This window comes from Pseudomonas sp. Q11 (assembly GCF_024494355.1).
Lineage (GTDB): Bacteria > Pseudomonadota > Gammaproteobacteria > Pseudomonadales > Pseudomonadaceae > Aquipseudomonas > Aquipseudomonas hefeiensis.
Window position 1 is genome coordinate 56,112 of sequence record NZ_JAKNQY010000024.1, and the last position, 44,013, is coordinate 100,124.

43 protein-coding genes and 1 pseudogene (1 of these 44 cut by a window edge) are annotated in these 44,013 nt (G+C 60.8%); 18 read left to right on the plus strand and 26 right to left on the minus strand.

Features of this window, described 5'->3' with window-relative positions; all coding sequences use genetic code 11:
- The 10 genes from hisC to MA884_RS21890 form a co-directional block, all read right to left on the minus strand.
- Positions 1–851: the 5' portion of a histidinol-phosphate transaminase gene (gene hisC, locus MA884_RS21845; RefSeq protein ID WP_256232467.1), read on the minus strand. The gene continues 202 nt to the left of window position 1, outside the view; the window shows 851 of its 1,053 coding nt (coding positions 1–851); its start codon is at positions 849–851; the stop codon falls past the left edge of the window.
- 1 nt (position 852) lies between these two features.
- Entirely contained in the window at positions 853–2,190 is a 1,338-nt protein-coding gene (gene hisD / locus MA884_RS21850; RefSeq protein WP_256232468.1) for a histidinol dehydrogenase, read from the minus strand.
- A 123-nt stretch (positions 2,191–2,313) separates the two neighbouring features.
- Positions 2,314–2,949, minus strand: a complete 636-nt coding sequence (gene hisG, locus MA884_RS21855; RefSeq protein ID WP_047228656.1) for an ATP phosphoribosyltransferase — start codon at positions 2,947–2,949, stop codon at positions 2,314–2,316.
- A 129-nt stretch (positions 2,950–3,078) separates the two neighbouring features.
- Positions 3,079–4,344 (minus strand): UDP-N-acetylglucosamine 1-carboxyvinyltransferase, encoded by a 1,266-nt coding sequence (gene murA, locus MA884_RS21860; RefSeq protein ID WP_256232469.1) that lies wholly within the window; start codon positions 4,342–4,344, stop codon positions 3,079–3,081.
- Positions 4,345–4,366: 22 nt separating this feature from the next.
- Positions 4,367–4,606 carry a BolA family protein gene (locus MA884_RS21865; RefSeq protein WP_256232470.1) on the minus strand — a complete coding sequence of 80 codons (240 nt, stop codon included), beginning with the start codon at positions 4,604–4,606 and terminating at the stop codon, positions 4,367–4,369.
- Positions 4,607–4,721: 115 nt separating this feature from the next.
- On the minus strand, positions 4,722–5,027 hold the full coding sequence (locus MA884_RS21870) for a lipid asymmetry maintenance protein MlaB (protein WP_256232471.1): 306 nt from the start codon (positions 5,025–5,027) through the stop codon (positions 4,722–4,724).
- Complete coding sequence (locus MA884_RS21875; protein WP_256232472.1) at positions 5,024–5,677, minus strand: phospholipid-binding protein MlaC; 654 nt, start codon at positions 5,675–5,677, stop codon at positions 5,024–5,026. The genes MA884_RS21870 and MA884_RS21875 overlap by 4 nt, the downstream gene beginning before the upstream one ends.
- Positions 5,678–5,688: 11 nt before the next feature.
- Positions 5,689–6,156, minus strand: coding sequence for an outer membrane lipid asymmetry maintenance protein MlaD (gene mlaD, locus MA884_RS21880; protein WP_047228660.1), 468 nt, complete (start codon positions 6,154–6,156; stop codon positions 5,689–5,691).
- On the minus strand, positions 6,156–6,953 hold the full coding sequence (gene mlaE, locus MA884_RS21885; protein WP_256232473.1) for a lipid asymmetry maintenance ABC transporter permease subunit MlaE: 798 nt from the start codon (positions 6,951–6,953) through the stop codon (positions 6,156–6,158). The genes mlaD and mlaE overlap by 1 nt, the downstream gene beginning before the upstream one ends.
- Positions 6,953–7,762 carry an ATP-binding cassette domain-containing protein gene (locus tag MA884_RS21890; protein ID WP_256232474.1) on the minus strand — a complete coding sequence of 270 codons (810 nt, stop codon included), beginning with the start codon at positions 7,760–7,762 and terminating at the stop codon, positions 6,953–6,955. Before MA884_RS21890 ends, mlaE begins: the two co-directional genes overlap by 1 nt.
- Before the next feature lie 275 nt (positions 7,763–8,037).
- On the opposite strand from MA884_RS21890, the gene MA884_RS21895 reads away from it, so the two are divergent.
- The 10 genes from MA884_RS21895 (at position 8,038) to MA884_RS21940 (ending at position 15,044) form a co-directional block, all read left to right on the plus strand.
- Positions 8,038–9,012, plus strand: a complete 975-nt coding sequence (locus tag MA884_RS21895; RefSeq protein ID WP_256232475.1) for a KpsF/GutQ family sugar-phosphate isomerase — start codon at positions 8,038–8,040, stop codon at positions 9,010–9,012.
- On the plus strand, positions 9,013–9,537 hold the full coding sequence (locus tag MA884_RS21900; RefSeq protein WP_047228664.1) for an HAD family hydrolase: 525 nt from the start codon (positions 9,013–9,015) through the stop codon (positions 9,535–9,537).
- Between the two features lie 7 nt (positions 9,538–9,544).
- A complete protein-coding gene (lptC, locus tag MA884_RS21905) occupies positions 9,545–10,117 on the plus strand; it encodes an LPS export ABC transporter periplasmic protein LptC (RefSeq protein ID WP_256232476.1) in 573 nt (190 codons plus the stop codon).
- Positions 10,104–10,652 carry a lipopolysaccharide transport periplasmic protein LptA gene (gene lptA, locus MA884_RS21910; protein ID WP_047228666.1) on the plus strand — a complete coding sequence of 183 codons (549 nt, stop codon included), beginning with the start codon at positions 10,104–10,106 and terminating at the stop codon, positions 10,650–10,652. Before lptC ends, lptA begins: the two co-directional genes overlap by 14 nt.
- Positions 10,652–11,377: an LPS export ABC transporter ATP-binding protein gene (gene lptB, locus MA884_RS21915; RefSeq protein ID WP_256232477.1), complete on the plus strand. Its 726-nt coding sequence runs from the start codon at positions 10,652–10,654 to the stop codon at positions 11,375–11,377. The genes lptA and lptB overlap by 1 nt, the downstream gene beginning before the upstream one ends.
- 163 nt (positions 11,378–11,540) lie before the next feature.
- Positions 11,541–13,034 (plus strand): RNA polymerase factor sigma-54, encoded by a 1,494-nt coding sequence (locus MA884_RS21920; RefSeq protein ID WP_256232478.1) that lies wholly within the window; start codon positions 11,541–11,543, stop codon positions 13,032–13,034.
- Positions 13,035–13,110: 76 nt separating this feature from the next.
- A complete protein-coding gene (gene hpf / locus MA884_RS21925) occupies positions 13,111–13,419 on the plus strand; it encodes a ribosome hibernation-promoting factor, HPF/YfiA family (protein WP_256232479.1) in 309 nt (102 codons plus the stop codon).
- 12 nt (positions 13,420–13,431) lie between these two features.
- A complete protein-coding gene (gene ptsN, locus MA884_RS21930) occupies positions 13,432–13,896 on the plus strand; it encodes a PTS IIA-like nitrogen regulatory protein PtsN (protein WP_256232480.1) in 465 nt (154 codons plus the stop codon).
- Positions 13,897–13,898: 2 nt separating this feature from the next.
- A complete protein-coding gene (gene rapZ / locus MA884_RS21935) occupies positions 13,899–14,756 on the plus strand; it encodes an RNase adapter RapZ (RefSeq protein ID WP_256232481.1) in 858 nt (285 codons plus the stop codon).
- A 15-nt stretch (positions 14,757–14,771) separates the two neighbouring features.
- Positions 14,772–15,044 carry an HPr family phosphocarrier protein gene (locus MA884_RS21940; protein ID WP_256232482.1) on the plus strand — a complete coding sequence of 91 codons (273 nt, stop codon included), beginning with the start codon at positions 14,772–14,774 and terminating at the stop codon, positions 15,042–15,044.
- 271 nt (positions 15,045–15,315) lie between these two features.
- Here the strand turns inward: MA884_RS21940 and pmbA are convergent, their stop codons facing one another.
- Positions 15,316–16,662: a metalloprotease PmbA gene (gene pmbA, locus MA884_RS21945; RefSeq protein WP_256232483.1), complete on the minus strand. Its 1,347-nt coding sequence runs from the start codon at positions 16,660–16,662 to the stop codon at positions 15,316–15,318.
- Positions 16,663–16,815: 153 nt separating this feature from the next.
- Here pmbA and yjgA point away from each other — a divergent pair, with 153 nt between their 5' ends.
- Positions 16,816–17,340, plus strand: coding sequence for a ribosome biogenesis factor YjgA (yjgA, locus tag MA884_RS21950; protein WP_092394115.1), 525 nt, complete (start codon positions 16,816–16,818; stop codon positions 17,338–17,340).
- A gap of 161 nt (positions 17,341–17,501) precedes the next feature.
- Here the strand turns inward: yjgA and tldD are convergent, their stop codons facing one another.
- The 8 genes from tldD to mreB all read right to left on the minus strand — a co-directional run bounded on the left by tldD (position 17,502) and on the right by mreB (position 28,915).
- The gene (gene tldD, locus MA884_RS21955) at positions 17,502–18,944 is read right to left on the minus strand and encodes a metalloprotease TldD (RefSeq protein WP_256232484.1); all 1,443 of its coding nucleotides are present in this window, start codon (positions 18,942–18,944) and stop codon (positions 17,502–17,504) included.
- Between the two features lie 5 nt (positions 18,945–18,949).
- Entirely contained in the window at positions 18,950–19,813 is an 864-nt protein-coding gene (locus MA884_RS21960) for a carbon-nitrogen hydrolase family protein (RefSeq protein ID WP_256232485.1), read from the minus strand.
- A gap of 160 nt (positions 19,814–19,973) precedes the next feature.
- Entirely contained in the window at positions 19,974–23,777 is a 3,804-nt protein-coding gene (locus MA884_RS21965) for a YhdP family protein (protein WP_256232486.1), read from the minus strand.
- A 61-nt stretch (positions 23,778–23,838) separates the two neighbouring features.
- Entirely contained in the window at positions 23,839–25,296 is a 1,458-nt protein-coding gene (gene rng / locus MA884_RS21970) for a ribonuclease G (protein WP_047228677.1), read from the minus strand.
- A gap of 56 nt (positions 25,297–25,352) precedes the next feature.
- Positions 25,353–25,949 carry a nucleoside triphosphate pyrophosphatase gene (locus MA884_RS21975; protein ID WP_256232487.1) on the minus strand — a complete coding sequence of 199 codons (597 nt, stop codon included), beginning with the start codon at positions 25,947–25,949 and terminating at the stop codon, positions 25,353–25,355.
- Positions 25,950–26,158: 209 nt separating this feature from the next.
- Positions 26,159–26,647 carry a rod shape-determining protein MreD gene (gene mreD / locus MA884_RS21980; RefSeq protein WP_256232488.1) on the minus strand — a complete coding sequence of 163 codons (489 nt, stop codon included), beginning with the start codon at positions 26,645–26,647 and terminating at the stop codon, positions 26,159–26,161.
- Positions 26,647–27,735, minus strand: coding sequence for a rod shape-determining protein MreC (mreC, locus tag MA884_RS21985; protein ID WP_256232498.1), 1,089 nt, complete (start codon positions 27,733–27,735; stop codon positions 26,647–26,649). The genes mreD and mreC overlap by 1 nt, the downstream gene beginning before the upstream one ends.
- Before the next feature lie 142 nt (positions 27,736–27,877).
- Positions 27,878–28,915, minus strand: coding sequence for a rod shape-determining protein MreB (gene mreB, locus MA884_RS21990; protein WP_002555108.1), 1,038 nt, complete (start codon positions 28,913–28,915; stop codon positions 27,878–27,880).
- A gap of 372 nt (positions 28,916–29,287) precedes the next feature.
- On the opposite strand from mreB, the gene gatC reads away from it, so the two are divergent.
- From gatC to MA884_RS22020, 6 genes are all read left to right on the plus strand, one after another.
- Complete coding sequence (gatC, locus tag MA884_RS21995) at positions 29,288–29,575, plus strand: Asp-tRNA(Asn)/Glu-tRNA(Gln) amidotransferase subunit GatC (RefSeq protein WP_003197816.1); 288 nt, start codon at positions 29,288–29,290, stop codon at positions 29,573–29,575.
- Positions 29,576–29,591: 16 nt separating this feature from the next.
- Positions 29,592–31,043, plus strand: coding sequence for an Asp-tRNA(Asn)/Glu-tRNA(Gln) amidotransferase subunit GatA (gatA, locus tag MA884_RS22000; protein WP_256232489.1), 1,452 nt, complete (start codon positions 29,592–29,594; stop codon positions 31,041–31,043).
- Positions 31,044–31,053: 10 nt separating this feature from the next.
- Complete coding sequence (gatB, locus tag MA884_RS22005) at positions 31,054–32,499, plus strand: Asp-tRNA(Asn)/Glu-tRNA(Gln) amidotransferase subunit GatB (RefSeq protein ID WP_256232490.1); 1,446 nt, start codon at positions 31,054–31,056, stop codon at positions 32,497–32,499.
- Between the two features lie 182 nt (positions 32,500–32,681).
- Positions 32,682–33,059 (plus strand): septal ring lytic transglycosylase RlpA family protein, encoded by a 378-nt coding sequence (locus tag MA884_RS22010; protein ID WP_256232491.1) that lies wholly within the window; start codon positions 32,682–32,684, stop codon positions 33,057–33,059.
- 49 nt (positions 33,060–33,108) lie between these two features.
- The gene (locus tag MA884_RS22015) at positions 33,109–34,170 is read left to right on the plus strand and encodes a calcium/sodium antiporter (protein WP_256232499.1); all 1,062 of its coding nucleotides are present in this window, start codon (positions 33,109–33,111) and stop codon (positions 34,168–34,170) included.
- Complete coding sequence (locus tag MA884_RS22020) at positions 34,167–34,547, plus strand: carboxymuconolactone decarboxylase family protein (RefSeq protein WP_076383558.1); 381 nt, start codon at positions 34,167–34,169, stop codon at positions 34,545–34,547. Before MA884_RS22015 ends, MA884_RS22020 begins: the two co-directional genes overlap by 4 nt.
- A 131-nt stretch (positions 34,548–34,678) precedes the next feature.
- On the opposite strand, the gene MA884_RS22025 is transcribed toward MA884_RS22020, so the two are convergent.
- The 5 genes from MA884_RS22025 to kdgD all read right to left on the minus strand — a co-directional run bounded on the left by MA884_RS22025 (position 34,679) and on the right by kdgD (position 41,377).
- Entirely contained in the window at positions 34,679–35,620 is a 942-nt protein-coding gene (locus MA884_RS22025; RefSeq protein ID WP_256232492.1) for an AEC family transporter, read from the minus strand.
- Positions 35,621–35,873: 253 nt separating this feature from the next.
- Positions 35,874–37,427 carry a galactarate dehydratase gene (gene garD / locus MA884_RS22030; protein ID WP_256232493.1) on the minus strand — a complete coding sequence of 518 codons (1,554 nt, stop codon included), beginning with the start codon at positions 37,425–37,427 and terminating at the stop codon, positions 35,874–35,876.
- 13 nt (positions 37,428–37,440) lie between these two features.
- Positions 37,441–38,805, minus strand: a complete 1,365-nt coding sequence (locus tag MA884_RS22035) for an MFS transporter (RefSeq protein ID WP_256232494.1) — start codon at positions 38,803–38,805, stop codon at positions 37,441–37,443.
- A gap of 85 nt (positions 38,806–38,890) precedes the next feature.
- Positions 38,891–40,336 (minus strand): aldehyde dehydrogenase family protein, encoded by a 1,446-nt coding sequence (locus MA884_RS22040; RefSeq protein ID WP_256232495.1) that lies wholly within the window; start codon positions 40,334–40,336, stop codon positions 38,891–38,893.
- Between the two features lie 129 nt (positions 40,337–40,465).
- Positions 40,466–41,377: a 5-dehydro-4-deoxyglucarate dehydratase gene (kdgD, locus tag MA884_RS22045; RefSeq protein WP_092394151.1), complete on the minus strand. Its 912-nt coding sequence runs from the start codon at positions 41,375–41,377 to the stop codon at positions 40,466–40,468.
- Between the two features lie 572 nt (positions 41,378–41,949).
- Here kdgD and MA884_RS22050 point away from each other — a divergent pair.
- The gene (locus MA884_RS22050; RefSeq protein ID WP_256232496.1) at positions 41,950–42,288 is read left to right on the plus strand and encodes a hypothetical protein; all 339 of its coding nucleotides are present in this window, start codon (positions 41,950–41,952) and stop codon (positions 42,286–42,288) included.
- A gap of 7 nt (positions 42,289–42,295) precedes the next feature.
- Here the strand turns inward: MA884_RS22050 and MA884_RS22055 are convergent.
- A pseudogene (locus tag MA884_RS22055) lies at positions 42,296–42,431 on the minus strand (FCD domain-containing protein); the annotation flags it as partial.
- 528 nt (positions 42,432–42,959) lie between these two features.
- Positions 42,960–43,706 (minus strand): FadR/GntR family transcriptional regulator, encoded by a 747-nt coding sequence (locus MA884_RS22060; RefSeq protein ID WP_256232497.1) that lies wholly within the window; start codon positions 43,704–43,706, stop codon positions 42,960–42,962.
- Positions 43,707–44,013 lie beyond the last annotated feature (307 nt).

Consider the following 44,013-nt stretch of genomic DNA (forward strand, 5'->3'; position numbering starts at 1 on the left):
CCCTTGGCCTGCAATTGCGCCACTACCCATTCACGGTGCTCGATGACCAACCGGCAGGTCTGCTCGAAATACTCCCGATCGTCGAACGCCGCCGCGCCGCCGACATTCGCCAGCCGATCCAGCGGGTAGGAGTTGAAGCTGTTCTTGATCCGCTCCAGTGCTTCGATCAGATCCGGATGGCCCACCGCCAGGCCCACCCGCAACCCTGCCAATGAGCGGGACTTGGACAAGGTCTGGGTGACCAGCAGGTTCGGATAGCGGTCCACCAGGCTGATGGCTGTCTCGCCACCGAAGTCGATATAGGCTTCATCGACCACCACCACCGAGTCCGGGTTGGCCTTGAGGATCTGCTCGACCGCTTCCAGTACCAGCAGGCAGCCGGTGGGAGCGTTCGGGTTGGGGAAGATGATCCCCCCGTTTGGCTTGGCATAGTCCGCCGGATCGATCTGGAACTGCGCGTCCAGCGGCACCGCATCGAACTTGATGCCGTACAGCCCGCAGTACACCGGATAAAAGCTATAGCTGATGTCCGGGAACAACAGCGGCTGATCGTGTTGCAACAGCCCGTGGAAAATGTGCGCCAGCACTTCGTCCGAACCGTTGCCCAAGAACACTTGATTGCCCTGCACACCGTAATAGCGGGCCACGGCGTTCTTCAGCAGATCGCTGTTGGGATCCGGGTACAGGCGCAGGTTGTCGTTCAGCTCGGTTTGCATCGCCGCCAGGGCCTTGGGCGACGGGCCGTAGGGATTTTCGTTGGTGTTGAGCTTGACCAGTCGGGTCAGCTTCGGCTGTTCGCCCGGCACGTAAGGCACCAGGTTCTTGACGAACGGGCTCCAGAATTTACTCATTTCAGTTTCCCTGCCCTTCAATGGAGCGCTCATCAACAATGCGGTACTCGGCACTGCGGGCGTGGGCGCTCAGCGACTCGCCACGGGCCAGCACCGAAGCGGTCTTGCCCAGTTCGGACGCACCTTGTTCGGAGCAGAAGATGATCGACGAACGTTTCTGGAAGTCATACACCCCCAGTGGCGATGAGAAACGCGCCGTACCGGAAGTCGGCAACACATGGTTGGGACCTGCACAGTAGTCACCCAGGGCTTCGCTGGTGTGGCGCCCCATGAAGATCGCACCGGCGTGGCGGATCTGCGGCAACCAGGCCTGCGGATCTGCGACCGACAGTTCCAGGTGCTCAGGCGCGATGCGGTTGGCGACCTCAATGGCCTGATCCATGTCTTTGACCTTGATCAGCGCGCCGCGGCCGTTGATCGAGGTGGTGATGATCTCGGCGCGGTCCATGGTCGGCAGCAGCTTGTCGATGCTGGCGGCAACCTTGTCGAGGAACTCCGCATCCGGGCTGACCAGGATCGCCTGGGCGTCTTCGTCGTGCTCGGCCTGGGAAAACAGGTCCATGGCGATCCAGTCCGGGTCGGTCTGGCCGTCACACACCACCAGGATCTCCGACGGGCCGGCGATCATATCGATACCGACCTGGCCGAACACGTGGCGCTTGGCGGTGGCGACATAGATGTTGCCCGGGCCGACCACCTTGTCGACCCGCGGCACGCTCTCGGTGCCATAGGCCAACGCGGCCACGGCCTGGGCGCCACCGATGGTGAACACCCGATCCACCCCGGCGATGCAGGCGGCAGCCAGCACCAGTTCATTGATTTCGCCGCGCGGGGTCGGCACCACCATGACCACTTCGGTCACGCCGGCGACCTTGGCCGGAATCGCGTTCATCAGCACCGAGGATGGATACGACGCCTTGCCACCCGGCACGTACAGGCCGGCGCGGTCCAGCGGCGTGACCTTCTGGCCCAGCACCGTGCCATCGGCTTCGGTGTAGGTCCAGGAGTCCTGTTTCTGTTTTTCGTGATAGCTGCGCACCCGGGATGCGGCTTTTTCCAAGGCTTCGCGCTGCGGCACGGTGATCCGGGTCAGGGCCAGTTCGAGACGCTCGCGCGGCAGGATCAGATCAGCCATGGACGCCACCTGCAGGCCGTCGAATTTCTGGGTGAACTCCACCAGCGCCTCATCACCACGCTCGCGCACGGCCTTGATGATGTCCAGCACCCGCTCGTTGACCGAGTCGTCAGACACACTTTCCCAGCTCAGCAGATGATCCAGATGATGTGCAAAATCCGGGTCGGCAGCGTTGAGTCGGCGAATCGAAGTGGGAGCGGTCATAGCGAGGGCCTCATTAATGGCAAATGCTCAGGCGCCCTAAGCTACCAGTCCATTCGCGTGGGCACCTGAGAAAATTGGCTATGACACGGATAGACGGGCGCGACTCAAGGTCGCGCAGGTGAATCAGCCGCGGTGTCGCGATTCCACTGCCTTGCGCAGGGTATCGATCAGAGCCTGGATACGGGCGTGCTGCATTTTCATCGAAGCCTTGTTGACGATCAGCCGGGAGGTGATGTCGGCGATGAAATCCTGGGGTTCCAGGCCATTGGCCCGCAGGGTGTTGCCGGTGTCGACCACGTCGATGATCTTGTCCGCCAGGCCGATCAACGGCGCCAGCTCCATCGAACCGTACAACTTGATGATATCGACCTGACGGCCCTGCTCGGCGTAATAACGCTTGGCAATGTTGACGAACTTGGTCGCCACCCGCAAACGCCCCTTGGGCTCTGGCGCGCCGACTTTACCGGCGGTCATCAGTTTGCAGCGGGCGATCCGCAGGTCCAGGGGCTCGTACAGGCCCTGGCCGCCGTATTCCATCAGCACGTCCTTGCCCGCAACGCCCAGGTCGGCGGCGCCATGCTCAACGTAAGTCGGAACATCGGTGGCGCGCACGATCAGCAAGCGTACATCGGCTTGAGTCGTGGGGATGATCAGCTTGCGGCTCTTGTCCGGATTCTCGGTCGGCACGATGCCCGCTTCAGCCAGAAGCGGCAAGGTGTCGTCAAGGATGCGGCCCTTGGACAGTGCAATGGTCAACATGGGAAACGTCAGTCCTTATCAAGGTACTCATGCCCGGTCGCAAGCGGCGCCGGACACACATCGAGGGTGTTACCACCCTCGACCTGAAACGAAATCAACAGGCGCGTCCCTGCGCCCATGCAGCCGGACCTAGCCCGGTACGCGGCGGATCTTGGCGCCGAGCATCTGCAGCTTCTCTTCGATGCACTCATAACCACGGTCGATGTGGTAGATGCGATCGATCAGGGTGTCGCCTTCGGCGACCAGAGCCGAAATCACCAGGCTGGCCGAGGCCCGCAGGTCGGTGGCCATCACGGGGGCACCCTTGAGCTTCTCGGTACCGGTCACAATGGCGGTGTTGCCTTCGACCTGGATCTTGGCGCCCATGCGGTGCAGTTCGTAGACGTGCATGAAACGGTTTTCGAAGATCGTCTCGATCACCGCACCGGTGCCTTCGGCAATGGCGTTGAGGGAGATGAACTGCGCCTGCATGTCGGTCGGGAACGCCGGGTACGGAGCGGTACGCACGTTGACGGCTTTGGGCCGCTTGCCGTGCATGTTCACTTCGATCCAGTCTTCGCCGCAGGTGACTTCGGCACCGGCTTCCTTGAGTTTCTCCAGGACGGCTTCAAGAATGGTCGGATCGGTGTCCTTGACCTTGACGCGGCCACCGGTGACCGCAGCAGCCACCAGGTAGGTGCCAGTTTCGATCCGGTCCGGCATCACTTTATAAGTGGCCGAATGCAGGCGCTCGACGCCATCGATGGTGATGGTATCGGTGCCGGCACCGCTGATCTTGGCGCCCATGGCGATCAGGAAGTTCGCAAGGTCTACCACTTCAGGCTCACGGGCGGCGTTTTGCAGCACGCTACGACCCTTGGCCAGTGCCGCGGCCATCATGATGTTCTCGGTGCCGGTCACGCTGACGGTATCGAAGAAGAAGTGCGCGCCACGCAGGCCGCCTTCAGGTGCCTTGGCCTTGATGTAGCCGCCTTCGACATCGATGATCGCACCCATGGCTTCCAGGCCACGGATGTGCAGGTCCACCGGACGCGAGCCAATGGCACAACCGCCAGGCAATGCGACTTCGGCTTCACCGAAACGGGCCACCATCGGCCCCAGTACCAGGATCGACGCACGCATGGTTTTCACCAGCTCGTAGGGAGCGATCAGGGTCTTGATGGTGCGCGGGTCGATTTCGACGCTGAGCTTCTCGTCGATTACCGGTTCAATGCCCATGCGTCCGAACAGCTCGATCATCGTGGTGATGTCGTGCAGGTGCGGCAGGTTCGCCACGGTCACCGGGCCATCGCACAGCAACGTCGCGGCCAGGATCGGCAGGGCGGAGTTCTTTGCCCCGGAGATACGGATTTCGCCATCAAGACGAACGCCGCCGGTAATAATCAGTTTATCCATAAGAATCTCGACGCCCTTGGGCTCAGGTGCGCTCGGCCCAAGCCGCGCTGCTGAAAAATTTCATAGTGACCGCATGGATGCTGCCATCGGCGATCCACGGGTTCAAATGGGCATAGATGCTCTGCTGACGCTTGACTGGGCTTAACAGCGCCAGTTCATCGCTAATCACGTTCAGCTGAAAGTTGCAGCCTTCGCCCTCAACTTCAATGACAGTTCCGGGCAGCTTTCCTTCAAGGAAGCTCTTCACTTCTACGGCCTGCATGCTCAACCTCTATCGGCGCCCTGTGCGCACGGGTCGCACATCATACAAAAAAGCCCCGCGCCTGCGAACCCCGCGAAGCAGGACTCTGACGGGGGGGCTTTTTCAGGGATGTGGGTCAGGGGTGCACCAACAGCTCGGTCAGTTCGCTGACCTGGGCTATTTCGCGCATGTCTTCGGGCATCCCACGGATGCTCCAGGTTTTTCCGGCAGCCTTGGCGTCACGCATGAAGCACAGCAGCAGCGACAGACCGACACTGCTGGATTTCTGCACCGCCGAGCAATCAATGACCAACTCGGCGGTACCGGCGGACCTGATCAGCGCCTGGCCCTGCTTGCGCAAGGCCGGGCCGGTGCGGTAATCCAGCACGCCACTGAGCAATAGCTCGCCGGATTCGCCCAGACGAACGTGCGACTCGCTCATTGCTCCTGCTTCTCTTTGCCTTCTTCGGTCACGTCCTTCGCCTTGGCGACTTCACCGGCCCAATTGTCGATGGTCTTGTCCAGGTCATTGCCATTGCGCTGCATCGCGTCGGCGAACTGATCGCGGAACAACTTGCCGATGTTGATGCCGTTGATGATCACGTTGCGTACCTTCCACTCGCCGTTGATTTTCTCGAGTGTGTAGGACACAGGGTAGACCGCGCCGTTATTGCCCTTGACCTGCATGTCAACGCTGGTGCGGTTACCGCTTTCGTCCTTGGCCGGCGAAACAGTGATGCCCTGGTTGTTGTATTCGAGCAAGGCGTTGCCATAGAACTGCATCAGGCTGCGCTTGAAGTTTTCCTGGAAGCGGGTCATCTGCGCAGGGGTTGCCTTGCGCGAGTACTTGACGGTCATGATGCTTCGGGAGATACCGTCGGCGTCCACCACGGGGCCGACGATGCCGTTCAGCGCATCATAGAATGCACCCGGATCCTGCTTGTATTGCTCTTTGTTGGCGGCCAGGTCGGCCAGCAACCGGGTGGTAGTGTCCTGGATGATTTCGTGGGCCGAAGGCGCGGCCACGGCGCTAGCCATCAGCGGCAGCGCCGCGAGCAGCACCAACAGGCTACGTCGCAAGATAGAGATCATTCAAAAGCTCCTCATTTGGCGTCTTTGCTAACGGTATTGAGCAGGAATTTACCGATAAGGTCCTCAAGCACCAGGGACGACTGCGTATCGTGGATGGTCCCGCCATCCTTGAGCAGGGCTTCTTCCCCGCCGACGCTGATACCAATGTACTTCTCGCCCAGCAGCCCAGCCGTGAGGATGGACGCAGTGGAGTCAGTCGGCAGGTTATCCACGCGCTTTTCCAGCTGCAGCGTCACCCGACCGGTGAAACTGTCGCGGTCCAGATCGATTGCCGTGACCTTGCCGATGGTTACACCAGCCATGGTCACCTTGGCTCTGACCGTCAAACCGGCGATATTGTCAAAATAAGCATAAAGTTTATAAGTATCGGTGCTCGCGGTCGGCGCCAGGCCACTGACCCGCAGGGCCAAGAGCAGCAAAGCCAGGATGCCAGCCAGCAAGAAAAGGCCGACACCGATTTCCAGGGTGCGGTTTTGCATCAGAAATCTCCAAACATCAAGGCGGTCAGAATAAAGTCAAGGCCCAGGACCGCCAGCGAGGCGTACACCACGGTCTTGGTTGTGGCTCGGCTGATCCCCTCTGACGTGGGCTCACAGTCATAGCCTTGAAACACGGCGATCCAGGTCACCACGAAAGCGAATACGGCACTTTTGATGACGCCGTTGAGCACGTCGTCGAGGAAGTCGACGCTGTTCTGCATGTTGGACCAGTAGGAACCTTCGTAGACCCCCAGCCAGTCGACGGCCACCCAAGAGCCGCCCCAGATCCCCACGACGCTGAAGATTATCGCCAGCACCGGCAGGGAAATGAAGCCGGCCCACAGGCGCGGGGCAATAATGTATTTAAGCGGGTCGACACCGATCATTTCCAGACTGGACAATTGCTCGGTGGACTTCATGTTGCCGATTTCAGCCGTCAGCGCCGAACCGGCGCGCCCGGCAAACAGCAGCGCAGTCACCACGGGGCCGAGCTCGCGCAACAGGGTCAGCGCAACCATCTGCCCGACAGCCTGCTCCGAGCCATAGCTGGACAGGATGCTGAAGCCCTGCAGCGCCAGTACCATGCCGATGAAGATCCCGGAGACCACGATGATCACCAGGGACATCACGCCTACCGAGTGCAACTGCTTCACCAGCAGACCAAAACCGCCGCCTGTCGAATTACGGCCAAACAGGGCGTGCATCAGAAACAGCGAGGAACGGCCCAGCACTGCCACCACATCGATGCCGGAACGACCGAACAGGCGAATTTTTTCTATCAGTGACTTCTTGCGCATCAGCGCTTCCCCAGCAGATCAGTACGGTAATCCGTGGCCGGAAAATGGAACGCCACAGGTCCGTCCGGATCACCCTTCATGAATTGACGAATGCGCGGGCTGTCCGAAGCCTTCAGCTCTTGGGGCGTGCCCTGCCCCAGCACCTGGCCATCGCCGAGGACATAGATGTAGTCCGCAATGCTCGCAGTTTCGGCCAGATCGTGGGACACCACGATGCTGGTGATGCCCAGCGCGTCGTTGAGCAGGCGGATCAGGCGCACCAGCACGCCCATGGCGATCGGGTCCTGGCCGACGAAGGGTTCGTCATACATGAGAATCTTCGGGTCCAGGGCAATCGCCCGGGCCAGCGCGACCCGGCGCTTCATGCCACCGGACAGCTCGTCCGGCATCAAATCGAGGGCGCCACGCAACCCGACCGCCTGCAATTTGAGCAGGACGATGTCGCGAATCATCTCTTCCGGCAGGTCGGTATGGACCCGCAACGGGAACGCCACATTCTCGAACACATCGAGATCAGTGAACAGCGCGCCACTCTGGAACAGCACGCCCATGTGTTTGCGCGCATCGAACAGATCACTGCGCGACAGCTTTGGAAGATTCTGCCCATTGACCCAGACTTCGCCGGCACTGGGGCGCAGCTGTGCGCCCATCAGCCGCAACAGCGTGGTCTTGCCGCACCCGGAAGGCCCCATGATGCCGGTTACCTTGCCGCGGGGAATGCGGATATCGATGTCATTGAAAATGCTGCGCGTCCCTCGCTTGAAGGACAGTCCCTTCAGCTCGACCGCGTAGGCGTTGTCGGCACTCATCTAAACTCCTTGCGATGCAGCCTCACATCCGAATGCCCTGGCCAATCGGCAAACGCCGTACTGCCGGGCACCCGAACCGGCGGCGAACTATATCACTGCAACAGCCAAGCGCCCAAGGCCCAAGCCGGTGCCCGTTCAGTCCGGATACAGGTAAAAGGCGACACTTTGTGTCAAGCCATGTGAATCGTTCGAACAAAGCATGACGAACAAACGTGAGGGAATTGCTCATTGCCGCTATAATCGCCGCCTTTTCATCGGCCCATACGATCTCTGACATGAACCAAACCAGCGACCTGATTCAATCGGCACAACGTACCATTCGCCTCGAGCTCGAAGCCGTACAAGGCTTGCTGCCCCATATCGACGCTGATTTCGTACGCGCCTGCGAGATGATTCTGGCTAGCAAGGGTCGGGTGGTCGTGGTCGGCATGGGTAAGTCCGGCCACATCGGCAACAAGATCGCCGCCACCCTGGCCAGCACGGGCACTCCGGCGTTTTTTGTCCACCCGGCCGAAGCCAGCCACGGTGACATGGGCATGATCACCCGGGAAGACATCATCCTGGCCCTGTCCAACTCCGGCTCCACCAATGAGATCATTACATTGCTGCCGCTGATCAAGCGCCTGGGCATCCAACTGATCAGCGTTACCGGCAACCCGGATTCGGCCCTGGCCAAAGCCGCCGAGGTGAATCTCAATGTTCATGTCGAGCACGAAGCCTGCCCGTTGAACCTGGCGCCGACCTCCTCCACCACCGCCACCCTGGTCATGGGCGATGCCCTGGCCGTGGCCCTGCTGGAAGCCAGGGGGTTTACCGCTGAAGATTTCGCCTTCTCCCACCCCGGCGGCGCCTTGGGCCGTCGTCTGCTGCTGAAAGTCGAAAACGTGATGCACGCAGGCCAGGAGTTGCCACAAGTGCAACGCGGCACGCTGCTCAAGGATGCACTCATGGAAATGACCCGCAAGGGCCTGGGTATGACGGTCATTATCGAAGCCGACGGCAAACTCGCCGGAATCTTCACCGACGGTGACCTGCGTCGCACCCTGGACCACTCCATCGACATTCACAGCGCGACCATCGAGCAAGTCATGACGCCACACGGCAAGACTGCCCGCGCCGAAATGCTCGCCGCCGAGGCCTTGAAAATCATGGAAGACCATAAGATCAGCGCCCTGGTGGTGGTCGACGACGAAGACCGCCCGGTGGGCGCCCTGAACATGCACGACTTGCTGCGTGCGGGAGTCATGTAAATGAACACAGACCTGCTGCAACGTGGCAAAGCGATCAAACTGGCCGTGTTCGACGTGGATGGTGTCCTGACCGACGGCCGCCTTTATTTCCTCGAAGACGGCAGCGAATTCAAGACCTTCAATACCCTCGATGGCCAGGGCATCAAGATGCTGATGGCCGCTGGAGTGCAAACCGCCATCATCAGCGGACGCAAGACCCCGGTGGTCGAGCGGCGCGCGAAGAATCTCGGCATTCCCCACCTTTATCAGGGACGCGAAGATAAACTGGTGGTTCTGGACGAGCTTCTGGGCCAACTCAACCTAAGCTACGAACAGGTCGCCTACCTTGGTGACGACCTGCCGGACTTGCCGGTGATCCGCCGGGTCGGCCTGGGCATGGCGGTGGCAAACGCGGCCGGCTTTGTGCGCGAGCACGCCCACGGCATCACCACGGCGCGAGGCGGTGAAGGTGCGGCTCGTGAATTCTGTGAACTGATCCTGCGCGCCCAAGGCCGCCTCGAGGCGGCTAACGCCGCGTATCTGTGAGCCATTTATGCTGAGCAAGAAAATTCGCACCGTCGTGGTGTTCGGCTGCATCGCAGCGATTTTCGCGGCGGTGGGCTATTGGAACATCAGCCCGGAACGCTTCCTCGACCGGCCTGCGGTCAAGGTCCAGGAAAACGATATCGACTGGTATGCGACCAACACGCATACCCTGCAATACCTGCCCGATGGCAAGCTGCAGTATGAAATGACGTCCGACAAGGTCGACCACGTCAAGGCCAGCGAGATCACACTGGTCACCAAGCCAGACCTGAACATGTTTCGCGGCACCGAGTTTCCGTGGCATGTGCAGAGCGAGCGCGCCGAAGTCAATCCCGACGGGACCGAGGTAGAGCTGATTGACTCGGTACGCATCGCGCGAACCGATGAGAAAAACCGCACCACCATCATCACCAGCAGTCGTATGACAGTCTTCCCGCAGCGAGAATATGCGCAGACCGAGCAACCCGTTAGAATCGACGGTGCCGGTGGTGTATCGACCGGCACGGGAATGAAAGCGTATCTGAAGGAAAGCAGGATACACCTGCTATCGAACGTAAGAGGACAGTATGAAGCTCGCTAAAACCCTCCCTATTTTGCTCAGTCTGGGCGCAGCACTGGGAAGCGCGAGCGCCTGGGCCCTCCCGACCGACCGCGACCAGCCTATCCGCATCCAGGCCGACGATGCCCAACTGGACGACAAGAACGGTGTGGCCACCTACAAGGGTGACGTGATCATCACCCAGGGCTCGATGAAGGTCACCGGCAATACCGTGACCATCACCCGTACCCAGTCCGGCGATATCGACGTGGTGACTTCGGTGGGCAACCTGGCCTACTTCGAGCAGATGCAAACCGCAGGCGACACCAAGCCGGTGCAGGGCTATGGGGTGACCATCCAGTATCACGCTGCCAAAGACCGCGTCGTACTGATCGATCGCGCCAAGGTTATCGACAAGGACGGCAACACCACCCAGGGCGAGAAAATCGTCTACGACACGAACAAAAAGCTGGCCAGCGCCGGTCGTGCCACTGGCAGCAAGGTCACCGAGCAGCGTCCACGGATCGACATGGTCATCCAGCCGAAAAAGAAAACCGACGAGCAGAAGGCCCAGTAATGGCAACTCTGAAAGCTCAGCACCTGGCCAAGAGCTACAAGAGCCGTCAAGTCGTGCGCGATGTCAGCCTGTCCATCGACAGCGGCCAGATCGTCGGCCTGCTCGGCCCCAACGGCGCGGGCAAGACCACCTGCTTCTACATGATCGTCGGCCTGGTCCGGGCCGATCAGGGCCGCGTGCTGATCGACGACCTGGACGTCAGCCACCAGCCGATGCATGGTCGGGCGAAGGCCGGTATCGGCTATCTGCCGCAAGAAGCGTCGATCTTCCGCAAACTGTCGGTTGCCGACAACATCATGGCGATCCTGGAAACCCGCAAGGAACTTGACAAGGCCGGCCGCCGCCAGGAGCTGGAAAGCCTGCTGCAGGAATTCCACATCAGCCACATCCGCGACAACCTGGGCATGAGCCTGTCCGGTGGTGAACGGCGCCGCGTGGAAATCGCTCGCGCCTTGGCCACCGCACCGAAATTCATCCTGCTGGACGAACCATTTGCCGGCGTGGACCCGATTTCGGTGGGCGATATCAAGCAGATCATCCACCATCTCAAGGCCAAAGGCATCGGTGTACTGATCACCGACCATAACGTACGCGAGACGCTGGATATCTGTGAAACCGCCTATATCGTCAATGACGGCCAGCTGATTGCCGAAGGTGACTCCGCGACCATCCTGGCCAATGAACTGGTCAAGGAAGTGTATTTGGGCCATGAGTTCCGCCTGTAAGCGAAAAGTGTCTGGTCAATCGCCCCGGCGTCGCTATTTTTATTACGCGACGCCCTAGGCAAACACTTCAGTTTCAGGCATATAATTTGCTTAAGTTTGGCGCTTCGGCGCCCTGTAGTGGATGGCGCATGTGCGCCGGCGAATAAGGTGTTAAGCCCCAGCCATGAAACCATCGCTAGTCTTGAGAATGGGCCAGCAGCTGACGATGACACCTCAGCTGCAACAGGCCATCCGCCTGCTCCAATTGTCGACCCTGGACCTGCAACAGGAAATCCAGGAGGCCCTGGAGTCCAATCCGATGCTCGAACGCCAGGAAGAAGGCGACGACTTCGAAAACAGCGATCCGCTGGCCGATAACATCGAGCAAAAGACCAACACCGAAATCCCGGAACCGTCCTACCAGGAAACCGCCCCGACGGTGGATAACCTCGAGGATGGCGAATGGAATGAGCGCATCCCCAACGACCTGCCCGTGGACACGGCCTGGGAAGACGTCTACCAGACCAGCGCCAGCAGCCTGCCCAGCAGCGATGACGACGAGTGGGACTTCACCACTCGCACCTCCACCGGCGAAAGCCTGCAGAGCCACTTGCTGTGGCAACTGAACCTGGCGCCGATGTCCGACACCGATCGTCTGATCGCCGTGACCCTGATCGACTGCATTAACAATCAGGGCTACCTGGACGAGACGCTCGAAGAAATTCTCGAAGCTTTCGACCCCGAACTGGACATTGAGCTGGACGAGATCGAAGCGGTCCTGCACCGCATTCAGCAGTTCGAACCAGCCGGCATCGGTGCCCGCAACCTGGGCGAGTGCCTGATGCTGCAATTGCGCCAGTTGCCCGCCAAGACGCCTTGGCTGGCCGAAGCCAAGCGACTGGTCACCGACTACATCGACTTGCTGGGCGGTCGCGACTACAGCCAGTTGATGCGTCGCATGAAGCTCAAGGAAGATGAACTGCGCCAGGTGATCGAACTGGTCCAGAGCCTCAACCCGCGCCCCGGCTCGCAAATCGAGTCCACCGAACCCGAATACGTGGTTCCCGACGTGATCGTGCGCAAGCACAACGACCGCTGGCTGGTGGAACTGAACCAGGAGTCGATGCCCAAGCTGCGGGTCAACGCCCAGTACGCCGGCTTCGTAAAACGCGCCGACACCAGCGCCGACAACACCTTCATGCGCAACCAGTTGCAGGAAGCGCGCTGGTTCATCAAGAGCCTGCAAAGCCGCAACGAAACCCTGATGAAAGTAGCCACCCAGATCGTCGAGCATCAGCGCGGTTTCCTGGAATACGGCGACGAAGCGATGAAACCGTTGGTCCTGCACGACATTGCCGAAGCAGTGGGCATGCACGAATCAACCATTTCACGGGTGACCACCCAGAAATTCATGCATACCCCACGGGGTATCTATGAACTGAAATACTTTTTCTCCAGCCACGTCAGCACCTCCGAAGGCGGCGAATGCTCGTCCACAGCCATCCGCGCGATCATCAAAAAACTGGTGGCAGCGGAAAATCAGAAAAAGCCGTTGAGTGACAGCAAGATCGCTGGTTTACTGGAGGCACAAGGCATTCAGGTGGCCCGCCGTACCGTCGCCAAATACCGCGAATCCCTCGGGATCGCGCCTTCGAGCGAACGCAAGCGGTTGATGTAACAGGCCACGCCACAGCGTTCCAGTGGCAGGCATTTCTGCCTGCCGCTTTATGCACTGGCAACGAAGGAGAAGCTGTATGCAAGTCAACATCAGTGGACACCAACTGGACGTGACCGAGCCTCTGCGCGAATACATCGGCGAGAAACTCGAACGATTGGAAAGGCATTTCGACAAGATCACCAACGTGCAAGTCACGATGAACGTCGAGAAGCTGCTGCAGAAAATCGAAGCCACGCTGCATATCCCCGGCGGAGAAGTGGTTGCCAACGCTGCACATGAAGACATGTATGCCGCGATTGACCTGCTGACCGACAAGCTGGATCGCCAACTCAAAAAGCATAAGGAAAAGACCCAGAGTGTCCTCCAAGGCGCAACCGGTCGTTAACCCCCCTAATCCATGATCCGACTAGAATCCATCCTGACCCCCGGCCGTTCCCAGGTGAACGTGCCGGGTGGCAGTAAAAAGAAAGCCCTCGAACAAATTGCCAACCTGATCCACCGCGAGGTGCCGGATCTGGAAATGCAGGACGTCTTCGAGGCCCTGTTTGCCCGTGAAAAACTGGGCTCCACCGGGTTTGGCAACGGTATCGCCATCCCCCACTGTCGCCTCAAGACCTGTACAGCGCCGATCAGTGCACTGCTGCACCTTGAAGCCCCCATAGATTTCGACGCCATCGACGGCGCACCGGTCGACCTGCTGTTCGTACTGCTGGTACCGGAAGCGGCGACCGATGCGCACCTTGAGCTGCTGCGCCAGATCGCCAGCATGCTGGACCGCAAGGAAGTGCGCGAGAAATTGCGCAGCGCACCGAGCAACGGAGCCTTGTATCAGGTTGTCCTGGACGAGCAGAACGGTCATTAAACATGCGTATGATCATTGTCAGCGGACGCTCCGGCTCAGGTAAAAGCACGGCGCTTAACGTGCTTGAGGACAGCGGCTACTACTGCATCGACAATCTGCCAGCCGGCCTGCTGCCGGAGCTGGCCGAGCGCGCCCTGATCCATACCGAACTGGCGCAACCGTTGGTGGCAGTGTCCATCGATGCACGTAATCTGCCGAGCCACTTGTCGCGCTTCCCCGAACTGCTCGCGGAAGTACGCAGCCGGCACATCCAGTGCGATGTGCTGTACCTGGATGCCGATGAGGAGACGCTGCTCAAGCGCTTTTCCGAAACCCGCCGGCGCCATCCCCTGAGTAACGCGAGCCGCTCCCTGGCCGAAGCCATCCATGACGAAAGCCAACTGCTGGGGCCGATCGCCGACCTGGCGGACCTGAAGGTCAACACCACCCATCTGAACCTGTATCAACTGCGCGACACCATCAAGTTGCGCCTGCTGAACCAGCCGGAACCGGGTACGGCGTTTCTGGTGGAGTCGTTCGGTTTCAAGCGCGGAATGCCAGTAGACGCCGACCTGGTGTTTGACGTGCGCTGCTTGCCCAACCCCTATTGGAAACCGGAATTGCGCGAGCAATCAGGGCTCGACCAGCCGGTGATCGACTACCTGACCGCCCAGCCGGATGTCGAGGAAATGTATCAGGATATCTCCAGCTATCTGCTCAAATGGCTGCCGCGTTTTGCCGCGAGCAACCGCGCCTACGTCACGATAGCCATTGGCTGTACCGGTGGCCATCACCGCTCCGTCTACCTGACCGAACGTTTGGGTCAGCTCCTGCAACAGTCCCTGAAGAACGTCCAGGTTCGCCACCGCGACCTCAGCTAAAGGATTCACATCGCGATGCCTGCTCTGGAAATTGAAATCATCAACAAGCTGGGCTTGCATGCCCGCGCGTCAGCCAAGTTCGTCGGTGTGGCAGCTCAGTTTCCTTGCGACATCATCGTGGGCCGTGATCCTGAGAAAATGATCAACGGCAAAAGCATCATGGCCATGATGATGCTGGCCGCCGGCCAAGGCACCAAAATCCATCTGCGAACCGAAGGTGAACAGGAACAGGAGGCGATGGATGCACTGGTGGCGCTGATCAACAACTACTTCGATGAAGGCGAATAGCCTTAAGGTCCGAAGCAGATTCATTGTGGCGAGGGAGCTTGCTCCCGCTGGTTGGCGTGTAGGAGCTGCCGAAGGCTGCGATCTTTTGATCTTAATCTTTCGCTCTAGACTCAATGGGCAACAGAATGATCGCAGCCTCGTTGCACTCGACAGCTCCTACGGCTCCTGCTGCGCAGCCGAGCGGGAGCAAGCTCCCTCGCCACAGGGTTTCTCTAAATATAAAAAGGCGCGCCATCCGCTTGGATGACGCGCCTTTTTTACTGCGGTGAGGTCAGCTGCCCGCCACCGTCATTCGCTCGATCAACACCGAGCCGGTGCGGATGTTGCTGCGCAGTTCCAGGTCGTTGCCCACCGCCAGTATCTGCTTGAACATATCGCGCATGTTACCGGCGATGGTGACTTCCTGGACCGGAAACTGAATTTCCCCGTTCTCGACCCAGAACCCCGCCGCGCCACGGGAATAGTCCCCGGTGACCATGTTCAGGCCATGGCCCATCAGTTCCGTCACCAGCAGGCCACGGCCCATGCGACGCAGCAAGGCTGCCTGGTCCTCTTCGCCATGGGTCACGAACAGGTTATGCACGCCACCGGCATTAGCAGTGCTGGGCATGCCGAGCTTGCGACCCGAATAGGTGCCGAGGATGTAGGACACCAGTTCGCCATTCTCCACGAATGGCTTGGCGTAGGTGGCCAGGCCATCGCCGTCGAAGGCCGAGCTGCCCATGGCCTGCATCAGGTGCGGACGCTCATCGATGGTCATCCACTCCGGGAACAGTTTCTGGCCCAGCGCGCCTTCGAGAAACGATGATTTACGATACAGGTTGCCGCCGGACACCGCTGACAGGAAGCTGCCGAACAGCCCGCCGGCCAACTCGGCGGCAAACAACACCGGCACTTCACAGGTTGGAACCGGCCGCGCGCCCAAGCGGCTGGCCGCCCGCTGCGCAGCTTTCTGGCCGATGCTCACCGGGTCCGCCAACAATGTGCCCTGGCGGTTCACGTCGTACCAGTAATCGCGCTGCATCTGGCCGTTGGCTTCGGCGATCATGACGCAACTGAGGCTGTGGCGGGTCGATGCGTAACCGCCGATAAAACCGTGGCTGTTACCGTATATGCGGCAGCCCTGGTGGGTATTGAGGGTCGTGCCGTCGGCGTTCTTGATTCGAGCGTCGGCGTCGAAGGCCGCCGCTTCACAGCGCAACGCCTGCTCGATGGCCTGTTCCGGGGTGATGTCCCAGGCGTGAAACAGGTCGAAGTCTCGCAGTTCCTTGCACATCAGCGCGGCATCGGCCAGGCCCGATGCTTCATCTTCGGAGGTGTGCTGGGCAATCGCCAGTGCAGCGGCGACGGTTTCACGAATGGCGTCAGGACCACTGGCTGACGTGCTGGCCGAGCCCTTGCGCTGGCCGGCGTACAAGGTGATGCCGAACCCCTGGTCGCGATTGAACTCAACGGTCTCCACCTCGCGCTGGCGTACCGACGTCGACAAACCCTGTTCCAGGGACACCGCCACCTCACACGCACTGGCGCCCTGTCGCTTGGCTTCGGCAAGGATCTGCTCGACTTGTTCCTGCAGTGCCGGCAATGCTTGCGGGCCGACGCTCTGAACTGCACTCATGGTGTATCTCCACTCAAATTCTGCTTTCGGTCAGGTTTTGTACGAATAGTGCCTTCGCGACTTTGCGTACAAACCTGAGGCCTTCGAGCGACCGGGCCGGACAAGCGGCCCCCGACTGGTTATCATGGCGGCGTTTCTTTGCGGACTGCCACCATGGTTGATTCTTACGACGACTCCCTCTACGAGGGTGAAAAAAGCAAATCCCAGGTCAAACGCGAGCTGCATGCTCTGGTTGACCTCGGCGAGCGCCTGACAACACTCAAGCCTGACTTGCTGGCCAAACTGCCCCTGACCGACGCCTTGCGCCGGGCCCTGGCCGATGCGCCCAAGCACACCGCGAATATCGCGCGTAAACGGCACCTGCAATTCATCGGCAAACTGATGCGCGACCAGGACACTGACGCCATCCTGGTTCTGCTCGATCAACTCGATGCCTCCACCCGGCAGTACAACGAACGTTTCCATGGCCTGGAACGCTGGCGCGATCGCTTGATCGCAGGCGATGACGGTGTGCTGGAAAAATTCGTCATCGACTACCCGGAGGCTGACCGTCAGCAACTGCGCTCCCTGATCCGTCAGGCCCAGCACGAACTGGCGCATAACAAGCCACCGGCCTCGAGCCGTAAAATCTTCAAATACATTCGTGAGCTGGACGAAACCCAACGCGGCCTGCGCTGAGTTCCATCCGTTCTGTAGGAGCTGCCGCAGGCTGCGATCTTTTGATCTTTTGATCTTTTGATCTTTTGATCTTTCGCTTGAGACTCAAGCGTTAAGGAAAGATCGCAGCCTCGTTGCACTCGACAGCTCCTACACGGCTCCTACATCAATCGTGTACATCCTTAAGCGCCCGTGCCACCCACGGTAATCGCATCAATCTTCAAGGTCGGCTGACCGACACCCACCGGCACCGATTGCCCGTCCTTGCCACACGTCCCCACGCCACTGTCCAGCGCCAGATCGTTACCGACCATCGACACTTTGCTCATCGCCTCCGGCCCGTTACCGATCAGGGTCGCGCCCTTGACCGGTGCAGTGATCTTGCCGTCTTCGATCAGGTAAGCCTCACTGGTGGAAAACACGAACTTGCCGCTGGTGATGTCCACCTGGCCGCCACCGAGGTTGGCGCAATAAATACCCTTTTTCACCGACGCGATGATTTCCGCCGGATCGCTCTGGCCGCCCAGCATGTAGGTGTTGGTCATGCGCGGCATCGGTAGATGCGCGTAAGACTCGCGGCGACCATTGCCGGTGCGGGCCACGCCCATCAGGCGGGCGTTGAGCTTGTCTTGCATGTAGCCCTTGAGCACGCCGTTCTCGATCAGGGTGGTGCACTCGGTCGGGGTCCCTTCATCGTCAACGCTCAGGGAGCCGCGACGCCCCGCCAGGGTGCCATCATCGACGATGGTGCAGAGTTTCGACGCGACCATTTCGCCCATGCGCCCGCTGTAGGCCGAGCTGCCCTTACGGTTGAAGTCGCCTTCCAGACCGTGTCCCACCGCTTCGTGCAGCAGCACACCGGACCAGCCGGAGCCCAGCACCACCGGCAATGTACCGGCCGGCGCCGGGATCGCCTCAAGATTGACCAAGGCCTGGCGCAGCGCTTCGCGGGCGTAACCCATGGCGCGGTCTTCACTGAGGAAATAACGATAATCGGTGCGTCCGCCGCCGCCATGGCCGCCGCGTTCGCGACGACCGTTCTGCTCAACGATCACGCTGACATTAAAACGCACCAGCGGCCGCACGTCCGCCGCCAGACCACCGTCGGTGGAGGCCACCAGAATCCGTTCCCAGACCCCGGCCATGCTCACTGATACTTGCTGGATGCGTGGATCGAGGGCGCGAGTGGCGACGTCGATGCGCTTGAGCAGCTCGACCTTTTCGGCGCGACTCATGACTTCAAGCGGGTTGTCCGGCGCATACAGTTGCGCCACGTCCTGGCTGCTGAAAGCCTGTACCTTGCCGTTCTGCCCCGCCCGGGAAATCGAACGAGCAGCGCGGGCTGCGGCGCCCAGAGCTTCAAGGGTGATGGCGTTGCTGTAGGCGAAGCCGGTTTTTTCCCCGGACTGGGCGCGAACACCCACACCCTGGTCAAGATTGAAACTGCCTTCCTTGACGATGCCGTCTTCCAGCGACCAGGACTCGGATATCTGCCCCTGGAAATACAGATCGGCTGCATCGATGCCCGGGCCGGCCAAGTCGCCCAGCACGCCTTGCAGGCTTTCGAGGGTTACGCCGCCGGGGGCTAAAAGGTGTTCACTGACTGAGGATAACAACCCGCTCATATGTTCTACGCCTTGAATTCGTCGTCTTGGACAGGCCGCTGTCTGGCGCCCTGCGAGAAAAAGCGCCGATGGCTGGCCACCGGCATGCGCGTCCGGATGGACGCCTGTTCAATACTGTCGCGCTCGGCCAGCAGTACCGCTTCGCCTTGATCCTGTTGAGCCAGTACACGCCCCCAGGGGTCGACAATCGCTGCATGACCAAAGGTTTCCCGTGGCCCCGGATGCACCCCGCCCTGGGCGGCCGCCAGCACATAACACTGGGTCTCGATGGCCCGGGCGCGAATCAGTACCTCCCAATGGGCGGCGCCGGTCACTGCGGTAAACGCCGAGGGCGCGGTGATCAATTCAGCCCCGGCGGCGCGCAGCTCGCTATAGAGCTCCGGGAAACGCAAGTCATAACACACCGTCAGGCCAACCCGTCCTACGGGTGTATCGGCCACTACCACGTTGTAGCCATAAGCATAGTCATCAGACTCGCGATAACGCCCGCGATTGTCCGCCACGTCCACGTCAAACAGGTGCAGCTTGTCGTAGCGCGCGACAATCTGGCCCTGATCGTCGATCAGCAACGAACAGGCATGCACCCTGGCGTCCGGTTGGTCCACCGGCGGCAACGGCAACGTGCCGGCCACAATCCATAACTTGAGGTCACGGGCGGCCTGTTTCAACCAGGGCAGGATCGGCCCCTGACCAAAGGCTTCGGCACGACCAATGTCTGCCACATCCCGCCGGCCCATGGCCGCGAAGTTTTCAGGCAGCACCGCCAGCCTTGCACCGCCAGCGGCAGCCTGCTCCAACAGCACACGAGCGCGGGCCAGATTGGCGAGCACATCGCCTTGGCTGACCATTTGAATCACTGCCACTGGCATGGTGCTTCCCTCTTTTTTATTCACCCAAGGCGGCTGTGGGAGCAAAGCTTGCTCGCGATGAGGCAGGTACATCCAACCTATAGGCTGGCTGATACACCGCAATCGCGAGCACGCTTTGCTCCCACAGGCCCGCTTCCACAAGGGCGTTGGCGTCGAACTGTCAAAACGGCTTGTCGAAGGTAATCTTCGGCTCTTTCCACGGGCCCTTGACGTCGTATCTTACGCTGGCAAAACGCGCCACGCGGTCGCCAATCAGTTTGTCGATCAGAAACAGCGCTCCACCCACCGCTGGCGCGCCGACAATCAGTGCTGCAATCGGCAGGTTGTTGCTCACCGGCAGCGTCACCTGTAGCTTGGCGTCGACCCGGTCGGCGACCATGTCCAGTGTTCCGTTGAGCTCAAGGTTACTTGACGGCCCCGTCAGGGTGATGGGTTCACGGGTCACGTAGACCCCGTTACTCGCCACCAGCAGCCCCTTGACCCTATCGTAGCTCAGGCCCTTGCCGAACAGGTCGGAGAAGTCCAGGCGCAAGCGGCGGCCGATGGAGTTGAAGTTCAGCAAGCCAAATACCCGCAACGCCTGGGCGCCACCTTCCAATTCGACGAACTGGCCCTTGCTCAGCGACGCATCGAGGTTGCCGGAAAAACGCTTGGTCGCGACCCACGCCGGTGAGCCAGGCCAGCGACCATCGACGTCCAGGCGGAATTTCTCGCTGGTCACGCTCGGCGCATAGCCCCAGCCCTTGAGCACATCGGCCAGGTTCTTGCCACTGATGCGGCCCTTGTACCAACTGCTGGTGGAACCGGGTACGCCTTCCCAACCGCCATTGCCGCTCAAGACCATGCCCTTGAGCCCCATGTCCAGGCTGTTCAGCGTAATCCCCTTGCCTGTCGGGCGCACCTTCAACGACCAGGCACCTATGAGGTCTGGCCCCTGGAACAACTGGTCGATGGCAATATCCATGGCCGGGATCTTGCTGGGGTCGACCGAGGCCAGCGGATCCGGCGCGTTTTCGTCGGCCTGGACCGTCGGGTCGGCAGCCGGCAGCCGAACATAATCGAGCTTGATCCCGATCGGCGTAGCCTCTGCGTCTGGCAAACTGGCACTGCCCTTGGCCTGCTGGCTGTCGAGCCGCAAAGCCCAGGCATCCGGTTTACGGTCCAGTTGCACCGAAGCCCGGTCCAGGGTCGTGCCCATGGCGGTGAGCTTGCCGACTTTCAGGTCAGCGCTGCTGAGCAGTTGTTTGGCGCTGTCGCCAGGATCCTGCCCTGCATACTTGCCCGCCAGATCCTGCCACGGGCTCACGTCCAGCTCCGACAGTGTCCCGCGCAGGCGCAGGCCCTTGCCCCCCGGCAAAACCGCAGCGCCGCCACCCAGCAACAGCTCACCGCGACCGTCAGCCACCTGCCCGCTCGGTGCCGCGTAGGTGAAGCTGGCCAGATCACCATAATCGACCCAGTAACGGCGCTCCGGCCCTTGCAGGGTCATGCGAAACACCGTGTCACGCCCGGTATTGGCTGCCAATCCGAAGGGCGCTGGCAGATCCACCGCCACACCCTTGAGGCTCGAGCTGACCGACAACTGGCTGTCAGCGCCGTCGAGGATCACCTGCAATTGATACGGCACCACGCCAGACACCGGCAATGGCTGAGTAATCTTCAGCCAGTCGGTAAGTTTCTTGACCTCTACCTGCCCGGCGGCTGCCACTCGCGTATTGAGTTCACCGGCCCGACCCTCGGCAAAAATCTGCGCGGTCACGGGCCGGTCGAACGCCCGGGCCGCGATATTTTTGCCGCTCAACCCCTTGTTGCTGTCGAAACGGAAATCGCCCTTGAGCTGGGTCAGGTCCAACTCCGGCTCGCTGAGCTTGAGCCGGGCCTTGTCGGTCTTGAAGTCCACCAGGATCTTCGGTTGCTCGCCTTTAGCCAACGGAATATCGAGCTTCACACTGCCTTTCAGGTCGCCCTCGCCTTCCCAGCCGGCGAACGTCTCGGCCGTGCCAATCGGCGCCGTCTGCAGGATTTTCAAACCGTCGCCCAAGCCTCCGGCGAACTCGCCGTCCAGCAAGAGATGGGAGTTCCGGCCGTTGGGCACATGAGGAATGTTCACCGAAACATTCCTCACCTGGGTATCCAGCAACTGCCCCTGGCTTGCAAAGATGCGCACCCCGCTGTCTTCGACAAAAACATCACCGCTGACCTTGCTCACCGAAGGCCAGCCCGGCTGGAAGGCCAGCTCGGCATCATGCACCTTGAAAAACAGGCTGATGCTGCGATCCGCATCCTCGGCGCCTTTGTTCAAGGAGCCTTGATACTGGAAAAACCCCTCATCCACCGCGCCCTTGACGATTGCCGTGCGCAGCCACTCATCCAGCGCAGGGCTCAGGACGGCAGGCAAATACTTGGCGGTATAACGTCCGTCGCCATCCACCAGGCCGACCCGCAAGTCCATGTAGTCTTCCTGGCTGTGGTCGAAATGCAGGCGAATCAGGAAGTCACCGGCAATCCGGCCCTCTTCCCCCAGTACCTTCAGGTACGGCGCTATCAGCGTGAAACCTTGCTTGTCGAGCTTCCAGGTCAGCCGGGCGTTGGCCTGCAAGTATTGCCAGGGCTTGGCGAAGATCGGGTCCAGGTGCAGGGAAAAATCCTTGCTGTCCATGCGCAGCTCGCCGCCGCCGAGGTCGCCGCTCAGGCTCCCGGACACATTGCGCGCCGCCGGGGCGCCGCGATACGCATCAAAGCCCACGGTGTCCAGGTTGGTGGCGAAACTGACCTTCTGATCACCGCTGTTCTGCGGGCGGTAATCCACCAGCACGTTGCGCAGGCCGCCGGTGAACTTGAGCCGGTCGATCGCCGTGGCAACGCCTTCTGGCAACGGCGCCAGGGCATGGATCAACGGCGTAAGCGGCGTGAGGTCGAGGCGATCAGCCTGCACGTGCCAGCGTTCTTCGGTTTTTTCGCTGGCGTTGCTCTGTTGCAGTTGCAGGCGCGATTCCCAACGGGTTTCGCCCAGGCTCATTGCCAGGGAATCGAAGGTCGCGGTGAATCCCTGGCTACTGCGCTGGAAATACCCGTTGAGCGCCAGGTTATGGATCTGCACCGGCTTGCGCTCGGCATAGGCGCCCTGGATGTCCGGCGCATTCAGTCGAATGGCCGCGCTTTGCACGGTGCCCGCCCCCCAGCTCAGCCAGAACTCAGCGCCGGCCTTGATCCGGGAAAAATGCCATTGCCGTGTCAGGCGTTCCGGCAGCCATTTGGACCAATCGCTTTGCGGCAGGCTCAGGTAGACATCGGCCTGGCCGTTCTTCCAGTCGCTGGCGCGGATACGGGTGCGCAGGTTGATCGCGACGGGCTGGCCATCAGGCAGGGTCAGTCGTGCATCCAGACGCTGACGGGCGACCCCGGTGCGCAGGCTCAGACCGACGTAGGTCAGGGTCAGTGGCGGTTGCTCCAGCGGCTGCAAGGTCACCTGGCTATCGAGCACCGACAGCTTCGAGACCATCTGCAAGCGTTCGAGCAGTTGCTGGGGATCCAGGGGCTGATCGTCCTGCGTCGGCAGGCCCTCCAGGGTCCACTTGCCGTCGGTGCCTTCCTTGAGGCTGATCTTCAGGCCGCTGAGTTCCAGGTGAGCAATGCGCACCTGACGCGCCACCAGGCTGCCCCACAAGTCCGGCACAGCCCGCACCTGATCCAGGTGCAAGGCATTGGCGCCTTCGCCGATCATCACGTCGTGGGCCAGCAAGATGGGGGCCAGGGCGCTCCAGCTACCGTCCAGGCCGCCGATATGCACGGGAATACCCAATGCTTCGCTGGCGCGGGTCTGGACCTCGGCGCGGTATTCGGCCACCAGCGGAGCCAGTTCCCGGCCGAGGCTGACATACAGTGCCACCAGCACCAACAGCAGCGCGCACAGGCCCAGGCCCCAACGGGTCAGCACGGCCAAAATGCGTGTCAGACGCTCCATGTCAGCGGGCTCCCCTGGCAAAGGTATTCAAATCCGCGGGTCTGCCGCTCACTAAGCCACTTCAGAGCAGCACCACGTCGTATTGTTCCTGGGAATACATGGTTTCCACCTGAAAGCGAATCGTACGACCGATAAAGGCCTCCAGCTCCGCAACGTTCCCTGACTCTTCATCGAGCAGGCGGTCCACCACTTTCTGGTTCGCCAACACTCTATAACCTGTGGCCTGGTAAGCGCGTGCCTCCCGGAGGATTTCCCGGAAGATTTCGTAACACACGGTTTCCGGGGTCTTGAGCTTGCCCCGGCCCTGGCAGCTGCTGCACGGTTCGCACAGAACCTGCTCAAGGCTCTCGCGGGTGCGCTTGCGGGTCATCTGCACCAGGCCCAGCTCGGTGATACCAATGATGTTGGTCTTGGCGTGGTCGCGCTCGAGTTGTTTTTCCAGGGTCCGCAGCACCTGGCGCTGGTGCTCTTCATGCTCCATGTCGATGAAGTCGATGATGATGATCCCGCCCAGGTTGCGCAGGCGCAGTTGGCGAGCGATGGCGGTGGCCGCCTCCAGATTGGTCTTGAAAATGGTTTCTTCGAGGTTGCGATGGCCGACGAACGCCCCGGTGTTGACGTCAATGGTGCTCATGGCTTCGGCCGGGTCCACCACCAGGTAGCCGCCGGACTTGAGCGGTACTTTGCGCTCCAGGGCCTTCTGGATTTCGTCTTCGACACCGTACAGGTCGAAAATCGGCCGCTCGCCGGGGTAATGCTCGAGGCGATCGGCGATTTCCGGCATCAGTTCTGCCACAAACTGCGTGGTTTTCTGGAAGGTTTCCCGGGAATCGATGCGGATTTTCTCGATCTTGGGGCTGACCAGGTCCCGAAGGGTCCGCAGCGCCAGACCGAGGTCTTCGTAGATCACGCTGGGGGTGGCGATGGTCTTGATCTGATCGGCGATCTGGTCCCAGAGCCGGCGCAGGTAGCGGATGTCCATGAGGATCTCATCGGCCCCGGCCCCTTCGGCCGCAGTACGCAGGATGAAGCCGCCAGCCTCCTTGATGCCCTCTTTCTCCACACAATCGCTGACCACCTGCTTGAGGCGTTCACGCTCGGCCTCGTCTTCGATCTTCAAGGAAATGCCAACGTGAGCGGTACGCGGCATGTACACCAGGTAGCGCGACGGAATCGACAATTGTGTGGTCAGGCGCGCGCCCTTGGAACCGATAGGGTCCTTGGTGACCTGCACCACCAGGCTCTGGCCTTCATGAACCAGGGCGCTGATGCTCTCCACGGCAGGGCCTTCACGCATGGATATTTCCGAGGCATGAATGAATGCCGCGCGGTCCAGGCCAATGTCGACGAACGCCGCCTGCATACCCGGCAACACCCGCACCACCTTGCCTTTATAGATATTGCCGACAATGCCGCGCTTTTGCGTGCGCTCGACGTGAACTTCTTGCAGAACACCGTTTTCAACCACCGCCACGCGCGATTCCATCGGCGTGATGTTGATCAGGATCTCTTCACTCATGGCAGGGTCTCGTTCAGGCGTGTTCACGATAATGGCCGCATCAAGTCAGACGGCGCTCAGCGCGCGCTCAGGGTTTGCCAACAGGGTATGCCGAAATGGCCCAACAGCTCCGAGGTTTCGCACAGCGGCAGGCCGACCACGGCTGAATAGCTGCCTTCAAGCCCGGCGACGAATACCGCCCCCAAGCCCTGAATGCCATAGCCGCCGGCCTTGTCCCGGGGCTCACCGCTGTTCCAATAGGCTAGCGCTTGTTGTTCGGTAATGGCGCGAAAGCTCACCCGGCTGCGGACCACACGGGTTTCACAACGTTGCCCGTCCAGCACGGCAATGGCGGTCAGCACTTCATGGTCACGACCGGACAGGCTCAAGAGCATTGCCATGGCGTCGGCCTGATCCAGCGGCTTGCCAAGTATCCGCCCGTCCAGCACCACGGCGGTGTCGGCGCCCAGCATGCAGCCGTCCACGCCTGCCGCCAAAACACGTCGCCCGGCCTGGGCCTTGCCGCGCGCCAGGCGTTCGACGTAGGCCGAGGGGGTTTCGTCATCCAGGGGTGTTTCGTCGATGTCCGCGCTGACGGCAGTGAATGACACACCGATCTGCGCGAGCAACTCACGCCGACGCGGCGAGCCTGAGGCGAGGTAAAGCGGTTTCATCAAGACATCTTCCTCTCAAAGCACAGACTTCCAAACGCAAACAGCTTTTGTGGCGAGGGAGCTTGCTCCCGCTGGGCTGCGCAGCGGCCCCAATTTTTACGGTCGCTACGCAACCGAGCGGGAGCAAGCTCCCTCGCCACAGGGATGTAAGTCATCAAAAGAAGTGTAGATATCCTGGTGGTGAAGGTGCGGGCCAATGCCTGACCGAATCAGTTGATTTTGAAACGCAGGCGCAGACCACGCAAACCGAAGCTGACCCACGGCCAGAGCAAGGCACTGACCAGCGCCGGCAGCACCAGCGCCAGGGTCGGCTGGCGATTGCCGGTCAGCGCGCTGAGCCACAGCTGTACCAACTGCGCCAGGCCGAAAATCACCAGGATCACCAGGCACTGCTGCCACATGGGAAACATCCGCAAACGTTGTTGCAGCGACAACACCAGGAACGTGATCAGCGTCAGGATCAGCGCGTTCTGCCCCAGCAACGTGCCATACAGCACGTCCTCGGCCAGCCCCAGGCACCAGGCGGTGACCATGCCGACCTTGTGCGGCAGCGCCAGCGCCCAGAATGCCAGAAGCAGAGCCAGCCACAGCGGGCGCAGGATTTCCATGAATTGTGGCAGCGGTGAAACGCTGAGCAACAGGCCGATGGCGAACGTCAGCCAGACTATCCAGCCGCTACCCGATTGAGTACTGCTCATTATTCTCGTGCTCCCCTGGTGGCTGGCGCGGCGGCCGGCGTGGAGACAGGCGGTTTGGCCGCGGGCCTTGCGGGTTGAGTCGCCGGCGCTTGCGTGGCCGGTGTCGCAGTCGGGGCAGCCGGCGTTGTAGCCGGGGCAGGTGCGTGGGGCGCCGGTGTCGTGCCCGGGACTGTCGCCGGGGTAACCGGGGCCGCGGTCGACTCGCCGCTCTGCCGGTCCTCGGCCTCCTGGGCCACGGCGGCGTCGTTGGCGCGCTCTTCCGGGGTGCGGGGGTCGCTGAATACCAGCAGCAGGTATCGGCTGCGATTCAACGCCGCCGTCGGCACCGCACGCACGATGGCGAATGGCTGGCCGGAGTCGTGTATGACCTCCTTGACCGTCGCCACCGGATACCCGGCCGGGAATCGCTGGCCGAGGCCGGAGCTGACCAGCAGGTCCCCTTCCTTGATGTCGGCGGTGTCCGCGACATGCCGCAGTTCCAGGCGCTCCGGATTACCGGTGCCGCTGGCAATCGCCCGCAAGCCGTTGCGGTTGACCTGCACGGGAATGCTGTGGGTGGTATCGGTCAGCAGCAGCACGCGGGATGTGTAGGGCATCAACTCCACTACTTGCCCCATCAGGCCGCGGGCATCGAGCACCGGCTGGCCCAGGACAACACCGTCGCGCTCACCCTTGTTGATGATGATGCGGTGGGTAAAGGGGTTGGGGTCCATGCCGATCAACTCGGCCACTTCGACCTTCTCGTTGACCAGCGCCGAAGAGTTGAGCAACTCGCGCAGCCGCACGTTCTGCTCGGTGAGGGCCGCCAGCTTCTGCATGCGCCCCTGCAACAGCAGGTTTTCGGTCTTGAGTTTTTCGTTTTCGGCCACCAGCTCGGTCCGGCTGCCAAACTGGCTGGCCACACCCTGCCACAAGCGCTGCGGCAAATCGGTGATCCAGTAGGATTCCATCAATACCAGCGACATCTGGCTGCGCACTGGCTTGAGCAGCGTGAAACGGGCATCGACCACCATCAGCGCAACCGACAGCACGGTCAGCACCAGCAGGCGCACACCCAGCGAGGGGCCTTTGGTAAAAAGCGGTTTAATAAGCCGCTCCTCCCAGGCAAATGTTTTCTTTATTCATACGGCATCAAACCGGCCTGGATACGAATGACAGAAGATAAACGTCAACGGGCAGCACTGCAAAGTGCTGCCCGGGGAGCGAACAACATAGACCATCCAGACGGACTTATTCGCTGGAGAGCAGATCCATGGTGTGCTTGTCCATCATTTCCAATGCACGGCCACCGCCACGGGCGACGCAAGTCAGCGGGTCTTCGGCAACGATCACCGGCAGGCCGGTTTCCTGGGCCAGCAGTTTGTCGAGGTCACGCAGCAACGCGCCACCACCGGTCAGCACCAGGCCGCGCTCGGCGATGTCCGACGCCAACTCCGGCGGCGACTGTTCCAGGGCGCTCTTGACCGCTTGGACGATGGTCGCCAGCGACTCTTGCAGCGCTTCGAGCACTTCGTTGGAGTTGAGGGTGAACGCACGTGGAACGCCTTCAGCCAGGTTGCGGCCGCGAACGTCGACTTCACGCACTTCGCCGCCCGGGTAGGCCGTGCCGATTTCCTGTTTGATACGTTCGGCGGTGGATTCGCCGATCAGGCTGCCGTAGTTGCGACGCACGTAGGTGATGATCGCTTCGTCGAAACGGTCGCCGCCCACACGTACGGACTCGGCATAAACCACACCGTTGAGGGAGATCAAGGCGATTTCAGTGGTACCGCCACCGATGTCGACGACCATCGAACCACGGGCCTCTTCGACCGGCAGGCCGGCACCGATGGCAGCGGCCATCGGTTCTTCGATCAGGAACACTTCACGGGCACCGGCGCCAAGGGCCGATTCACGGATGGCGCGACGCTCCACCTGGGTGGACTTGCATGGCACGCAGATCAGCACGCGAGGGCTGGGCTGCAGGAAGCTGTTTTCGTGAACTTTGTTGATGAAGTACTGCAGCATCTTTTCGCAGACGCTGAAGTCGGCGATCACACCGTCCTTCATGGGACGAATGGCCGCAATGTTGCCCGGTGTACGGCCCAGCATGCGCTTGGCTTCGGTACCGACAGCCACGACACTCTTCTGGTTACCGTGGGTGCGGATGGCCACGACCGAGGGTTCATTCAGGACGATACCGCGCTCGCGCACGTAAATAAGGGTGTTGGCAGTGCCCAGGTCAATGGAAAGATCGCTGGAAAACATGCCACGCAGTTTCTTGAACATGGGAAAGGGACCCTAGGCAACGCGTGGGTAAAAAAGTGCGGCAAACTCTAACAACGACAGGGATTTTGGGCAAGGCGCCAATATGTTAAATTGGCCGCTTTTCTGTGCACCAAACCCCGAAATCGCGGCCAATGCCCTGTTTCGCAGATACGTTCCTTTTTTGACGAGTGGCTATTGTCGTCAGGCAAGACGCCGCGACGAGTCATAGCCCGCTATGGCGAGAAGCGGCAACGCAGCATGATGACAATAGACGCCGTCAAAAAAAGAACAGTATTTGTGATACAGGGCACTGGACCGTAGAAATGCGGTAGTGTTCCGACAATCTAACACACGGACAGACTGCGTCCGTTTTGTTTTCCACTGGAGAAACCCATGGCGCTTGAACGCTCCGACGTGGAAAAAATCGCTCATCTGGCCTGTCTGGGCCTCAATGAAGCCGATCTTCCACACATCACTTCTGCCCTGAACAGCATTCTGGGGCTGGTCGACGAGATGCAGGCGGTCAATACCGACGGCATCGAACCCCTGGCCCACCCACTGGAAGCCAGCCAGCGCCTGCGCGCCGACGTCGTGACCGAGTCCAATCATCGCGAGGCCTACCAGTCCATCGCACCAGCGGTCGAAAACGGCCTGTACCTGGTTCCGAAAGTCATCGACTAAAGGGAAAGAGCCTCTCATGCATCACATGACCCTGGCCGAGATCGCCCGCGGACTCGCCGATAAAAAATTTTCCTCCGAAGAGCTGACCAAGGTCCTGCTGGCGCGCATCGCCCAACTCGACCCGCAGCTCAACAGCTTCATCAGCCTCACCGAAGACCTGGCCCTGAGCCAGGCCAAGGCTGCCGACGCCCGTCGCGCCAACGGTGAGAGCGGCGCCCTGCTCGGCGCACCGATTGCCCACAAGGATCTGTTCTGCACCCAGGGCATCCGCACCAGTTGCGGCTCGAAGATGCTCGACAATTTCAAGGCCCCGTACGATGCCACCGTGGTCGCCAAACTGGCCGCCGCCGGCGCCGTGACCCTGGGCAAGACCAACATGGACGAATTCGCCATGGGCTCGGCCAACGAGTCGAGTTACTACGGCGCAGTGAAAAACCCGTGGAACCTGGAACACGTACCGGGTGGTTCGTCCGGCGGTTCGGCCGCCGCCGTGGCCGCGCGCCTGTTGCCGGCCGCCACTGCCACCGACACCGGCGGCTCGATTCGCCAGCCGGCGGCATTCACCAACCTCACCGGTCTCAAGCCGACTTATGGCCGCGTATCGCGCTGGGGCATGATCGCCTACGCCTCCAGCCTCGACCAGGGCGGCCCGCTGGCGCGCACTGCTGAAGACTGCGCGATCCTGCTGCAGGGCATGGCCGGCTTCGACCCTAACGACTCCACCAGCATCGATGAACCGGTGCCGGACTACAGCGCCAGTCTCAATGGTTCGCTGCAAGGCCTGCGCATCGGCGTGCCGAAGGAATACTTCAGCGCCGGCCTGGACCCACGCATCGCCGAGCTGACCCACAACAGCATCAAGGCGCTGGAGAAGCTCGGCGCGGAGATCAAGCCAATCAGCCTGCCGAACATGCAGCACGCGATTCCCGCGTACTACGTGATCGCCCCGGCGGAAGCCTCCTCGAACCTGTCGCGTTTCGACGGTGTACGCTTCGGCTATCGCTGCGAAAATCCGGACAACCTGATCGACCTGTACAAACGTTCCCGTGGCGAAGGCTTCGGCGCCGAAGTGCAACGCCGGATCATGGTCGGTGCCTACGCGCTGTCCGCCGGCTACTACGATGCCTACTACCTCAAGGCGCAGAAAATCCGTCGCCTGGTGAAGAACGACTTCATGGCCGCCTTCAACGAGGTCGACATCATCCTCGGCCCAACCACGCCAAACCCGGCCTGGAAACTCGGCGCCAAGAGCAGCGACCCGGTCGCTGAATACCTGGAAGACGTCTACACCATCACAGCGAACCTCGCCGGCCTGCCGGGCCTGTCCATGCCAGCCGGTTTCGTCGATGGCCTGCCGGTGGGCGTGCAGTTGCTCGCGCCGTACTTCCAGGAAGGCCGCCTGCTTAATGTGGCTCACCAGTATCAGTTGAACACTGACTGGCACACCCGCACCCCAACCGGCTTCTGAGGAGAAACACATGCAATGGGAAGTCGTGATCGGGCTGGAGATTCATACCCAGCTCACCACCCGGTCGAAAATCTTTTCCGGTAGCTCCACCACGTTCGGTTCCGAGCCCAACACCCAGGCCAGCCTGGTCGACCTGGGCATGCCCGGCGTGCTGCCGGTGCTCAACGCCGAAGCCGTGCGCATGGCGGTGATGTTTGGCCTGGCGATTGACGCCGAGATCGGCCAGCACAACGTATTCGCCCGCAAGAACTACTTCTACCCGGACCTGCCCAAGGGCTACCAGATCAGCCAGATGGAGTTGCCGATTGTCGGCAAGGGTCACCTGGACATCGCCCTGGAAGACGGTACGGTCAAGCGCGTCGGTATCACCCGTGCGCACCTGGAAGAAGACGCCGGCAAGAGCCTGCACGAAGAATTCAACGGCGCCACCGGCATCGACCTGAACCGCGCCGGCACGCCGTTGCTGGAAATCGTCTCCGAACCGGACATGTGCAGCGCCAAGGAGGCCGTGGCCTACGTCAAGGCGATCCACGCGCTGGTGCGCTACCTGGGTATTTGCGACGGCAACATGGCCGAAGGCTCGTTGCGCTGCGACTGCAACGTGTCGATCCGGCCCAAGGGCCAGGTTGAGTTCGGCACCCGCTGCGAGATCAAGAACGTCAACTCGTTCCGCTTCATCGAGAAAGCGATCAACACCGAAGTGCAGCGCCAGATCGAACTGATCGAGGACGGCGGCAAGGTCATCCAGCAGACCCGCCTGTACGACCCGAACAAGGACGAGACCCGTCCGATGCGCAGTAAAGAGGAGGCCAACGACTACCGTTACTTCCCCGACCCGGACCTGCTGCCGGTGGTCATCGAGGACTCGTTCCTCAACGACGTACGCGCCACCCTGCCAGAGCTGCCACCGCAGAAGCGCGAGCGCTTCCAGGCGCAGTTCGGGCTGTCGAGCTATGACGCCAACGTCCTGGCCACCAGCCGCGAACAGGCCGATTACTTCGAAAAAGTCGTGAGCATCGGCGGCGACGCCAAGCTGGCGGCCAACTGGGTGATGGTCGAGTTGGGCAGTCTGCTGAACAAGCAGGGTCTGGAAATCGACCAATCGCCGGTGTCGGCCGAGCAACTGGGCGGCATGCTGTTGCGGATCAAGGACAACACCATTTCCGGCAAGATCGCCAAAATGGTCTTCGAAGCCATGGCCAACGGTGAAGGCAGCGCCGATGAGATCATTGAGAAGCGCGGCTTGAAGCAAGTCACCGACACCGGCGCGATCAGCGCCGTACTCGATGAAATGCTCGCGGCCAACGCCGAGCAGGTCGAGCAATACCGAGCGGCAGACGAAGCCAAGCGCGGCAAGATGTTCGGCTTCTTCGTCGGCCAGGCCATGAAAGCCTCCAAGGGCAAGGCCAACCCGCAACAGGTCAACGAACTGCTTAAAAGCAAGCTCGAAGGCTGATGACCATGGGGCCAGTACCTGTATCTGGCTCATTCCCCTGTGGCGAGGGAGCTTGCTCCCGCTGGGCTGCGCAGCAGCCCCTAAATCCGGCAGCGGAAATGGGGGCCGCTTCGCGCCCCAGCGGGAGCAAGCTCCCTCGCCACAATGCATTCCACAACCACATTGATGTGGGAATCCCCAACATGAAACGTCTCCTCGCCGCCTGCGCCCTGCTGTCCCTGCTGGCCGGTTGTGCCAGCCAGAGCGGGACAGTCGATCCACACGGCTATGACCAGACTGGCGTCGCCTCTTATTACGGTGCCAGGCACCATGGCAAGCGCACCGCCAGCGGCGAGCGCTTCAACCAGCATGGCCTGACTGCCGCCCATCGCCAGTTGCCGTTTGGCACACGGGTGAAAGTCACCAACCTGAAAAACAACGACAGTGTCGTGGTCCGCATCAACGACCGCGGCCCCTACACCCGTGGCCGCCTGATCGACGTGTCTCGCGGCGCCGCCGAGCAACTGGGCATGTTACGCAGTGGCACCGCACGGGTGCGCGTGCAAGCCCTCGACGATTGATAGACGGAGCCCGCCCATTTCCCTACTGACTGCCATACCGCTGCTGAGCCTGATCGAACTGTTCGGTGGCCTGCTGTTGCTGATCGCCGGTGCCGAACTGCTGGTGCGCGCCGCCGTGGGCCTGGCGGCGCGCTTGCAGGTGCGGCCGCTGATCATCGGCCTGACCGTGGTCGCCTTTGGCAGCAGCGCCCCGCAAATGGCCGTCAGCCTGCAAGCGACCCTGGCGCAGAACGCCGACATCGCCGTGGGCAGCGTGATCGGCAGCAGCATCTTCAACATCCTCGTCACCCTCGGGTTATCGGCCCTGATCATTCCGCTGCGCGTCTCGCGTCAACTGGTGCGCCTGGACATCCCGTTGATGATCGGCGCCAGCCTGCTGGTGTTCGTACTGGCCTGGAACGAGGAACTGACGCCACTGGACGGCGCGCTGCTGTTGATGGCCCTGGTGGTGTACCTGGGCCTGTTGCTACGCCAGTCGCGGCATTCGGCACGACCGCACCCCGTGGGGGTCGACGTGGCGCAGGTATCCTGGTTCAAGAGTCTGTCGATGATGATCCTGGGGCTGGCAATGCTGGTTTTCGCCGGACACCTGCTGTTGGGCGCGGCAGTGGAAGTGGCGACGGACCTGGGGCTGTCGGAACGCATCATCGGCCTGACCATCGTCGCCGTCGGCACCTCGCTGCCGGAACTCGCCACCTCGCTGATCGCCGCCCTACGGGGCCAGCGCGACATTGCCGTGGGCAACGTGATCGGCAGCAACCTGTTCAACCTGCTGGGCGTGCTGGGGGTGACCGCCCTCGCCGCGCCCTCGCCGCTCTCGGTTTCCCCCAATGCCTTGGATTTCGACCTGCCGGTGATGCTCGGCGTGGCGGTGCTGTGCCTGCCGGTGTTCTATTCCGGCTACCGCGTCACCCGCGCCGAAGGTCTGCTGTTTTTGGGCTTGTACCTGGCCTATGGGCTGCATGTCGTGTCGTTCACTACCGGTATGCCCCTGGCCGGGCAACTGGAACGCCTGATGCTGTTCTATGTGCTGCCGGCCTTGCTCGCGTTTTTGCTGTTCACCTCCCTGCGCGCCTGGCGCCGTCAACACCACAAGAGGGATTTGCCATGACCGACACTCCAAAGACCGGCCTGGACATGCGCCGCCAGGTGATGGGCGATGCGTTCGTCGACCGCGCCCTGGGCAACGCCACCGAATTCACTCAGCCGTTGCAGGACTTCGTCAACGAGCACGCCTGGGGCAGCGTCTGGAGCCGCGAAGGCTTGCCACTCAAGACCCGCAGCCTGATCACCCTCGCCGCCCTCACCGCCCTCAAATGCCCGCAGGAACTGAAAGGCCACGTGCGCGGTGCATTGAACAATGGTTGTACGGTTGAAGAGATTCGCGAGGCGTTGCTGCATTGCGCGGTGTATGCCGGGGTGCCGGCGGCGATTGATGCATTCAGGGCGGCGCAGGAAGTGATCGATAGTTATCAGAAATCTGAGTAACTGTTAGACCGCTATCGCGAGCAGGCTCGCTCCCACAGGGATCGCAGGCGTACTGGAAACTTGTGTACACCGCCCATCCACTGTGGGAGCGAGCCTGCTCGCGATAGCGGCCTCAAGCACACCGCCAGGCTTCAGATCCAGCCGCCCCACTGCAACACAAAAACCCCCAGGTTGGTGGTAATCGCCGCCATCAGCGTGGTGATGACGATGATCGCCGCCGCCAGTTCATGGTTGCCATCGGCCGCCCGAGCCATGACGTAACTGGCGGCGGCGGTGGGGCTGCCGAAGTACAGGAACAGAATCCCCAGCTCCGCCCCACGAAAGCCCCAGAGCCAGGCGCCGAGGGTGGCCAGCAGCGGCAAGCCGACCATTTTCACCAGGCTCGAACTCAGGGCCATCTTGCCGCTTTTGCGCAGCGCCGCCAGCGACAGCGTGCCGCCGATGCAGATCAGTGCCAGGGGCAAGGTCATCTGGGCAAGGTATTTGGCCGAGGTTTCGAACCAGTTCGGCAGGCCTACCTGCCAATAGGCCAACGGTGCGGCCACGACCACACTGATGACCAGCGGGTTGCTGACCACGCTTTTGCAGATGCTCCAGGGATCGGATTTGATCACCGGGCTGTAGACCGCCAGCACGATGGTCGACAACGTGTTGTAGAACAGAATCACCAGCGCCGCGAGAATCGACCCCAGGGAAATCCCGTAGTCGCCATACATGCTCGCCGCCAGTGCCAGGCCGATCACGCCGTTGTTGCCGCGAAAGGCGCCCTGGGTATAGATGCCACGGTCCTCACGCGGACAACGCCAGATCGCCCAGCCCCAGGCCACGGCAAAGCACACCAGGGTGGCAATGGAGAAATAGATCAGCAGGTCCGGCTGCAATGCCGCATGGAGATCGGCATGCAGGATGCCGAGAAACAACAGCGCCGGCATGGTGACGTTGAACACCAGGGACGAGGCCATGTGGATGAAATTGTCGTTGATCCAGTAGATGCGCTTGAGCAGCGTTCCCAGAAACAACATGGCGAACACCGGCGCGGTGATGTTCAGGGTTTCGAGGAAAATTGCCAGCATGCCGGGGACCTTGAGAAGGGTGTCGTTAGGTGGCTAATGATAGCCACTAACGACACTGGCGTCTGGTAGACCGCTATCGCGAGCAGGGCTCGCTCCCACACTTTGCTCGTGGGTGGATGCAGAATTCACACTCACCGCAAATCCCCTGTGGGAGCGAGCCTGCTCGCGAAGACGTTGGCCCATCCAACATCAATGCAAGCTGAACCACCGCTATCGCGAGCAGGCTCGCTCCCACAGCTCAGTGGTCAACGGATCAAGTAATCGGCGCAGGGTTGAACAAGGTGATGTCGTTATACAGTTTGTGCCGCTCGGCCCAGGTCTGTTTCTTGCCGCTGGCCACGTCCAGGTAGTAATGGAAGAGCTCCCAACCCAGCTCCTCGATGGAAGCACGTCCGGTGGCGATGCGTCCGGCGTCGATGTCGATCAGGTCCGGCCAGCGCTGGGCCAGTTCGGTGCGGGTCGAGACCTTCACCACGGGCGCCATGGCCAAGCCGTACGGTGTGCCACGGCCAGTGGTGAACACGTGCAGGTTCATCCCCGCCGCCAGTTGCAACGTACCGCAGACAAAATCACTGGCCGGCGTGGCGCAGAAGATCAAGCCCTTTTGCTTGACGCGCTCGCCCGGGCCAAGCACGCCATTGATTGCGCTGCTCCCGGACTTGACGATCGAGCCCAGGGATTTTTCGACGATGTTCGACAGCCCGCCCTTCTTGTTGCCCGGCGTGGTGTTGGCACTGCGATCGGCCTCGCCCTTGGCCAGGTAACGGTCGTACCAGTCCATCTCGCGTACCAGCTCCTGAGCGACTTCCCGGGTTTGTGCCCGGGAAGTCAGCAGGTAAATCGCATCGCGCACTTCGGTGACTTCGGAAAACATCACCGTCGCCCCGGCCCGCAGCAACAGGTCCGAGGCATAGCCCAGGGCCGGGTTGGCGGTGATGCCGGAAAATGCATCGCTGCCGCCGCACTGCATGCCCAGGATCAGCTCCGAGGCCGGCACGGTTTCGCGGCGGCGCTGGTCGAGTTTTTTCAGCCGGGTTTCGGCCAGCGCCATGATCTGCTCGATCATTTCGGTGAAACCGTGGCTGGAATCCTGCAAGCGATACAGCCACGGCTCGCTGAGGTCCACCGAGCTGTCGTTCTCGTGCATCACCTGCCCGGCCTGCAATTTCTCGCAGCCCAGGCTGATCACCAGCGCTTCACCGCCCAGGTTCGGGTTGCGCGCCAGGTTACGCACGGTGCGGATCGGAATGTACGCGTCGGTGGCGGTGATCGCCACGCCGCAGCCGTAGCTGTGGGTCAGCGCCACCACGTCATCGACGTTCGGGTACTTGGGCAGCAATTCGTCCTTGATGCGCTTGACCGCATGGTCCAGCACCCCGGTCACGCACTGCACCGTGGTGGTGATGCCCAGGATGTTGCGCGTGCCCACGGTACCGTCGGCGTTGCGATAGCCCTCGAAGGTGTAGCCCTCCAATGGCGCATCGGCCGCCGGCACGTCGGTGGACAGCGGCAGGCTGTCCAGCGGCGGCGCGGTGGGCATGCGCAGTTGGTCTTCCTTGACCCAACTGCCACGCAGGATCGGTTGCAGCGCGTAGCCAATGACCTGGCCGTAGCGAATCACCTCGCCGCCCTCGGGAATATCTTCCAGGGTGACCTTGTGGCTCTGCGGTACAAAGTCCACGGTGACCAGGCCGTCCGGGAACTCAGTCCCGGCTGGCACGCCTTGGTCGTTCACCACAATGACCACGTTGTCCCGCTCGTTCAGGCGGATGTAACGGGGCGAATCGGCATGTTCAATCAGTTGCATCGACATCGCTCCTTCAGGATTTCGCTTCAGACAGGCTGGAAAATTGGTCATCCCTGGCCGTGGGTTCTTTGAGCACGACACGCTTGATCGGCCCGACGATCACCAGGTAACTGAACACCGCCATCAGCGCGTTGCAGCCCACGAACACCAGCGCCCACTTGAACGAACCGGTGGAGCTGATGATGTAGCCGATGACGATCGGCGTGGTGATCGATGCCAGGTTGCCGAAGGTGTTGAACAGGCCGCCGCTCAGACCGGCGATCTGTTTTGGCGAAGTGTCGGACACCACCGCCCAACCCAGTGCACCTACGCCTTTACCGAAGAAGGCCAGGGCCATGAAGCCCACCACCATCCATTCGATGTCCACGTAGTTGCACGCCACGATGCTGCTGGACACCAGCAAGCCGGCGATGATCGGCGCCTTGCGGGCGAAGGTCAGCGAGTGGCCCTTGCGCAGCAGGTAATCGGAAATCACCCCACCGAGCACGCCACCGATGAAGCCGCAGATCGCCGGCAAGGAGGCGATGAAACCAGCCTTGAGGATGGTCATGCCGCGCTCCTGCACCAGGTACACCGGGAACCAGGTCAGGAAGAAATAGGTGATGCCGTTGATGCAGTATTGGCCCAGGTAGACGCCGAGCATCATGCGGTTAGTCAGCAGTTGGCGGATGTAATCCCACTTCGGACCGTCGGTCTTTTTACCTTTGCCCTTGTCCTGGTCCATGTCGACCATCGCGCCGTTGGCGGCGATGTGATTGAACTCGGCCTCGTTGATCATCGGGTGCTGACGCGGGCTGTGGATAACCTTCAGCCAGACCAGCGAGAACACGATACCGACCACGCCCATCACGATGAACACGTGCTGCCAGCCGAAGCGGTAGACGATCCAGCCCATCAGCGGCGCAAACAACACCGTGGCGAAATACTGGGCCGAGTTGAAAATCGCCGAAGCGGTGCCGCGTTCAGCGGTGGGGAACCAGGCCGCGACGATACGGGCGTTGCCCGGGAAGGACGGCGCCTCGGCCAGCCCGACCAGAAAACGCAGCATGAACAGCGCCACCACGGCGGTGGAGACGCCGAATTCACCGACATAGCCTTGCAGCACGGTGAACAGCGACCAGGTAAAAATGCTCAAGGCATAGATTTTTTTCGACCCGAACCGGTCAAGCAACCAGCCGCCCGGGATCTGCCCGGCCACATAGGCCCAACCGAAAGCGGAGAAGATATAACCGAGGGTAATGGCATCGATGCCGAGGTCTTTTTGCAGGCTGGAGCCGGCGATAGCGATGGTTGCGCGGTCGGCGTAATTGATCGTCGTCACCAGGAACAGCATGAGCAGGATCAAATAGCGGACGCGAGTCGGCTTGGTTTCTTGCATGTAAATCTACTTCCACTATTTATTTTTATACGGGAAATCTGGTTGTACGACCGGGCGGGTTGCCCCGCTCCGGCCGGTGTCGCAATTACGATCCGATGTAAGAAGTTTTCACCACGGTGTAGAACTCTTGCGCATAGCGACCTTGCTCGCGCGAGCCGTAGGACGAACCTTTGCGGCCGCCAAACGGTACATGGTAATCCACGCCGGCGGTTGGCAGATTGACCATCACCATGCCCGCCTGGGAATGACGCTTGAAGTGGTTGGCATATTTGAGCGAAGTGGTGGCGATACCGGCGGACAGACCGAACTCGGTGTCGTTGGCCATCGCCAGCGCCGCCTCATAATCGGCCACGCGCACGACGTTGGCCACAGGGCCAAAGATTTCTTCGCGGCTGATACGCATCGAGGCTTCGCTGTCGGCGAACAGCGTCGGCGCCAGGAAGTAGCCTTCGGTGTCGCACGTCACCAGACCGCCACCGCTGACCAGCCGCGCACCTTCGCTCTGGCCGATGTCGATGTACTTCAAGTCCTGGTTGAGCTGGGCCTCGGAAACCACCGGCCCGATATCGGTGCCGGCCTTCAAGGCATGACCGACCTTGATCGACTGCATGCGCTCGGCCATGGCGGCGACGAACTTGTCATGGATGCCGGCGGTCACGATCAGGCGGCTCGAAGCCGTGCAACGCTGGCCGGTGGAGTAGAACGCGCTCTGCACCGCCAGTTCGACGGCCTGCTTGAGGTCGGCGTCGTCGAGGATGATCTGCGGATTCTTGCCGCCCATCTCCAGTTGCACCTTGGCCTGGCGCGCCACGCAATTGACCGCGATCTGCCGCCCCACGCCCACGGAACCGGTGAAGCTGATGCCGTCGACTTTCGGGCTGTTGACCAGGACTTCACCGACCACACGGCCGCTGCCCATCACCAGGTTGAACACACCGGCCGGGAAACCGGCGCGGGAAATGATGTCCGCCAGGGCCCAGGCACAACCTGGCACCAGTTCGGCGGGCTTGATCACCACGCAGTTGCCGTAGGCCAAGGCCGGAGCGATCTTCCAGGCGGGGATCGCGATCGGGAAGTTCCACGGCGTGATCAGGCCGACCACACCCAGCGCTTCGCGGGTGACTTCGACGTTGACGCCCGGACGCACCGACGGCAGGTAATCGCCCGACAGGCGCAGGCACTCGCCAGCGAAAAATTTGAAAATGTTGCCGGCGCGGGTCACTTCGCCAATGGCTTCGGGCAGGGTCTTGCCCTCTTCCCGGGCCAACAGTTGGCCGAGTTCTTCGCGGCGGGCGAGGATTTCGCTGCCGACTTTGTCCAGCGCATCGTGACGGGCCTGGATACCCGAGGTCGACCAGGCCGGGAACGCGGCGCGGGCGGCTTCGATGGCGGCATTGACTTGAGCTGCATCAGCCTTGGCGTATTCACCAATGACATCGGACAAGTCAGACGGGTTGATGTTGGTGCAATAGTCGGCACCGGCCACCCACTGACCGTTGATGTAGTTATCGAAACGCTTTGAATCTGCCACGGAGCTACTCCTTCTACAATAGCTGTCTAGGAACGCAGAACGTCCCTGGCTGCGTGCCCACGTGGAGCGTGGGAACGATCAAGCCTTACGCAAAAAGCCGCTGATTGCTCAGCGGCCTTGTCGGATCTGTTACTGCTTGCCTTGCTTGTCGATCAGCGCGGCCAGGGCTTCGTATTCTTCCGGCAGCAGGTCGGTCAGCGGGGTACGCACAGGACCTGCGTCGTAGCCGACGATCTTCGCGCCAGCCTTGACGATGCTCACTGCATAACCGGCCTTGCGGTTACGGATGTCCAGGTAAGGCAGGAAGAAGTCGTCGATGATCTTGCCGACGGTCTCGTGATCGTCGCGGGCAATGGCGTGGTAGAAGTCCATCGCGGTTTTCGGGATGAAGTTGAACACCGCCGAGGAGTAGACCGGCACGCCCAGGGCCTTGTAGGCCGCGGCATAGACTTCAGCGGTCGGCAGGCCGCCCAGGTAGCTGAAACGATCGCCGAGACGACGGCGGATCGACACCATCAGTTCGATATCGCCCAGGCCATCCTTATAGCCGATCAGGTTCGGGCAGCGTTCAGCCAGTTGCTCCAGGTGCGTGGCGTTCAGGCGGCAGACGTTGCGGTTGTACACCACCACGCCGATCTTCACCGATTTGCACACGGCTTCAACGTGGGCGGCAACGCCGTCCTGGCTGGCTTCGGTCAGGTAGTGCGGCAGCAGCAACAGGCCCTTGGCGCCCAGACGCTCGGCTTCCTGAGCGTATTCGATGGCCTGGCGGGTCGCACCGCCGACACCGGCAAGGATTGGCACGCTGGTGGCGCAGGTATCAACGGCCGTTTTGATGACTTGCGAATACTCGCTGGCGGCCAGGGAGAAAAACTCACCGGTGCCACCAGCCGCGAAAAGTGCCGAGGCGCCATACGGGGCCAGCCACTCGAGGCGCTTGATGTAGCTGTCGCGATTGAAATCGCCTTGAGCCGTGAAATCGGTGACCGGGAAAGACAGCAGGCCAGACGAGAGGATGGACTTCAGTTCTTGTGGATTCATTATTCGAACACCCTGGACGCAAATGATGTGTGTTGTAGGAAACGGTTCAGCTTCAAGAGAAGTTGTAAGTCATCGTACAACTTAAAATACGAACGTCAACTGCATTTCGTCTTTTGTCGGAGGGGCAGGCGCGTGGAGTTTGGCGAGAAGCCTTTTAGATCGGGCCTTTGGGGGTTGCTGGCAGACTGAGGAATCTTGCCATCCGAGGGCCAGCCGATCCAGCCACAGGGAAATCACGATCAGCTTCTCGAAAATAGAGACGTTAACCGTGATGATCCTAAATACGGCTTTCGAACCGAACTCGTCAGCCCAGGTGATCCTCCTGCACGACAGCTCGAAGCGTTCCAGTCGGGTAAGCGCGAGCCTGGCGCAGTCGTTCGCGACGGTTCAAGCCTTCCGAAGCAGCCTAGCTGGAGACAGAGGCGCCGATCTGATGCGCCGTTTATCGGGACTGTAAAGTTTGACAGTAGGCACCAAATAGCATCCTACCCAAGATGAAGCGGTGTTAATCGAATAGCACAAGTTGTTTACCGCACATTCGACGCGCCTCATCGCTGATGGAGAAATTTACCATGACAACATTACCACAACTATCTGCACCGACATTCGAATATGAATCACCGGTTGATACATCCGAGTTACCAGACTTCGTGAAGGCAGAAGTGCCGAAAAGTGTATACATTGTGCCTGGTGACGAAATCGATTTTCACGTGAGGATCGACAAAAGCTCTAAATGGGAAAAAACCGCACAAGTGACATCTGAGACAAAATTCCCTATGGTTTTTTCTATTCCAAAAGAAATTTTCTCGGAAGGAAACAAACCTGCTGAGGCCGAACTTCTCTACATTCGTTACCAAGGTGGAGGGGGAAACGACGACCACTCCTCGACGCTGACACTCAAACTAGAGTAAACGGTCCTCACGCCTGCACCTCCTCATGGCCCTGGCGCAGCCGTTCGCGGCTGTTGGTCAGGTGCAGGCGCATGGCCGCACGAGCCGCATCGGAGTCCTGACGAGCGATGGCTTCGTAGATTTTCGTGCTCGCGGCTCAGGCGTTCATTTGGGCAGCCTCTCAACAAACAGAAGTACCTACCGAATGCACCGCTCGTCGTCACTGTAAAGTTTGACAGTAGGCTTCCAGATGCGCCCCCGTCTTAATGAAGCCGCACTCATTGATCGGCCAAATTGCTTACCGATCAATCAACGCGTCTAGTCCATTAAGGAAAGTCCAACATGAAAACATTACCAGTTCTAGCTAAGCCTACGTTCGATTATGGAGAGATATTGCTTAAAGCATCCGAACTATCCGAAGATTTAAAAGCGGAGCCCCCCCAAAAATGAAGCTATCCGCGAGAGAGACGAAATCGAATTTAACGTGACTATAGGTGGCAAGGAACTGTGGTCAGAAACGGTTATAGTGACGTCCGAGACAATATTTCCGCAGCCTTTTTTAATTCCCAAAGAAATTTTTTTGGAATTAATTAAACCTGCTTCGGCCGAACTACGCTACACCATTTGGAACTCGGCAAGCGGAAACCCCGAACATTCTCCAAGCCAGAAAGTCGTCGTAGTGTAAACGACATTCACGCCTGCGCCTGCGCCTCCTCATGAGCCTGGCGCAGCCGTTCGCGGCTGTTGGTCAGGTGCAAGCGCATGGCCGCTCGGGCCGCGTCGGAGTCCTGGCGGGCGATGGCGTCGTAGATTTCCTCGTGCTCGCGGCTCAAACGACCCATGTAGTGCTGGTGGTCGTCGTGGGCCAGGCGCGCCGAGTTCAGCCGGGTGCGCGGGATGATGCTGGTGCCCAGGTGGGTCATGATGTCGGTGAAGTAGCGGTTGCCGGTGGACAGGGCGATTTCCAGGTGGAAGGCGAAATCCGAGGCCACCGCGTCGCTGGCGTGGGACGCGCTTTCGTTCAGCGCATCCAGGGCTGCGCGCATCGCAGCCAGTTGCTCGTCGCTGCGGCGCTGGGCTGCAAGGCCTGCCGACTCCACTTCCAGGCTGATGCGCAACTCCAGGATCGCCAGCACGTCACGCAAGGTGACCACCGTCGCCGGGTCGATGCGAAAGCCGCTCGGGCTGGGCGTGTCCAGCACGAAGGTACCGATGCCGTGGCGGGTTTCCACCTGGCCGGCGGCCTGCAAACGGGAAATCGCCTCGCGAACCACGGTGCGGCTGACACCATGGGCTTCCATGATCGCCGACTCGGTGGGCAATTTATCGCCACGCTTGAGCAGGCCGTCGCGAATCTGCTCGGACAGCACCGTCACCAGCTCCTGCGCCAGGCTGCGGCGCTTGCGGGGAAGGCGTGGTACGTCGATCGGTCTTTCCATGTGTCTGTGTCTCGGCAAGCGGCTGAATGCGCATCATGATAGCGCAACATGGTTGTACGATCACTTTTACAAAGTGGGCCTTTTGTTTTGTCCAGTCTGGCAAACCGAGGCGCCTTCATCGCGAGCAGGCTCGCTCCCACCTGGGATCGGGTTCGCACGCATAAGCATCAAGCTCACCCAAAACTCAATGTGGGAGCGGGCTTGCTCGCGAAGGCGGTGTGTCAGACACAGTAGGTTAACTGACACACCGCCTTCGCGAGCAAGCCCGCTTGTGTCTTGCGTTGCGTTTAGACTGAAGGTGAGAGCG

What these genes read in the sequence shown, in the direction of transcription:
- hisD (WP_256232468.1), bottom strand. Translation starts at nt 2,190, where the DNA reads ATGACCGCTCCCACTTCGATTCGCCGACTCAACGCTGCCGACCCGGAT.
- hisG (WP_047228656.1), bottom strand. Translation starts at nt 2,949, where the DNA reads ATGTTGACCATTGCACTGTCCAAGGGCCGCATCCTTGACGACACCTTG.
- murA (WP_256232469.1), bottom strand. Translation starts at nt 4,344, where the DNA reads ATGGATAAACTGATTATTACCGGCGGCGTTCGTCTTGATGGCGAAATC.
- MA884_RS21865 (WP_256232470.1), bottom strand. Translation starts at nt 4,606, where the DNA reads ATGCAGGCCGTAGAAGTGAAGAGCTTCCTTGAAGGAAAGCTGCCCGGA.
- MA884_RS21870 (WP_256232471.1), bottom strand. Translation starts at nt 5,027, where the DNA reads ATGAGCGAGTCGCACGTTCGTCTGGGCGAATCCGGCGAGCTATTGCTC.
- MA884_RS21875 (WP_256232472.1), bottom strand. Translation starts at nt 5,677, where the DNA reads ATGATCTCTATCTTGCGACGTAGCCTGTTGGTGCTGCTCGCGGCGCTG.
- mlaD (WP_047228660.1), bottom strand. Translation starts at nt 6,156, where the DNA reads ATGCAAAACCGCACCCTGGAAATCGGTGTCGGCCTTTTCTTGCTGGCT.
- mlaE (WP_256232473.1), bottom strand. Translation starts at nt 6,953, where the DNA reads ATGCGCAAGAAGTCACTGATAGAAAAAATTCGCCTGTTCGGTCGTTCC.
- MA884_RS21890 (WP_256232474.1), bottom strand. Translation starts at nt 7,762, where the DNA reads ATGAGTGCCGACAACGCCTACGCGGTCGAGCTGAAGGGACTGTCCTTC.
- MA884_RS21895 (WP_256232475.1), top strand. Translation starts at nt 8,038, where the DNA reads ATGAACCAAACCAGCGACCTGATTCAATCGGCACAACGTACCATTCGC.
- MA884_RS21900 (WP_047228664.1), top strand. Translation starts at nt 9,013, where the DNA reads ATGAACACAGACCTGCTGCAACGTGGCAAAGCGATCAAACTGGCCGTG.
- lptC (WP_256232476.1), top strand. Translation starts at nt 9,545, where the DNA reads ATGCTGAGCAAGAAAATTCGCACCGTCGTGGTGTTCGGCTGCATCGCA.
- lptA (WP_047228666.1), top strand. Translation starts at nt 10,104, where the DNA reads ATGAAGCTCGCTAAAACCCTCCCTATTTTGCTCAGTCTGGGCGCAGCA.
- lptB (WP_256232477.1), top strand. Translation starts at nt 10,652, where the DNA reads ATGGCAACTCTGAAAGCTCAGCACCTGGCCAAGAGCTACAAGAGCCGT.
- MA884_RS21920 (WP_256232478.1), top strand. Translation starts at nt 11,541, where the DNA reads ATGAAACCATCGCTAGTCTTGAGAATGGGCCAGCAGCTGACGATGACA.
- hpf (WP_256232479.1), top strand. Translation starts at nt 13,111, where the DNA reads ATGCAAGTCAACATCAGTGGACACCAACTGGACGTGACCGAGCCTCTG.
- ptsN (WP_256232480.1), top strand. Translation starts at nt 13,432, where the DNA reads ATGATCCGACTAGAATCCATCCTGACCCCCGGCCGTTCCCAGGTGAAC.
- rapZ (WP_256232481.1), top strand. Translation starts at nt 13,899, where the DNA reads ATGCGTATGATCATTGTCAGCGGACGCTCCGGCTCAGGTAAAAGCACG.
- MA884_RS21940 (WP_256232482.1), top strand. Translation starts at nt 14,772, where the DNA reads ATGCCTGCTCTGGAAATTGAAATCATCAACAAGCTGGGCTTGCATGCC.
- pmbA (WP_256232483.1), bottom strand. Translation starts at nt 16,662, where the DNA reads ATGAGTGCAGTTCAGAGCGTCGGCCCGCAAGCATTGCCGGCACTGCAG.
- yjgA (WP_092394115.1), top strand. Translation starts at nt 16,816, where the DNA reads ATGGTTGATTCTTACGACGACTCCCTCTACGAGGGTGAAAAAAGCAAA.
- tldD (WP_256232484.1), bottom strand. Translation starts at nt 18,944, where the DNA reads ATGAGCGGGTTGTTATCCTCAGTCAGTGAACACCTTTTAGCCCCCGGC.
- MA884_RS21960 (WP_256232485.1), bottom strand. Translation starts at nt 19,813, where the DNA reads ATGCCAGTGGCAGTGATTCAAATGGTCAGCCAAGGCGATGTGCTCGCC.
- MA884_RS21965 (WP_256232486.1), bottom strand. Translation starts at nt 23,777, where the DNA reads ATGGAGCGTCTGACACGCATTTTGGCCGTGCTGACCCGTTGGGGCCTG.
- rng (WP_047228677.1), bottom strand. Translation starts at nt 25,296, where the DNA reads ATGAGTGAAGAGATCCTGATCAACATCACGCCGATGGAATCGCGCGTG.
- MA884_RS21975 (WP_256232487.1), bottom strand. Translation starts at nt 25,949, where the DNA reads ATGAAACCGCTTTACCTCGCCTCAGGCTCGCCGCGTCGGCGTGAGTTG.
- mreD (WP_256232488.1), bottom strand. Translation starts at nt 26,647, where the DNA reads ATGAGCAGTACTCAATCGGGTAGCGGCTGGATAGTCTGGCTGACGTTC.
- mreB (WP_002555108.1), bottom strand. Translation starts at nt 28,915, where the DNA reads ATGTTCAAGAAACTGCGTGGCATGTTTTCCAGCGATCTTTCCATTGAC.
- gatC (WP_003197816.1), top strand. Translation starts at nt 29,288, where the DNA reads ATGGCGCTTGAACGCTCCGACGTGGAAAAAATCGCTCATCTGGCCTGT.
- gatA (WP_256232489.1), top strand. Translation starts at nt 29,592, where the DNA reads ATGCATCACATGACCCTGGCCGAGATCGCCCGCGGACTCGCCGATAAA.
- gatB (WP_256232490.1), top strand. Translation starts at nt 31,054, where the DNA reads ATGCAATGGGAAGTCGTGATCGGGCTGGAGATTCATACCCAGCTCACC.
- MA884_RS22010 (WP_256232491.1), top strand. Translation starts at nt 32,682, where the DNA reads ATGAAACGTCTCCTCGCCGCCTGCGCCCTGCTGTCCCTGCTGGCCGGT.
- MA884_RS22020 (WP_076383558.1), top strand. Translation starts at nt 34,167, where the DNA reads ATGACCGACACTCCAAAGACCGGCCTGGACATGCGCCGCCAGGTGATG.
- MA884_RS22025 (WP_256232492.1), bottom strand. Translation starts at nt 35,620, where the DNA reads ATGCTGGCAATTTTCCTCGAAACCCTGAACATCACCGCGCCGGTGTTC.
- garD (WP_256232493.1), bottom strand. Translation starts at nt 37,427, where the DNA reads ATGCAACTGATTGAACATGCCGATTCGCCCCGTTACATCCGCCTGAAC.
- MA884_RS22035 (WP_256232494.1), bottom strand. Translation starts at nt 38,805, where the DNA reads ATGCAAGAAACCAAGCCGACTCGCGTCCGCTATTTGATCCTGCTCATG.
- kdgD (WP_092394151.1), bottom strand. Translation starts at nt 41,377, where the DNA reads ATGAATCCACAAGAACTGAAGTCCATCCTCTCGTCTGGCCTGCTGTCT.
- MA884_RS22050 (WP_256232496.1), top strand. Translation starts at nt 41,950, where the DNA reads ATGACAACATTACCACAACTATCTGCACCGACATTCGAATATGAATCA.
- MA884_RS22060 (WP_256232497.1), bottom strand. Translation starts at nt 43,706, where the DNA reads ATGGAAAGACCGATCGACGTACCACGCCTTCCCCGCAAGCGCCGCAGC.